The 55432-nt window shown below is 60.9% G+C and carries 51 protein-coding genes and 4 tRNA genes (1 of these 55 cut by a window edge); 37 read left to right on the forward strand and 18 right to left on the reverse strand.

The annotated features are described in order from the left end of the window. Nucleotides 1–23 precede the first annotated feature (23 nt). The 11 genes from ACK59L_RS00955 (at nt 24) to ACK59L_RS01005 (ending at nt 9782) form a co-directional block, all read left to right on the forward strand. Nucleotides 24–100, forward strand: a tRNA-Arg gene (locus ACK59L_RS00955). A 41-nt stretch (nt 101–141) separates the two neighbouring features. Further along, nucleotides 142–217, forward strand: a tRNA-His gene (locus ACK59L_RS00960). Nucleotides 218–268: 51 nt separating this feature from the next. Then, nucleotides 269–353: transfer RNA gene (locus ACK59L_RS00965), tRNA-Leu, on the forward strand. Between the two features lie 36 nt (nt 354–389). Next, nucleotides 390–465: transfer RNA gene (locus tag ACK59L_RS00970), tRNA-His, on the forward strand. A 297-nt stretch (nt 466–762) separates the two neighbouring features. Then, a complete protein-coding gene (locus ACK59L_RS00975; RefSeq protein ID WP_409271298.1) occupies nt 763–1062 on the forward strand; it encodes a DUF6388 family protein in 300 nt (99 codons plus the stop codon). A gap of 246 nt (nt 1063–1308) precedes the next feature. Further along, nucleotides 1309–2622 carry a trigger factor gene (gene tig, locus ACK59L_RS00980; protein WP_196134872.1) on the forward strand — a complete coding sequence of 438 codons (1314 nt, stop codon included), beginning with the start codon at nt 1309–1311 and terminating at the stop codon, nt 2620–2622. 90 nt (nt 2623–2712) lie between these two features. Next, nucleotides 2713–3354, forward strand: a complete 642-nt coding sequence (gene clpP / locus ACK59L_RS00985; RefSeq protein ID WP_023536171.1) for an ATP-dependent Clp endopeptidase proteolytic subunit ClpP — start codon at nt 2713–2715, stop codon at nt 3352–3354. 108 nt (nt 3355–3462) lie between these two features. Continuing rightward, nucleotides 3463–4746 (forward strand): ATP-dependent Clp protease ATP-binding subunit ClpX, encoded by a 1284-nt coding sequence (gene clpX, locus ACK59L_RS00990; protein WP_409271301.1) that lies wholly within the window; start codon nt 3463–3465, stop codon nt 4744–4746. 161 nt (nt 4747–4907) lie between these two features. After that, nucleotides 4908–7304, forward strand: a complete 2397-nt coding sequence (gene lon / locus ACK59L_RS00995) for an endopeptidase La (protein ID WP_058603780.1) — start codon at nt 4908–4910, stop codon at nt 7302–7304. A 150-nt stretch (nt 7305–7454) separates the two neighbouring features. Further along, entirely contained in the window at nt 7455–7727 is a 273-nt protein-coding gene (hupB, locus tag ACK59L_RS01000) for a nucleoid-associated protein HU-beta (protein WP_058603781.1), read from the forward strand. Nucleotides 7728–7910: 183 nt separating this feature from the next. Beyond that, nucleotides 7911–9782, forward strand: coding sequence for a SurA N-terminal domain-containing protein (locus ACK59L_RS01005; RefSeq protein WP_058603782.1), 1872 nt, complete (start codon nt 7911–7913; stop codon nt 9780–9782). A gap of 74 nt (nt 9783–9856) precedes the next feature. On the opposite strand, the gene ACK59L_RS01010 is transcribed toward ACK59L_RS01005, so the two are convergent. Next, a complete protein-coding gene (locus ACK59L_RS01010; protein ID WP_409271304.1) occupies nt 9857–10897 on the reverse strand; it encodes a patatin-like phospholipase family protein in 1041 nt (346 codons plus the stop codon). A gap of 163 nt (nt 10898–11060) precedes the next feature. Here ACK59L_RS01010 and ACK59L_RS01015 point away from each other — a divergent pair, with 163 nt between their 5' ends. The 3 genes from ACK59L_RS01015 to ACK59L_RS01025 all read left to right on the forward strand — a co-directional run bounded on the left by ACK59L_RS01015 (nt 11061) and on the right by ACK59L_RS01025 (nt 13003). Further along, a complete protein-coding gene (locus tag ACK59L_RS01015; protein WP_023536014.1) occupies nt 11061–11339 on the forward strand; it encodes a hypothetical protein in 279 nt (92 codons plus the stop codon). 14 nt (nt 11340–11353) lie between these two features. Beyond that, a complete protein-coding gene (locus tag ACK59L_RS01020) occupies nt 11354–12133 on the forward strand; it encodes a CHAD domain-containing protein (protein ID WP_409271307.1) in 780 nt (259 codons plus the stop codon). A gap of 72 nt (nt 12134–12205) precedes the next feature. Next, nucleotides 12206–13003, forward strand: coding sequence for an acyl-CoA thioesterase (locus ACK59L_RS01025; RefSeq protein WP_409271309.1), 798 nt, complete (start codon nt 12206–12208; stop codon nt 13001–13003). Nucleotides 13004–13009: 6 nt separating this feature from the next. Here ACK59L_RS01025 and ACK59L_RS01030 read toward each other — a convergent pair whose 3' ends face one another. The 3 genes from ACK59L_RS01030 to ACK59L_RS01040 all read right to left on the reverse strand — a co-directional run bounded on the left by ACK59L_RS01030 (nt 13010) and on the right by ACK59L_RS01040 (nt 15836). Then, nucleotides 13010–13378: a terminase gene (locus tag ACK59L_RS01030; protein WP_409271311.1), complete on the reverse strand. Its 369-nt coding sequence runs from the start codon at nt 13376–13378 to the stop codon at nt 13010–13012. Nucleotides 13379–13453: 75 nt separating this feature from the next. Continuing rightward, nucleotides 13454–14932, reverse strand: coding sequence for a methyl-accepting chemotaxis protein (locus tag ACK59L_RS01035; protein WP_326383801.1), 1479 nt, complete (start codon nt 14930–14932; stop codon nt 13454–13456). A 106-nt stretch (nt 14933–15038) separates the two neighbouring features. Further along, entirely contained in the window at nt 15039–15836 is a 798-nt protein-coding gene (locus tag ACK59L_RS01040) for a TatD family hydrolase (protein WP_409271314.1), read from the reverse strand. A 152-nt stretch (nt 15837–15988) separates the two neighbouring features. Between ACK59L_RS01040 and ACK59L_RS01045 the strand changes: the two genes are divergently transcribed. Both ACK59L_RS01045 and ACK59L_RS01050 read left to right on the forward strand, forming a co-directional pair. Continuing rightward, nucleotides 15989–17401, forward strand: coding sequence for a transglycosylase SLT domain-containing protein (locus tag ACK59L_RS01045; RefSeq protein WP_167340399.1), 1413 nt, complete (start codon nt 15989–15991; stop codon nt 17399–17401). A gap of 207 nt (nt 17402–17608) precedes the next feature. Then, nucleotides 17609–17917: a hypothetical protein gene (locus ACK59L_RS01050; RefSeq protein ID WP_196134883.1), complete on the forward strand. Its 309-nt coding sequence runs from the start codon at nt 17609–17611 to the stop codon at nt 17915–17917. 32 nt (nt 17918–17949) lie between these two features. Here the strand turns inward: ACK59L_RS01050 and greB are convergent, their stop codons facing one another. The 3 genes from greB to ACK59L_RS01065 all read right to left on the reverse strand — a co-directional run bounded on the left by greB (nt 17950) and on the right by ACK59L_RS01065 (nt 20359). Continuing rightward, nucleotides 17950–18453, reverse strand: a complete 504-nt coding sequence (greB, locus tag ACK59L_RS01055) for a transcription elongation factor GreB (protein ID WP_409271316.1) — start codon at nt 18451–18453, stop codon at nt 17950–17952. Nucleotides 18454–18668: 215 nt separating this feature from the next. After that, nucleotides 18669–20003, reverse strand: a complete 1335-nt coding sequence (locus ACK59L_RS01060) for an MFS transporter (RefSeq protein WP_409271318.1) — start codon at nt 20001–20003, stop codon at nt 18669–18671. Nucleotides 20004–20047: 44 nt separating this feature from the next. Next, nucleotides 20048–20359 carry a hypothetical protein gene (locus ACK59L_RS01065; RefSeq protein WP_409271320.1) on the reverse strand — a complete coding sequence of 104 codons (312 nt, stop codon included), beginning with the start codon at nt 20357–20359 and terminating at the stop codon, nt 20048–20050. A 20-nt stretch (nt 20360–20379) separates the two neighbouring features. Here ACK59L_RS01065 and ACK59L_RS01070 point away from each other — a divergent pair, with 20 nt between their 5' ends. The 6 genes from ACK59L_RS01070 to msrA all read left to right on the forward strand — a co-directional run bounded on the left by ACK59L_RS01070 (nt 20380) and on the right by msrA (nt 26526). Further along, nucleotides 20380–20730, forward strand: coding sequence for an amidohydrolase family protein (locus tag ACK59L_RS01070; RefSeq protein WP_409271322.1), 351 nt, complete (start codon nt 20380–20382; stop codon nt 20728–20730). A 193-nt stretch (nt 20731–20923) separates the two neighbouring features. Further along, a complete protein-coding gene (locus ACK59L_RS01075; RefSeq protein ID WP_078478792.1) occupies nt 20924–21616 on the forward strand; it encodes an IclR family transcriptional regulator in 693 nt (230 codons plus the stop codon). Between the two features lie 434 nt (nt 21617–22050). After that, on the forward strand, nt 22051–24081 hold the full coding sequence (locus tag ACK59L_RS01080) for an ATP-binding cassette domain-containing protein (protein ID WP_409271531.1): 2031 nt from the start codon (nt 22051–22053) through the stop codon (nt 24079–24081). 17 nt (nt 24082–24098) lie between these two features. Next, nucleotides 24099–25145, forward strand: coding sequence for a glycine betaine ABC transporter substrate-binding protein (locus tag ACK59L_RS01085; protein ID WP_409271325.1), 1047 nt, complete (start codon nt 24099–24101; stop codon nt 25143–25145). Next, nucleotides 25142–26062: a homocysteine S-methyltransferase family protein gene (locus ACK59L_RS01090; protein ID WP_409271327.1), complete on the forward strand. Its 921-nt coding sequence runs from the start codon at nt 25142–25144 to the stop codon at nt 26060–26062. The genes ACK59L_RS01085 and ACK59L_RS01090 overlap by 4 nt, the downstream gene beginning before the upstream one ends. Continuing rightward, nucleotides 26059–26526 (forward strand): peptide-methionine (S)-S-oxide reductase MsrA, encoded by a 468-nt coding sequence (gene msrA, locus ACK59L_RS01095; RefSeq protein ID WP_196134889.1) that lies wholly within the window; start codon nt 26059–26061, stop codon nt 26524–26526. Before ACK59L_RS01090 ends, msrA begins: the two co-directional genes overlap by 4 nt. Before the next feature lie 50 nt (nt 26527–26576). Here the strand turns inward: msrA and ACK59L_RS01100 are convergent, their stop codons facing one another. Together ACK59L_RS01100 and ACK59L_RS01105 are read right to left on the reverse strand one after the other, a co-directional pair. After that, the gene (locus tag ACK59L_RS01100) at nt 26577–29084 is read right to left on the reverse strand and encodes an ABC transporter permease (RefSeq protein ID WP_409271329.1); all 2508 of its coding nucleotides are present in this window, start codon (nt 29082–29084) and stop codon (nt 26577–26579) included. Then, nucleotides 29081–29767 carry an ABC transporter ATP-binding protein gene (locus ACK59L_RS01105; protein WP_409271331.1) on the reverse strand — a complete coding sequence of 229 codons (687 nt, stop codon included), beginning with the start codon at nt 29765–29767 and terminating at the stop codon, nt 29081–29083. The genes ACK59L_RS01100 and ACK59L_RS01105 overlap by 4 nt, the downstream gene beginning before the upstream one ends. Nucleotides 29768–29777: 10 nt before the next feature. Here ACK59L_RS01105 and ACK59L_RS01110 point away from each other — a divergent pair, with 10 nt between their 5' ends. The 3 genes from ACK59L_RS01110 to ACK59L_RS01120 all read left to right on the forward strand — a co-directional run bounded on the left by ACK59L_RS01110 (nt 29778) and on the right by ACK59L_RS01120 (nt 31821). After that, nucleotides 29778–30383: an arylesterase gene (locus tag ACK59L_RS01110; protein ID WP_409271333.1), complete on the forward strand. Its 606-nt coding sequence runs from the start codon at nt 29778–29780 to the stop codon at nt 30381–30383. A 58-nt stretch (nt 30384–30441) separates the two neighbouring features. Continuing rightward, nucleotides 30442–30732 (forward strand): hypothetical protein, encoded by a 291-nt coding sequence (locus ACK59L_RS01115; protein ID WP_058603804.1) that lies wholly within the window; start codon nt 30442–30444, stop codon nt 30730–30732. A gap of 111 nt (nt 30733–30843) precedes the next feature. Then, complete coding sequence (locus ACK59L_RS01120) at nt 30844–31821, forward strand: L,D-transpeptidase family protein (protein WP_409271335.1); 978 nt, start codon at nt 30844–30846, stop codon at nt 31819–31821. Between the two features lie 117 nt (nt 31822–31938). On the opposite strand, the gene oprI is transcribed toward ACK59L_RS01120, so the two are convergent. After that, on the reverse strand, nt 31939–32190 hold the full coding sequence (gene oprI / locus ACK59L_RS01125; RefSeq protein WP_182139615.1) for an outer membrane lipoprotei OprI: 252 nt from the start codon (nt 32188–32190) through the stop codon (nt 31939–31941). A gap of 500 nt (nt 32191–32690) precedes the next feature. Here oprI and ACK59L_RS01130 point away from each other — a divergent pair, with 500 nt between their 5' ends. Beyond that, entirely contained in the window at nt 32691–32972 is a 282-nt protein-coding gene (locus ACK59L_RS01130; protein ID WP_196134894.1) for a GNAT family N-acetyltransferase, read from the forward strand. Nucleotides 32973–33013: 41 nt separating this feature from the next. On the opposite strand, the gene ACK59L_RS01135 is transcribed toward ACK59L_RS01130, so the two are convergent. Further along, on the reverse strand, nt 33014–34090 hold the full coding sequence (locus ACK59L_RS01135) for a 3-deoxy-7-phosphoheptulonate synthase (RefSeq protein ID WP_058603806.1): 1077 nt from the start codon (nt 34088–34090) through the stop codon (nt 33014–33016). A gap of 232 nt (nt 34091–34322) precedes the next feature. On the opposite strand from ACK59L_RS01135, the gene ACK59L_RS01140 reads away from it, so the two are divergent. From ACK59L_RS01140 to cysB, 3 genes are all read left to right on the forward strand, one after another. Beyond that, a complete protein-coding gene (locus tag ACK59L_RS01140; RefSeq protein ID WP_409271338.1) occupies nt 34323–35276 on the forward strand; it encodes a putative 2-dehydropantoate 2-reductase in 954 nt (317 codons plus the stop codon). Between the two features lie 90 nt (nt 35277–35366). Next, a complete protein-coding gene (locus ACK59L_RS01145; protein WP_409271340.1) occupies nt 35367–35864 on the forward strand; it encodes a universal stress protein in 498 nt (165 codons plus the stop codon). Between the two features lie 126 nt (nt 35865–35990). Then, nucleotides 35991–36965 (forward strand): HTH-type transcriptional regulator CysB, encoded by a 975-nt coding sequence (gene cysB, locus ACK59L_RS01150; protein ID WP_023536044.1) that lies wholly within the window; start codon nt 35991–35993, stop codon nt 36963–36965. A gap of 53 nt (nt 36966–37018) precedes the next feature. Here the strand turns inward: cysB and ACK59L_RS01155 are convergent, their stop codons facing one another. From ACK59L_RS01155 to ACK59L_RS01175, 5 genes are all read right to left on the reverse strand, one after another. Next, a complete protein-coding gene (locus tag ACK59L_RS01155) occupies nt 37019–37753 on the reverse strand; it encodes a phosphoadenylyl-sulfate reductase (RefSeq protein WP_167340391.1) in 735 nt (244 codons plus the stop codon). Between the two features lie 121 nt (nt 37754–37874). Further along, a complete protein-coding gene (gene pabB / locus ACK59L_RS01160; RefSeq protein WP_409271343.1) occupies nt 37875–39218 on the reverse strand; it encodes an aminodeoxychorismate synthase component I in 1344 nt (447 codons plus the stop codon). Nucleotides 39219–39339: 121 nt separating this feature from the next. Beyond that, the gene (locus ACK59L_RS01165; RefSeq protein ID WP_023536214.1) at nt 39340–40320 is read right to left on the reverse strand and encodes an alpha-L-glutamate ligase-like protein; all 981 of its coding nucleotides are present in this window, start codon (nt 40318–40320) and stop codon (nt 39340–39342) included. Then, nucleotides 40320–41855 carry an inactive transglutaminase family protein gene (locus ACK59L_RS01170; RefSeq protein WP_144964262.1) on the reverse strand — a complete coding sequence of 512 codons (1536 nt, stop codon included), beginning with the start codon at nt 41853–41855 and terminating at the stop codon, nt 40320–40322. The genes ACK59L_RS01165 and ACK59L_RS01170 overlap by 1 nt, the downstream gene beginning before the upstream one ends. Nucleotides 41856–41860: 5 nt before the next feature. Beyond that, nucleotides 41861–42397, reverse strand: a complete 537-nt coding sequence (locus tag ACK59L_RS01175; protein ID WP_058603812.1) for an ATP-dependent zinc protease — start codon at nt 42395–42397, stop codon at nt 41861–41863. A 294-nt stretch (nt 42398–42691) separates the two neighbouring features. Between ACK59L_RS01175 and ACK59L_RS01180 the strand changes: the two genes are divergently transcribed. The 5 genes from ACK59L_RS01180 to prpF all read left to right on the forward strand — a co-directional run bounded on the left by ACK59L_RS01180 (nt 42692) and on the right by prpF (nt 49483). Beyond that, complete coding sequence (locus ACK59L_RS01180; protein WP_409271346.1) at nt 42692–43408, forward strand: GntR family transcriptional regulator; 717 nt, start codon at nt 42692–42694, stop codon at nt 43406–43408. Continuing rightward, complete coding sequence (gene prpB, locus ACK59L_RS01185) at nt 43405–44295, forward strand: methylisocitrate lyase (RefSeq protein ID WP_409271348.1); 891 nt, start codon at nt 43405–43407, stop codon at nt 44293–44295. The genes ACK59L_RS01180 and prpB overlap by 4 nt, the downstream gene beginning before the upstream one ends. Nucleotides 44296–44390: 95 nt before the next feature. Further along, nucleotides 44391–45518 (forward strand): 2-methylcitrate synthase, encoded by a 1128-nt coding sequence (prpC, locus tag ACK59L_RS01190; protein WP_409271350.1) that lies wholly within the window; start codon nt 44391–44393, stop codon nt 45516–45518. 105 nt (nt 45519–45623) lie between these two features. Then, nucleotides 45624–48215, forward strand: a complete 2592-nt coding sequence (gene acnD / locus ACK59L_RS01195) for a Fe/S-dependent 2-methylisocitrate dehydratase AcnD (RefSeq protein ID WP_409271352.1) — start codon at nt 45624–45626, stop codon at nt 48213–48215. A gap of 77 nt (nt 48216–48292) precedes the next feature. Continuing rightward, a complete protein-coding gene (gene prpF, locus ACK59L_RS01200) occupies nt 48293–49483 on the forward strand; it encodes a 2-methylaconitate cis-trans isomerase PrpF (protein WP_409271354.1) in 1191 nt (396 codons plus the stop codon). Nucleotides 49484–49627: 144 nt separating this feature from the next. Here prpF and acnB read toward each other — a convergent pair whose 3' ends face one another. After that, nucleotides 49628–52237, reverse strand: coding sequence for a bifunctional aconitate hydratase 2/2-methylisocitrate dehydratase (gene acnB / locus ACK59L_RS01205; RefSeq protein WP_058603818.1), 2610 nt, complete (start codon nt 52235–52237; stop codon nt 49628–49630). 404 nt (nt 52238–52641) lie between these two features. Here acnB and ACK59L_RS01210 point away from each other — a divergent pair, with 404 nt between their 5' ends. The 3 genes from ACK59L_RS01210 to ACK59L_RS01220 all read left to right on the forward strand — a co-directional run bounded on the left by ACK59L_RS01210 (nt 52642) and on the right by ACK59L_RS01220 (nt 55173). Beyond that, nucleotides 52642–53109: a DUF1289 domain-containing protein gene (locus ACK59L_RS01210; protein WP_409271534.1), complete on the forward strand. Its 468-nt coding sequence runs from the start codon at nt 52642–52644 to the stop codon at nt 53107–53109. A gap of 73 nt (nt 53110–53182) precedes the next feature. Beyond that, nucleotides 53183–53800 (forward strand): hypothetical protein, encoded by a 618-nt coding sequence (locus tag ACK59L_RS01215; protein WP_409271356.1) that lies wholly within the window; start codon nt 53183–53185, stop codon nt 53798–53800. 134 nt (nt 53801–53934) lie between these two features. Continuing rightward, nucleotides 53935–55173 carry a hypothetical protein gene (locus ACK59L_RS01220; RefSeq protein ID WP_409271358.1) on the forward strand — a complete coding sequence of 413 codons (1239 nt, stop codon included), beginning with the start codon at nt 53935–53937 and terminating at the stop codon, nt 55171–55173. Between the two features lie 113 nt (nt 55174–55286). On the opposite strand, the gene queD is transcribed toward ACK59L_RS01220, so the two are convergent. Beyond that, nucleotides 55287–55432, reverse strand: the 3' portion of a protein-coding gene (gene queD / locus ACK59L_RS01225) for a 6-carboxytetrahydropterin synthase QueD (protein WP_196135032.1). Its footprint extends 211 nt past the window's final position; 146 of the gene's 357 nt are visible here — the last part of the coding sequence; its start codon lies beyond the right edge, outside the window; its stop codon occupies nt 55287–55289.

The following is a 55432-nucleotide window of genomic DNA, read 5'->3' on the forward strand; positions in this document are numbered from 1 at the left end:
GTTCGGTTAGGCTTCACGCTTAAGCGCCCGTAGCTCAGCTGGATAGAGCATCCGCCTTCTAAGCGGATGGTCGCAGGTTCGAGTCCTGCCGGGTGCGCCACTTAGGCAGCTTTGGCAAGCAAGGTGTTTGAACGCGTTATGGTGGGCGTAGCTCAGTTGGTAGAGCGCTGGATTGTGATTCCAGTTGTCGTGGGTTCGATTCCCATCGTCCACCCCATATTCTTCGAAGGCGCCGCGCGGTAACTGGCGCCTTTGTTTTAAGCGTTACGCGGACGTGGTGAAATTGGTAGACACACTGGATTTAGGTTCCAGCGGCGCAAGCTGTAAGAGTTCGAGTCTCTTCGTCCGCACCATGCTTCAGTAAGGCAGTATCGTTACACCGCAATATGGTGGGCGTAGCTCAGTTGGTAGAGCGCTGGATTGTGATTCCAGTTGTCGTGGGTTCGATTCCCATCGTCCACCCCATCTTTAATACGAAAGGCGCCTTGATCGCGAGATCGGGCGCCTTTTGTTTTTGGTGCGCCCGGACCCTGTGTGGGTGCGCGACGCGGTCGATCCTGTGGTGGTCGGAGCGGTCGACGCGCTGGACTGGCTCGCTCCCAGGCATCCGGCTTGCCTAATGGCTCGGCAGCGCTGCCTCGGGCCGTGGCGCCACTATTTATTGCAAGCCGCCCTTGCAATCCGCTGGTTTCGCCCCAATAAAAGCTGATAGATTTCAGCCGGTTGAAACCCGGTGAAGCGGGAAGTACCAGGACATAGCCAATGATCGCAAAAGAAGCCCGCCAGGCTGCCGCGCTGCAGCGTTTCGCTGAAGCGAACCCTCACTTGCTCGAAGAGATCCGCGCGCTGAATGCGCGTGAGCAGGCGCAGCAAATCCAATGGGCGTTCGAGGATGCCGCTGAAGAGCAAGGTATCCAGCCCTGGGAGCTCGCACTTGAGCTGATCGCCGAAACCCCGGAGCAATTGCGGGCCATGCGACTTGAGACCCACCGGGAGGTGGCCGATGCGCTGGGGTTGTCCTGGGAGGAGTACTGCGAGTTCAACGAGATAGAGCCCGAATAAGGGGCGTGCAGTTCAAGGTGTATTTGTTGAGCAAGATGTTGCGGCAAGTGATCGTTGCAATGTCTGGCCAAGCTTCCTGGAAACAGGTCGCGCGGTTCGCCGTGCGGCCCTTGAAAGTTAATCGACCGGCGTTGTTTCAGGTCGTCCCGAGTGGGGTGACTTCTGCTGCGCGACTCACTAGAATGCTTGCCCTTGATTCTGGAGTCGGGCTAACGCCGGCTAACGTCTGTGCAACGAGGAATATCCATGCAAGTTTCTGTTGAAAACACTTCCGCTCTCGAGCGCCGCATGACCATCGCCGTTCCGGCTGAGCGCGTCGAGAACGAAGTCAACAAGCGTCTGCAGCAGACTGCCAAGCGCGCCAAGGTTGCCGGCTTCCGCCCCGGCAAGGTGCCCATGAGCGTGATCCGTCAGCGCTTCGAGGCCGATGCCCGCCAGGAAGCCTTCGGTGATCTGGTTCAGGCTTCCTTCTATGAAGCCATTGTCGAGCAGAAACTGAACCCTGCCGGCGCGCCGTCCGTAGAGCCCAAGTCGTTCGAAAAAGGCAAGGACCTGGAATTCGTCGCGGTCTTCGAAGTGTTCCCGGAGTTCACCGTTGCCGGCCTTGAGTCGATCAACGTCGAGCGCCTGAGCGCCGAAGTCGCCGATTCCGATCTGGACAACATGCTGGAAGTGCTGCGCAAGCAGAACACGCGCTTCGAAGCCGTTGAGCGCGCCGCGCAAACCGATGATCAGCTCAACATCGACTTCGTTGGCAAGGTTGACGGTGAAACGTTCGCCGGTGGCTCGGCCAAAGGTACCCAGTTGGTGCTGGGCTCCGGCCGCATGATCCCAGGCTTCGAAGACGGCCTGGTCGGCGCCAAGGCTGGCGAAGAGCGCGTCGTCAACGTGACCTTCCCAGAGGACTACCAGAACTTGGACCTGGCCGGCAAGGCCGCCGAGTTCACCATTACCGTCAACAGCGTGTCGGCCCCTGTGCTGCCTGAGCTGAACGAAGCGTTCTTCGCCCAGTTCGGTATCAAGGAATCGACCCTGGAAGGCTTCCGCGCCGAAGTTCGTAAGAACATGGAGCGTGAGCTGCGCCAAGCCATCAAGACCAAGGTCAAGAACCAGGTCATGGACGGTCTGCTGGCTGCCAATCCGATCGAAGCGCCAAAGGCTTTGCTGGAAAACGAAGTCAATCGTCTGCGCGTGCAGGCGGTTCAGCAGTTCGGTGGCAACATCAAGCCTGAGCAGCTGCCGGCCGAGCTGTTCGAAGAGCAAGCCAAGCGCCGTGTTGCGCTGGGCCTGATCGTGGCAGAAGTGGTCAAGCAGTACGACCTCAAGCCAGACGATGCCAAGGTTCGCGAGATGATCGAGGAGATGGCTTCGGCCTACCAGGAGCCTGAGCAAGTCATCGCCTGGTACTACAAGAACGACCAGCAGATGAACGAAGTGCGTTCGGTTGTGCTTGAAGAACAAGTTGTGGATACTGTTCTGCAGAAAGCGACTGTGACTGACAAGTCGGTCTCGTATGAAGAGGCCGTCAAGCCAGCCCAGGCACCTGACGAAGCCGAGTAAGCGGTCTTTTCGCAGGAAGCCCCCACAAGCCAGCCTTCGCGCTGGCTTGTGTGTATTCAAGCCATGACTATTTGGGAGTGAGCGCAGGACATGTCCCGCAATTCTTTTATTCAGCAGAGCTCTGACATCCAGGCTGCAGGCGGCCTGGTCCCTATGGTTATCGAGCAGTCCGCCCGTGGCGAACGCGCCTACGACATCTACTCGCGCCTCCTGAAGGAGCGCGTGATCTTCCTGGTTGGCCCGGTCGAAGACTACATGGCCAATCTCGTCGTCGCACAGATGCTGTTCCTTGAGGCGGAAAACCCGGACAAGGATATCCATCTGTACATCAACTCGCCGGGTGGGTCCGTAACCGCCGGCATGTCGATCTACGACACCATGCAGTTCATCAAGCCGGACGTATCGACCATCTGCATCGGCCAGGCCTGCAGCATGGGTGCGTTCCTGCTCGCCGCCGGTGCCAAGGGCAAGCGTCACTGCCTGCCGAACTCGCGTGTGATGATTCACCAGCCCTTGGGCGGATTCCAGGGCCAGGCTACCGATATCGAAATCCATGCCCAGGAAATCCTGAACATCAAGGCGCGCCTGAACGAGCTTCTGGCCTACCACACCGGTCAGGATCTGGAGACCATCAAGCGCGACACCGAGCGTGACAACTTCATGAGCGCCTCGCGCGCAGCCGAGTACGGCCTGATCGACTCGGTATACGACAAGCGGCAACTGGCTTCCTGAAGCGGGAGGCCAGGGCAGGTAGGCGCATGATGCGCCTGCCTGCGGACTTGAAAAAGCCCGCAATTGCCTTCATCTTGTGTTGCAAGCCTACCGGATTGGATCGATCGAATGACTGACACCCGTAACGGCGAGGACAGCGGCAAATTGCTTTATTGCTCCTTCTGCGGCAAAAGCCAGCACGAAGTGCGCAAACTGATTGCCGGGCCCTCGGTATTTATCTGCGACGAGTGCGTCGACCTGTGCAATGACATCATCCGCGAGGAGGTGCAGGAAGCTCAGGCCGAAAGCAGCGCGCACAAATTGCCTTCGCCGAAAGAAATCAGCGGTATCCTCGACCAGTACGTCATTGGTCAGGAACGCGCGAAAAAGGTGCTTGCCGTGGCGGTTTACAACCACTACAAGCGCTTGAACCAGCGTGACAAGAAGGGTGACGATGTCGAGCTGGGCAAGAGCAACATCCTGCTCATCGGCCCTACGGGCTCGGGTAAGACCCTGCTCGCCGAAACCCTCGCGCGCTTGTTGAACGTACCGTTCACAATCGCGGACGCCACCACCCTGACCGAAGCTGGTTATGTGGGTGAGGACGTCGAGAACATCATTCAGAAACTGCTGCAGAAGTGCGACTACGATGTGGAAAAGGCCCAGATGGGTATTGTCTACATCGACGAAATCGACAAGATTTCGCGCAAGTCGGATAACCCGTCCATCACCCGTGACGTCTCGGGTGAAGGTGTGCAGCAAGCCTTGCTCAAGCTCATCGAGGGCACCGTTGCCTCCGTACCTCCACAGGGCGGTCGCAAGCACCCGCAACAGGAGTTCTTGCAGGTTGATACCCGCAATATCCTGTTCATCTGCGGTGGTGCATTCTCTGGTCTCGAAAAGGTCATTCAGAACCGCTCCACCAAAGGTGGTATGGGCTTTGGTGCTGAAGTGCGCAGCAAGGAGGAGGGCAAGAAAGTCGGCGAATCTCTGCGTGAGGTCGAGCCTGATGACTTGGTCAAGTTTGGCCTGATCCCCGAGTTCGTGGGGCGCTTGCCCGTATTGGCAACGCTTGATGAGCTGGACGAAGCAGCGTTTATCCAGATCTTGACCGAGCCCAAGAACGCGCTGACCAAGCAGTACGCCAAGCTGTTCGAGATGGAAAGCGTCGACCTCGAGTTCCGCAGCGATGCGCTCAAGGCCGTTGCTCGCAAAGCTTTGGAGCGCAAGACTGGCGCCCGTGGCCTGCGTTCCATCTTGGAAGGGGTGCTGCTCGACACCATGTACGAGATTCCTTCTGCGAAGGAAGTCAGCAAGGTGGTGATCGATGAAAGCGTCATCGAGGGTACCTCGCAGCCGCTGATGATCTACGAGAACAGCGAGCCGCAAGCCAAGGCAGCGCCTGACGCCTGATTCAGGGCAGGTCACCTGACCGCGTAGCACAGAGGGGGCCTAGGGCCCCCTTTTTGCTTTTCCTGCGCCAGCGCTTGTAATTTCGCGGGTGTACCCCCACATTAGGTCCAAACATCAATTCCACGGTTTCCGGCCACTAAGGCCGCTGTAGAGGCGAAATCATGAAGACCACCCTCGACTTGCCTCTTTTGCCATTGCGCGACGTCGTTGTTTACCCGCACATGGTCATCCCGCTGTTTGTGGGGCGTGAGAAATCCATCGAGGCCCTCGAAGCCGCGATGACGGGCGAAAAGCAGATTCTCCTGCTCGCCCAGAAAAACCCGGCTGATGATGATCCGGGCGAAGACGCGCTATACCGCGTTGGTACCGTAGCTACCGTGCTCCAGCTGCTGAAACTGCCTGACGGTACCGTTAAAGTGCTGGTCGAAGGCGAGCAGCGGGGTACTGTCGAGCGCTTCAGTGAAGTCGACGGCCATGTGCGCGCTGAAGTGTCTCTGATCGACGAGACCGAGGCTGTCGAGCGCGAATCGGAAGTCTTCGTGCGCACGCTGCTTTCGCAGTTCGAGCAGTACGTGCAACTGGGCAAGAAAGTGCCAGCCGAAGTGATGTCCTCGCTCAATAGCATCGATGAGCCCGGGCGCCTGGTCGACACCATGGCTGCCCACATGGCCCTGAAGATCGAGCAGAAACAGGAAATTCTGGAAATCGTCGACCTGCCAACGCGGGTCGAGCATGTCCTGGCATTGCTCGATGCCGAGATCGACCTGCTGCAGGTCGAAAAGCGCATCCGCGGCCGGGTGAAAAAGCAGATGGAGCGCAGCCAGCGCGAGTACTACCTGAATGAGCAGATGAAGGCCATTCAGAAAGAGCTTGGCGATGGTGATGAGGGTCACAACGAGCTCGAGGAGCTGAAAAAGCGTATCGAAGCCGCTGGCCTGCCCAAAGACGCCATGACCAAAGCCCAGGCCGAGCTGAACAAGCTCAAGCAGATGTCGCCGATGTCGGCTGAGGCCACCGTGGTGCGGTCCTACCTGGACTGGCTGGTTCAGGTGCCTTGGAAAGCCCAGAGCAAGGTGCGCCTGGACCTTGCCAAGGCCGAAGACATTCTCGATGCAGACCACTACGGTCTGGAAGAGGTCAAGGACCGTATTCTCGAGTACCTTGCCGTGCAAAAGCGCGTCAAGAAAATCCGTGGTCCGGTGCTGTGCCTGGTTGGCCCACCTGGCGTGGGCAAGACGTCCCTGGCCGAATCCATCGCCGCTGCGACCAACCGTAAATTCGTGCGCATGGCCTTGGGCGGGGTACGAGATGAAGCTGAAATCCGTGGCCATCGCCGGACCTACATCGGATCCATGCCCGGGCGGCTGATTCAGAAGATGACCAAAGTGGGCGTGCGTAACCCGCTGTTCCTGCTCGATGAAATCGACAAAATGGGCAGCGACATGCGCGGCGACCCGGCCTCGGCACTGCTCGAGGTGCTGGACCCCGAGCAGAACCACAACTTCAACGATCACTACCTGGAGGTCGATTACGACCTGTCGGACGTGATGTTCCTGTGCACCTCTAACTCGATGAATATCCCGCCAGCATTGCTGGACCGGATGGAGATCATTCGTCTTCCGGGTTACACCGAAGATGAAAAAATCAACATCGCAGTCAAATACCTGGTGCCCAAGCAGGTCAAGGCAAACGGCCTGAAAAAAGAAGAGCTGGAGATCGATGTCTCGGCCATCCGCGACATCATTCGTTACTACACGCGCGAGGCGGGTGTGCGCGGTCTTGAACGTCAGATTGCCAAGGTCTGCCGCAAGGTCGTCAAGGAGCACGCAGGGCAGAAGCAGGTCAAGGTCAAGGTCGCCGGCGAGCAGCTCGAACACCTGCTGGGCGTGCGCAAGTTCCGCTACGGCCTTGCCGAGCAGCAGGACCAGATCGGCCAGGTGACGGGTCTGGCGTGGACGCAAGTGGGGGGCGAGTTGCTCACCATCGAGTCCGTGGTCATTCCTGGCAAAGGTCAGTTGATCAAAACCGGCTCGCTCGGTGACGTCATGGTCGAGTCGATTACGGCTGCGCAGACAGTGGTGCGTAGCCGCGCCCGTAGCCTGGGGATCGCAGCCGACTTCCATGAAAAGCACGACGTTCACATTCATATGCCCGAAGGTGCCACCCCTAAGGATGGCCCAAGTGCAGGTATCGGTATGTGCACCGCGCTGGTGTCGGCCCTGACTCAAATACCCGTACGTGCGGATGTGGCGATGACAGGCGAAATCACGTTGCGTGGCCAGGTTCTGGCCATTGGCGGGCTCAAGGAAAAACTGCTGGCCGCTCACCGGGGCGGCATCAAGACGGTGATCATTCCTGAGGAGAACGTGCGCGACCTCAAGGAAATTCCAGAAAATATTAAACAGGATCTGCAGATCAAACCGGTCAAATGGATTGACGAAGTCCTGCAAATTGCGCTGCAATACGCCCCGGAGCCCTTGCCAGATGTGGCTTCCGACATTGTCGCGAAGGACGATAAGCGCGACACTGAGGCAAAGGAAAGAATTAGCACGCACTAGCAGTTTTAGCCTGGGGGGCTTTCTTGACAGTATTTTCGGCGCCTTGCTATAAAGCGGCACGTTATTGTCATCAGGCCACCCAGCACCGTTTTCACACGCTTTCTTTACATACTTAGAAACATACTCAATAGAGCACAAGGGGACTTACGAGTGAACAAGTCGGAACTGATTGACGCTATCGCCGCACAAGCTGACATTTCGAAAGCCACCGCTGGCAAAGCGCTGGACGCAGTGATCGAATCCGTCACCGGCGCCCTGAAGCAAGGCGACGATGTCGTTCTGGTCGGCTTCGGCACCTTCACTGTCAAGGATCGTGCTGAGCGTACCGGCCGCAACCCGCAGACCGGTAAGGCGATCAAGATCGCTGCCGCCAAGGTGCCAGGTTTCAAGGCAGGTAAAGGCCTGAAAGACGCCGTCAACTAAGTCGTCTCTTTCAGCCGGACCCGGCCTGGCCAGGTCCGAGCACGCTGAAGGCGGGACGCAAACGTTCCCGCCTGATTCGTATGCTAAGAAAAGGCGCATCCTCGGATGCGCCTTTCTTTTATCAGGACTCTACCCACGCTCCGCGGTTGTCGACGCAGTGGTACAGCCGTCTCTGGGGGACGCATGCTGCAAAATATCAGGGACAATTCACAAGGTTGGATTGCCAAAACCATCATCGGTCTCATTGTCGTGCTGATGGCATTGACCGGGTTCGAAGCCATTTTCCAAGCCGCCAGCCACAGTCAGGATGCTGCCAAGGTCAACGGCGAAACGATCAGCCAGAACGAGTTGAGCCAGGCGGCCGACATGCAGCGCCGCCAGTTGGTGCAACAGCTGGGTAAGGACTTCGATCCTGCGCTGCTTGACGACAAGCTGCTGCGTGAAGAGGCCCTCAAGGGGCTGATCAGCCGCAAGCTGTTGCTCGAGGGTGCCAAAGACGCCAAGTTCGCGTTTTCCGACGCTGCGCTGGATCAGGTCATGCTGCAAACGCCGGAATTCCAGGTTGACGGCAAGTTCAACAGCGACCGTTTCGATCAGGTCATCCGCCAGATGGGCTATGGGCGTATGCAGTTTCGCGAGATGCTCGGTGAGGAAATGCTCATCGGGCAGTTACGTGCCGGAATCGCCGGCAGTAGCTTCGTAACCGATCAGCAAGTCGACGCTTTCGCACGCCTTGAAAAGCAGACCCGCGATTTCGCGTCCTTGACCTTCAAGGCCGACCCGGCCGCGATCAAGGTCAGCGACGAAGAGGTCAAGCAGCACTATGACGCCCATGCCAAGGAGTTCATGTCGCCTGACCAAGTCGTCATCGACTACGTAGAGCTCAAGAAATCGTCCTTCTTCGACCAAGCCAAAGTCACTGACGAGGCGCTCAAGGCTCAGTACGAGAAGGAGATCGCCAACCTTGCCGAACAGCGCCGCGCCGCGCATATCCTCATCGAGGTCAACGACAAGACGACCGATGCCCAGGCCAAAGCGCGTGCTGACGAAATCGAACAGCGCCTGGCCAAGGGTGAAGATTTTGCCGCGTTGGCGAAGGAGTTTTCCCAGGATCCAGGTTCGGCCACCAACGGCGGTGACCTCGGCTTTGCCGGCCCTGGTGTGTACGATCCGGCGTTTGAACAGGCGCTGTATCAGCTGCACGACGGGCAGGTCTCAGCTCCGGTTCGTACCGAATACGGCTATCACATCATCAAGCTGCTTGGCGTCGAGGCGCCCGAGGTGCCGAGCTTCGCTAGCCTGAAAGACAAGCTGACCCGCGACCTCAAGACGCCACTGGTCGAGCAGCGCTACGTGGACGCCAGCAAGCAGTTGCAGGACGCCGCTTACGAGGCCTCCGACCTGGTACAGCCGGCCCAGGACTTGAACCTCAAGGTCCAAACGTCCGCTCCGTTCGGCCGCGAAGGCGGCGACGGCATCACTGCCAACCGCTCTGTGGTGCAGGCAGCGTTCTCGGAGGAAGTGCTGGAAGAGGGTGCCAACAGCACCGCCATCGAGCTTGACCCTGAGACGACGGTGGTACTGCGCGTCAAGGAACACCGTAAGCCTGCGCAGCTGCCACTGGAAACGGTTGCCAAGAACATCCGCGAGCACCTGGCCAAGGAGAAAGCCACCGCTGCCCTCAAGGCCAAGGCGGACAAGCTGATCGCGGGTCTGCGGGATGGCTCCATCGCCCCTGCGAGCGTTCAGGAAGGCCAGGGCTGGAAGCCCTATGAAGCCGTCTCGCGTGGTCAGGACGGTATCGACCCTGTCGAGCTGCAGGCATTGTTCCGTCTCGGCAAGCCGCAAGCCAAGGATAAACCCGTCTATGGCAGCGTCGTGCTGCGTGATGGCAGCCTGGTCGTGCTGCAACTCAAGGGCGTCAATGACGGTGCTGCGGCCACGGATGAAGAGAAGCAGCAGATCCGCCGCTACCTGGCGTCTCGTGCTGGTCAGCAGGACTTCGCCGCCTACCGCAAACAGCTGGAGGCCAACGCGGACATCACGCGTTACTAAAAGCTGTTTGGAAATACCCGACAGGCCGCCGCAAGCGGCCTGTTTTTTTTACCTGAGCGAAGGCGCCGCTAGCGTTAGCGCTTGACGCCCTCATGATTGTCCAATGTGTCGCGTGCAATCTCGCGCCCCAGCGCGATCAGCTCGGGCGCCTTGTAAAACTCGAAGAAGCGGCACACACGTTTGGGCACATTGATCAGTACGTCAGGCGGATAGCCGGCGATCTTGTACTGCGCCAGTGAAGTCTGCATGACTTCGAAGCTCTGGTTGATCAAGTCCAGCAGCGAGGCGGGCCCTACGTTGTCGATGATGAACGAGCCGGTGGCAGACTTGGGCGCGCCTTCGCTTTCGGGTGCAGCGGTGGGCTGCTGCGCCTGTGGATCTGCCGACTCGGCCAGCCAAGGGTTCACGGGCGGAAAACGGTCGCGGGCCATGCCTTTTTCGATACGGACCAATTCTTCGGCGGGCTTGCGGCGAAATGGCAGGTGCGAGCCAAGCGAGTTGATCAGTGCATCGAATCGCATCTTGAAGGCTGCAGGCCGCTCTATCACCGGAAGTTGATAGTGCTTCTGGTTGGTCGCGTTGAGGTTGACCGCAATAATCAGGTCGCAATGGCTCGATACCACGGGCACGATGGGTAACGGGTTGAGGATGCCGCCGTCGACCAGCATGCGGTTACCCTGAACGACAGGCGTGAACAGACTGGGTATGGCAGCCGAGGCACGCATGGCCTGATGCAGGCAGCCTTCCTGAAACCAGATCTCCTGCTGGTTGGTCAGGTCAGCGGCAACGGCGGTATAGGGAATGCGCAATTGCTCGATGTCGATGTCGCCTACTATCTTGCGGATCTGGCCGAAAACCTTGTCGCCTCGGATGGCGCCCAGACTGAAGCTCACATCCACCAGGCGCAGGACATCCAGATAGTCCAGGCTCTCGATCCAGCGCTTGTATTGCTCAAGCTTGCCTGCAGCGTAGATGCCGCCAACCACCGCTCCCATGGAGCACCCGGCGATGCAGGCGATTTCGTATCCGCGACGTTCGAGTTCCTCGATCACGCCGATGTGCGCATACCCTCTGGCCCCGCCTGATCCGAGCACCAATGCCACGCGTTTGTTCATCAACTTCCCTCAGCATTCGCGACTTAAACCCTACAATGCACGCATCGCACCCTCGGCATCAATGCGCAACCTGTCGAGCACGTGGCTTGCGAAGCCAAGCGGGCACTTTTGCAACGGGTTGGCGTCGAACGTGCATTGTTTCTTTCCCTCAGAGGTTTAACCGATGAAAGCCTGGATCTGCCTGCCGTTGATTGCCCTGACCCTTGCCGGTTGCGCTGGCAAGACGGCGTACCGTGACAGCTGTGCCACACAACTGGACGCCGCCTGGAAGGAGCTCGATCTGGCCAAGGCTGAAGGCTTTGCCGGGGCCGTGAGCTACTCCAAGGCGCTGTCGCTGCTCACTGGCGCCAAGACGCAACAGCAATTCGAGGGTTACGAAAGCTGCACGCGCAAGGCTGAAAAAGCACGCTTCTACATCCGTGAGTCCCGTGCCGGCCGTTGATCGAGGGTTGCCACGTGTCTGACATGATTGATCACCTCATCGCCCAGATCATCACCTTGCACGTCAGGCTCCTGGCGTGCCGCGAGCGCCTGGCGGTCGACACCGACAGTGAAGCCTTGCACGACCTGCGCACCAGCGTGCGCCGCCTGCGCAGCCTGGTGCGACCGCTACGCGGGCTGCCGGGTGTGGAGCCTCTCGAAAGTGCTGCCAAGGCCCTTGGAACGCTCACCACGCCGCTGCGCGATGGCGAGGTGCTGGGCGCCGCCCTCATTACCCAGGGGGCCGAGCAAGCTGGCCGCAGGCGTCTGCAAGGGCGAGGACCATCTTATGCCAGCGTCGCACGCAGCCCGCAGCTGACCCGGCTGCTGGCGACGGTTGATGCGTTTCCCGCGTTTGTGCGTGGCGCAGAGCGCGATGGCCTGATTCAGGGGTTGGACAAGCATATCGAGAAACGCCTGCGCAAACAGTGGCGCAAACTGGCCGCGGCCTTGCAAGATCCCGAGCACGATCGCCACCGGTTGCGGTTGCTGATCAAACGGGCGCGGTACGCAGACGAAGCCTACCCCCAGTTCGGCCACGCCCCGAAGAAGCTTCAGCGCACCCTGAAACGCGCGCAGGGCGATCTGGGGGATTGGCATGACCGTCTGCAATGGCTGCTGCAAGCGCAACAGCATGCCGATCTGGCTGGCTGCATCAGCGGATGGGCACACGAACTGGAAGAGGCCGAGCGTCGGTCGGACAGCACGCTGGACGCGTTGGGTGAGGCGTTGGCCCACCACAAGCCCGGACAATGACCGATATGAAGGCTGCTGCGGGGGCTAGAGCCGGCTAGGATGGACATCCGTTACCCGTCCAGGAGCTGCCCAATGACGTTCGAACAAGTGCTTGAGGCTGCCAGAGCTCACCCCGACAGCGTACGCGTACCGGCAGGGTGGGGCCAGGGACGAGCGATCTTTGGCGGCCTGATGGCTGCCATGGTGTTCGAGGCGATGCGTGCCCGGCTAGGCCATGACCGCCCGGTGCGCTCGCTGGCCATTACCTTTGTGGCCCCTGCTTCGGCAGATACCCCGATTCGTCTGGAGGTCGAAGTATTGCGCCAGGGCACGGGTGTCAGCACGCTGCTGGGCCGCGCCGTGCAGCAGGGGCAGGTGGTGACGCTGGTACAGGGCAGTTTCGGCGCCGCACGAAGCTCTGCGGTGTCCGTACTGCCCCTACCTGCGCCGCAGATGCCAGCCCTTGAGGAAAGCGCGGCAGCCTTGCCTCACATCCCGGGAGTGACCCCGGAATTCATGAAGAACCTGGAGTTGCGCTGGGCAATCGGTGGGCTGCCGTTCAGCGGCAACGACTCGCGCGTCATGGGGGGCTGGGTGCGCTTGCGTGACGTGCAGGGCGGGGTAATGAGCGAGGCGCACCTGCTGGCATTGGTAGACGCATGGCCACCTAGCGTACTGCCCATGCTGAAACAGCCAGCAGCCGGCAGTACGCTTACCTGGACCATCGAGTTCGTGCAGCCTGTACGCTCGCTGAACGCTGGCGATTGGTGCCAGTACCGTGTGGAGACCGAATACGCACACGAGGGCTATGGCCATGCCGCCGCCGCATTATGGAGTGACGATGGCGCGTTGCTGGCCTTGAGCAGGCAAACGGTGACGGTATTTGCCTAAAGGCCATCACCGCCGAGGCTTATGACGGTCGCGCCAGGCCTGCCGCCACGCGCCACTCAGGACGAAGCGCGGGAATGTGATGAACTGTTCGCTGAGCACGCGTTGAACCCGGTCAGTACGGTCGATGAAGGGCTCTTGAGTGTCCGCCTCCAGGCGGTGGCCGTGACGTTGAAGCGCAATGGCCGCGACCAGGGCGAGCAGACCGACGGCCAGCTGCACGATGTCCAGCCCTAACAAGCCAGACACGATCAACAACGCACCTAGAATGAACAGCGGAACCGCTATCAAATGCAGCACTAGGTTTGCAGGGTGACGATGGCTGTGCGAGTAGCCGCGCCATTGCCAGGCGAGCAGATTGGGTAGGCGTTTGTTCATGGGCACTTCCTCTCGGTCATGCCCAAAGCTTAGTGTGCAGGCGCGCGCAGAGCCAATCGGCGCTGGCTATGAACCTTATAGCTTCAGTTGACCTATGGCCTTGTTAAGCGCGCCGGCCAGTGTCGCGAGTTCCGAACTGGTGGTGGCCGAACCTACGGTCTGCTGGACGGTTTGCTCGGTGACATCACGGATGCTGACCACGGCGCGGTTCATTTCCTCTGCCACCTGGCTCTGTTGTTCGGCAGCCACGGCGATCTGGGTGTTGCTTTCACGCATCTGCGCCACTGCGCCGGTGATCTCGGCCAATGCCGCACCTGCTTCCTGGGCCTGTTTTACACAATCGTCGGCTTTGTAGGAGCTTTCCTGCATGAACTCGACCGCATCCCGGGTGCCTGACTGCAGGGCAGACACCATGGTGGTGATCTCGTCGGTTGATGACTGAACCCGTTTGGCCAGGTTGCGCACCTCATCGGCCACCACGGCGAACCCGCGGCCCAGGTCACCGGCACGGGCCGCTTCGATGGCCGCGTTCAGTGCCAGCAGGTTGGTCTGCTCGGCAATGCTGTGAATGACGCTGACCACGCCATTGATCTTCTGGCTGTCTTCGGCCAGTTGACGGATCATTTCGGCGGTCTGCTGGACGCCGCTGGAAAGCCCGGCAATGGACGTCTGCACACGAGTGACCACGTCTTTTCCACTGCCGGCGAGCGTGTCGGCAGTCTGGGAGAGATCGCGGGTCGCCCCTGCATGCTGGGCGATATGGTAGACGGTGGCGGACATTTCATTGATGGCTGTCGCGGCTTGGTCGGTTTCGCTCTGCTGCCCCAGCATGCCGTGGCGCACGTCGTTCATGCTGGCCGCAAGACGCGCAGCACCTGAGTCGAGCTGTGCTGCAGTGGTGGCAACGGTGCTGACGATACGGTGGTAGGTACCCTGCATGGCATTGAAGGCGCCCGCCATCTGACCGACTTCGTCACCGCCGGCCAGGGGTACGCGAGCGGCCAGATCGCCGGTTTTTTCCACATGCAGCATCACGTCCTTGAGTGTGTTGAGCTGGCTGAGTAGAAAGCGGATCAGCAGTTGCGAAGCGGCGAGCATGGCCAGCATCAGAATCAGCACGCACACCGCATAATGCGAGAATCGATCGATGAAGACTTGGCGCAGGCTGGGTGACTGGGCAAGTACTGCGACGTAATGATCACCGCTTTGCAGCACATGAGCACCCTGTAATGGGTCTTGTCCCAACAGTTGGCTGGAGGGCAGTACTACCCAGCCCTGTGCGCCGCGCAGGGCCTCCAGGGGCTCGCCGGCGAAGGAGGGCGTCTGCCCAGCACGCCAGGTTATGATGCTTGGCGAAAGAGGCAAAGGCTGGCTTTCGGGCCACGCCGCCAGCAGGCTTGCCTGGGCGGTGGCTTGGTGTACAGCCCCTTCAGCACGGGCGCGTTGCTCCAGGTGAACCGCGTACAGCACCAACAGCAAGGTGGTCACGAAGGCTACGGCGTTGACCGCCCAGAACTTGTATTTCAGTGAAACATTGCTAAGCCAGGCACCCATGGGCAGGTCTTCTCTGAGTTGAGCGAAAACAATATTGGCAAGGTGCCATCATTGTGCCCAGAGCGACTCGGAGGGTGTTGATATGTATCAATAGATATCAGGGTAGCTACGGTAATTTGAAGAATGCCTTGGCCGTGGCAGTGGTGTGCGCGGCGGTTTCTTGCAGGGTTTCATTGCGGTGCAGCGCCACTTCTCGCAGCACTTCGGGCAGGTACGCCGGCTCGTTACGCCCGTTCTTGGGCTTGGGGCGCAGACTGCGCGGTAGTAAATAGGGCGCATCGCTCTCCAGCATCAAGCGGCCGGTCGGGATATTGCCCACCAATCCATGCAGGTGCGTCCCACGTCGTTCGTCACAGATCCAGCCAGTGATGCCAATGTGCAGGTCCAGGTCCAGGTAGCTGAACAGGGCAGTACGTTCCCCGGTAAAGCAATGGACCACGGCTGCTTTCAACTGGTCGCGATACTCTTTCAGGATGGCCAGCAGGCGCTCGCTGGCGTCGCGCTCATGGAGGAACACCGGTAGCTGGCATTCCACGGCCAATGCCAGCTGGGCATGCAAGGCCTTTTCCTGAGCAGGGCGTGGAGAGAAGTCACGATTGAAGTCCAGGCCGCATTCGCCTACAGCGCGCACCCGCGGCTCGGCGAGCAGTTGGCGCATGTGCGCTTCGCTCTGGCTGTTCCAGCTGTTTGCATCGTGCGGGTGAACCCCGGCCGTCGCGAACAGGTGAGTTTGCGCGCTGTCCAGTTGCTGGCAAAGGTCAATTGCCTGTTCACTCACAGGCAGGCTGGTGCCTGTCAGAACCATTTGCGCGACGCCCGCTTCCAAAGCGCGGTTGACCACTTCCGCTTGGCGGTCATGGAAACTGCTGTTGGTCAGGTTGACGCCAATATCGATCAATTGCATGGTGCTACCTCGTGCCGCAGGGACGCCAGCATAGCAAAAGCCCGTGCCGAACTGGCTGTCCAAGAACTTCAAGTCCAGGGCATGGTCTTTTTGACCTCAAGCCCAAACGTGGCGAACGTCATTTGGCTACCCACTCACGACGGATACCTTGAATGCCACGCTATTGGCTCATGTTCATGCTGCTGTTAGGGTTGCCCCTGGCCAGCCAGGCGCAGACGCAGGTACGTCCCCCGGGCCCGCAGCACCACATCCCGCCGGCCAATGCCCGCGATCTCCAGCACATTCGCAGCAGCAAGGTCTTGCGCGTGCTGGTCAATCAAAGCCGCAACAGCTCCGGCGAAGTGAAGGGCGAGCCGGTGGGCGTCGAGTACTACCGCCTGCGCGCGCTCGAGCACTTCCTCAATGCCCGGGCACAGGACAACCAGCGCATCGAACTCAAACTGATCCCCCGCGCCAAGGAGCAACTCCTGGGCGCACTGGGGCGCGGGGAGGGCGATTTGGCCGCCCCAGGCGAACTGCTCGATCCTGCCACGGTGCGTAATGTCGTGGCGACTGCCCCAGTACGTGATCAGGTGGCGCTGGTATTGGTCGGACGCAAGGGGGAGCGCACCTTCAGCCAGGCAGAACAGTTGTCAGGCCGCACCATCGCGCTGACCAGCGCAAGTGCCGCGGGCCCGGTGATCGAGCAACTGAACCAGCGCCTGGCCTTGCGCAAGCGCCCTGCGGTCAAGGTCGAGTGGGTGGATCCGACCCTGGCCATCGAGGATGTGCTGGAGATGGTCCAGGCCGGTATCTATCACTTGACCGTGGTCGAGCAGCCAATCGCCCGCCGCTGGTCAAAGGTCATGCCCAAGCTGCGTGTCAACCCACGCGTGCACCTGGGGCCCCCGCAAGCCATGCGCTGGTACGTTGGGCGTAACTCGCCGCAGTTGCAGGCATCGGTCGACCGCTTCCTACAAAACTATCGTGCCCCTGACAACGAGGATGCAGCGTTCGAGCGCATCTATCGGCGTCAGTACCGGGTACACAACCCGCTCGCCCGTCAGGACCGCCAGCGGTTGGCCTCGGTCAGTGCCGTGTTGAAAAAGCATGGCCAAGCGCAGCAGATCGACTGGCTCAACCTTGCCGCCTTGGCATTCAAGGAGTCGACTCTCAACCCGGCCGCACGCGGGGCAGGGGGCGCACACGGGTTGATGCAGATCACGCCGGCAGCTGCCCAGCGGGTCGGGGTCAGCAACATAAAGACGGTGGACGGTAATGTCCAGGCCAGCGCGCGTTACCTGGCCCTGATCCGGCGCAAGTTTTTCTCCAGCCCCCGCATCAATGAGCGTGAGCGCATGGCGTTCGTGTTGGCCGCCTACAACCTGGGCCCCGAGCGCGTGCAGGCCATGCGCGCCGAAGCGCGCAAGCGTGGACTCAACGGTAACCAATGGTTCTTCCAGACCGAACGCATCGCCATGGAGCAGGTGGGCATGGGGCCGGTCAACTTCGTCAACAGCGTGAACAAGTACTTTCTGGCGTTCAATCGGGAGCGGCGGGTGCTGGAGCCCAAGGGCAAACACTAAGCGGAGGCGCACTGGAGCGGGCAATTGGCCAGAATCGTGCGCTTGCATGTTCGGTTCAATCGCTCTAGCATGACGCCTGCGCCGATTTAAACAGCTACTTGCGGGGCGCAGAGACGCCCCAGGGGTGTTTCGAAATACCGCTAAAGCGCTGGTTCGGTGACGCCTCCCACCGCTGCCCAGCGAGATTGGCGAGGCGGAGAATGCACCATGAGTTGCCCACGTACCAGCGTCTGTCTGAGCCCTCTGCCTGTCAGTCAGGCATCGCGTACCCCGCGCATCCTGCTTTGGGGGGCGCACCAGCCCACACTTTTGCGCCACCTCGAAGGTTTGTCCCGTCGAAGGGGCCAGGCCCGCGCATTCCTGATTCAGTTCGCCGAGACCGGCGAGCATTTCGCCCAGTACGCCAATGACCGGTTCGACCTTGCCGTGATTCAAGCACCCGCGGCCGAGGCCTCGGCCGAAGTGATCGGCCACCTGGTGCGTATCGCACGTCAAGGCCTGATCACGGCACGCTGAAAAGCCTGCCGTTCCGCGGCGGTGCAAAAGAATCAGGGTTTGACGAACCGGGGCGCGGTTTCGTGTGCGTCGTATTGAATGTCGGTGACGTCCCAGTAGGCTTCCCCCGTTGGCGTGCGCACCGTGATCTTGTCCCCGACGCATTTGCCTATGCAGGCCCGGGCCATCGGTGAATCGATGGAAATGAAGTCCTTGCGGTCGTAGATTTCATCCGCGCCGACGATTCGGAACCGCTTGCTTTCGTCGTCCTCGTTGGCGATGGTTACCCACGCCCCAAAGAACACTTTTCCTTCCTGCGCGGGCGAGTAGGGCACCACGCGCAGGTTCTCGATGCGCTTGCGAAGGTAGCGCACACGCCGGTCGATTTCCCTCAACCGTTTCTTGTTGTACTGGTAGTCCGCATTTTCACTGCGATCGCCCAGGGACGCTGCCCAGGTCACTTTGCGCGTGATCTCCGGTCGCTCATCGCGCCAAAGCCAGTCCAGTTCATCTTTAAGGGCTTGGTAGCCTGCTTCGGTGATGAGGTCAGTCGCCATGTGTGCCTTTTTCCGTATTCGAACCTGGCCGACAGGGTCGCTGCGCGCACGGGGAGGCGGCGCAGGGTAGCCGGGAGGCTACAGACGTTAACCGCCCAGCAGCGCCATGTTCAAGCACTGGGTACTGTGGTTGGAAGAAGGGGCGATGGCTTGGGCCGGCAGAGCCTCCGTCCGCTTACTGCGGACGGGGGCGGTCAGGGCGCAGCTCCTGGGCATCAAGCCGTTTGGCCGTGGCCTTGTGGCGTCTGGCGCTTGGCAGGATCACCCAGCCACAGCATCAGGCAGGTACCGATCAACAGAATCGATGCAACCGCGAAGAAAGGCAGCGTGAAGCTTTGCGTGGCATCTTTGATCAGGCCGATCAGGAATGGGCCGGTGAACCCGCCGAGATTGCCGATCGAGACGATCATGGCCAGGCCGCCAGCTGCCGCACGGCCGGTCAGAATGGTCGATGGGATGGCCCAGAAGGTCGCCTGGAAAGACAAAATCCCGGAGACCGCCATGCACAAGCAGGCGATCTTCAGCACCGGCTGCTCAATCAACGCTGCGCCCACCAATGCCAAGGCCGCGAAAGCAAGCGCGCTGGCGACGTACGCAAGACGGTGTTCGCTGCGGTTGGCCAGGCGAGCCCATAAGGTCATGGCCGCTGCACCCAGCAGGTAAGGCAGTGCTACCACGAAACCTACGGTCCCGCTGGAAATACCCAGGCTCTTGATGATTTGTGGAAGCCACAGGCCGGTGCCAATGGAGCCCACGATGCAGCAGAAATTGATCGCAGCCAGCGTAAACACCTTCGGATTGGTCAGTGCAGCGCGCAGGGTCGTGCCGTGGGATGCACCTATCGCTTGTTGCTCCTGAGCCAGGCGCTGAGTGAGCCAGGCTTTCTCCCGGGGCTTGAGCCACTTGGCCTTGGCCGGGGTGTCGACCAACACGAACAGGCAGGCAATGCCCAGCAGCACTGCCGGCATTGACTCGGTCACCAGCAGCAGCTGCCAGTTCTTGAGCCCCCAGACACCGTGCTGCTCCATCAGCCAGCCCGACAACGGTGAGCCTACAATGTTGGCCACAGGGATGCCCAGCAGGAATGCCGCCGTGGCCTTGGCCCGCCACTTGCCTGGGAACCAGTAGGTGAAATACAGGTAGACCCCAGGGGTGAAGCCCGCTTCGGCCAGCCCCAGGAGGAACCGTGCGATGCTGAAGCTGATGGGCCCGGTGGCAAATGCGGTAGCCATCGAGATCAGACCCCAGGTGATCATGATCCGTGCGATCCATACCCGCGCGCCAAAGCGCTGCATCAGTAGGTTGCTGGGGATTTCAAACATGAAATAACCGAAGAAGAACAGGCCCGCCGCCCAACCGAACATCGTCGCTGTCAGGCCCAGGTCCTGATTCATGCTGATGGCGGCGAAACCCACGTTCGTGCGGTCGAGGTAGCTGATTACGTAGCAGATGAAGATGAATGGCACCAGGCGCCAGAGGATCCGGCGCATCAGGCGTTCACCCTCGGCGTCACTGAGCGGCGCTTGTGCGCTAGGGTTTTCGTAAGTCATGTCGTCACTCTTTTTGTAGTTGTGGTGTGCGCTGACAGGCGCGTTCAGCTGTGGGAGAACATCGGCAATCCTGGTGCGTGGGTACGGACCTGCAGGATGCTGCCGGTCTCGGATTCGGTGATGAACAGCGTCTGGCCATCGTCGCCACCAAATGCCAGGTTGGTGTTGCTGATACCTGCGCAGGAGACGATGCGTTGCAGGGGCTCGGCGACCCTGGACAGCTTCAACAGCGTGGACTGGTACTGGATGTCTGGGCTTACCACACCCAGCTCGATGAAGTGCTTGAGGTCGCCCGAGCCTTTCCCGACCTGCTGATCGTCATTGATCACCTCGGCGGGCCGCTGGGGCTGGCCCATACGCCGGTCAACGCGATGCGGTGTTCACGCAGTGGTCGGCAGGTCTTTGCCGGTTGGCGCAATGTCCGAATGTGCGACTGAAGCTAGGGGGGCTGGGTATGAAAGTCGCGGGGTTCGACTACCACCTTGCCCCAAAACCGCCAAGCTCGGTCATCCTGGCCGAGCAATGGCGACCCTATCTGTTGCATGCCATAGATTGCTTCGGCGTGGAGCGTTGCATGTTCGAAAGCAACTTCCCGGTGGACAAGGGCATGTTCGGCTACGACGTGTTGTGGAACGCGTTCAAGCGTGTAGTGACAGACTTTACCGAGCCTGAAAAGAATCGGCTGTTCAGCGGGACTGCCCGTGAGACCTATCAGCTCATGAGCTGAGCGGTTGATTCACCTGATTGCAGGCCAGCTCCCAACCAGATGGGCTCGTTCATGCGGAGTTCCTTCGCTGCAGAATTCGCAACATTGCAACCGACGTGGTCAGCTGTGATGGCGGTCGTCGGGGCATTGCCAGATAATGGGACGCTTTCAATGCCGCCAATGACTTGCATCATTCACAGGTGAGGAACTTTCGATGGTAAATGTCCGGCCGCGTCCAGCGGTCAATGGAGTGGCTTCGGCCGACCGCGTGCTGACGGTGCTTTCTGCGTTTCAGGTGGGTGACACGGCGCTGACGCTTGTCGAGCTTGTCGAGCGTACCGGGCTGATCAAAAGTACCATCATGCGCCTGATGGTTTCGCTTGAGAATCACGGCTATGTCAACCGCATGGCCGACGGTCGCTATCAACTGGCCAGTGAAGTGATGCGGCTTAACGCCGTGTACGAAGAGGGTATCGATCTGGAGCGGCACGTGATGCCCAGGCTGCACCTTCTGGCCGAGCGTACGGGTGAAACGGCGTCGTTCTACGTGCGCCACGGGGCCTACCGCATGTGTCAGTACCGGGTGAATTCCCCCCATCGTCTACGCATGCACGTTCAACCTGGCGATATGCGTCCGATGGACGATGCTGCCGGCGCCCAGGCATTGCGCACACCGTTTGCCAGCGGCATCACCATGCAGCAACCGTTCTTCTCGATGGGGGCCACGGACCCGCATGCGGCTTCGGTAGCCTTTCCCGTCTACGGGGCAGGTGATGAATTGGTCGGTGCATTGGTGCTGTCAGGCCCTTCAAGCCGCTTGACGCCAGAGTGTGTCGAGGCGATCAACGACGTCTTTCTCGACGCAACCCGCGATCTGATGCGCAGCCTCGGTTGCAAGGCCGCCTAGTCTTCAATGCCTCTTCAGGTAGCCGTTCGCCGCCGTTGCACAATGCGCGGCCTTGATTCGAAAGCCTGGTGATCTGCGAGGCTTCTCGACCCCTCAAGCGCCAGGCACGTCAGGCTTGGCGACCTTCCCATTGGGCGCGCTTGCAACCAACGCAAATAGGCTTGGCGCAAGCGTGGGCCTGCGCCTAAGCTAATTCCAAAAAGATATTTATAAAAGATTTTTAAGATCGATTAGATTTAACTCGATTGGCGCGATTCTCTGCGTTCGCCGATCAGCTTGCAGCCGCTCGATCATTCAGGTCGCAGGCGTGCGGTTTAATCAATCTCACCCCCTGAAGCCAGCGCCTGCTTGCAACAGTGGTTTCATGCTCGGAGTCCCGCGTGACAATCAATCAGAGTGCCTTGGCCGAGAAGCCCCTTCCGTCTCGCCACGTTATCGCTCGTCCTGACGACGACAGAGGGCGTGGCGTCGATACTGTCCTTGAGTTCAGGGGCGTTACCAAGGCCTATCCTGGCGGCGCATCCGTGTTGCCCGCTGTCGATCAGGTCAATTTGGAAGTACGGCGGGGAGAGGTGCTGTGCTTGATGGGCACATCCGGCAGCGGAAAGTCTACGTTACTTCGGCACATCAACCGGCTGATAAAGCCCTCCAGTGGCGAAGTCCTGGTCGATGGTCAGGCCATCGGCGACCTGGACGCAAGGGCGCTGCGAGCGTTGCGGTCCCGGCGTATCGGCATGGTCTTCCAGCACTTCGGGCTGTTACCCCACCGCACCGTACTGGACAATATCGCATTGCCATTGGAATTGCGGGGTACCCCGGAAGCGGTTCGTCATGCAGCGGCCAAGGTGCAGCTACGCGCAGTCGGGCTGGAGGGCTGGGCCGAGCATTATCCCCACCAGCTGTCCGGCGGCATGCAGCAGCGGGTCGGCCTGGCGCGGGCTTTGGTGAGCGAACCGGACATCCTGCTGATGGACGAGCCCTTCAGCGCGCTCGACCCTACCATTCGACGAGACCTGCAAAATCACTTCATGGCGTTAGTCCGCGAGCGCGGTATTACCACCTTGTTGGTTACGCATGACCCCGCAGAGGCCCTGCGCCTGGGTGATAGGATCGCGATCATGCGCCAAGGTCGCCTCGTTCAGGTCGGTACCCCAGCGCAATTGCTGGAAGCACCGGCCGACAGCGAAGTGGCCGACTTCTTTCAGGACCACACCAAGGTCATGCCGCGCGCACGTTCCGTCGCCCCGGCGGCTCCGAAAGAAAACACCCGAGCAATGCCTGGCCGCACCGCCGTTGGCCGCTGGCAAGCCCTGTTGATGGGGCCTGCGGCGCTGGCCGCCGCCGGCAGAGGCGGCGCCTTCTGGCTCTGCCTGGCCACTGAACTCGCAGCGCTTGCGGTATTGGCCCAGAGCATCGTCGGTTCATCGACGTTGGCAGCGCTGGCGGCCCTGGCCGTGTTCGTGACGAACCGAATCATAGCGGCCTCGTTGAGTCGCCAACCGGTGTCGCGCTCCGAGTCAGGCTGGGCGGTGCCGCTTGCAGTACTGATGGTGAGTCAGGTGCTGGTGATCTGGCGTGTGTTTGCACCCGAGACAGGTCACGTTTTGCAGCAGTTTCCGGCTGACCGCCAGCTAATGTTGCAGGTGGCCCAGGGCATCGACCAGTTCATCGCATGGTCGCAGGTGACCTTCGAGCGTGCGTTCATCGGGGTCATCTACATCGTACGTGGGGTCATCGACGGCATTGAAAGTGGGCTGGGCTGGCTGCCTTGGCCTGTTCCTGCCTTGGCGCTGGTACTTCTGGCTTGGCGCTCGGCTGGAACGACGCTTGCGCTGACCAGCACTGCGGCGGTCTTGTACATCGGTCTGTTCGGCTTCTGGGAGCGCACTGTCTCCACCTTGGCGCTGGTCGGCTCTTCGGTGTTGATTGCATTGCTCATCGGCGTTCCGACCGGAATCCTGCTGGCCAAGCGTGCGCGGGTGCGACGGCTGGTCACACCGCTACTGGATGTGATGCAAACGCTGCCAACGTTCGTTTATCTGATCCCTGCAGTGGCCTTTTTCTCGGTAGGCAAGACCCCGGCTGTGATCGCCACGGTGGTTTTCGCCCTGGCGCCGATGATCCGTCTGACATCGCTGGGCATCCAGGAAGTACCCAAGGAAACCGTCGAGGCAGCGCTCGCCCATGGCGCAAGCCCTTGGCAAGCGCTGCTCAAGGTGGAGTTGCCGTTGGCACGCCGGTCACTGTTGCTGGGTATCAATCAGACCATCGTCATGAGCCTGTCGATGGTCGTGGTCGCCGCGCTGATCGGCGCTGGTGGGCTGGGCTACGACGTCATGACTGCGCTTCGCAACATCAAAGGCGGGGAGGGCGTGCTGGCAGGCGTGGCGATAGTGCTGTGCGCGCTCATACCCGACCGGATCATTCAATCGAGCTTGCGCCAGCAAGACCCTCTTCGTACCTGAACACAGCGAGAACCCACATGAACAGACACCTGCCCAGCAAACTGGGAACCGCCGCACTGCTGGTTTCCCTTATCTTGCCTGCAGCAGTCTCGGCGAAGGAATCGATCGTCATCGGTGAGCAGAACTGGACCGGCGCGATTGCCATTCAACACATTCTGGGCGAAGTCATTCAGAGCCGTCTGGATGGCGAAGTTTCTTACCTGGCAGGCGATGTGCCTGTGCTATTGAGCGCTGCGGCAAAAGGGGATGGCTCGGTTGACGTGCTGACCGACATCTGGCTGCCGAACCAGTCGGCGGCCTGGGCCAAGTACGTCAGCGGTGGGACCAAGTCCTTGCTACCCAATGCCCATCCGTACACCGGTGTTCAGGGCTTCTACATCCCGGGTTACCTGCAGGACAAATACGGCGTCAAGTCCATCTACGATCTCAACAAGCCTGAAGTGGCCAAGCTGTTCGAGCCGTTGGGCGGTGGTCAGGCGCAGTTGCTGGTGGGCCCTGCGGGTTGGGAATCCACCTACATTGGCCAGATCAAGGCCAAGGATTACGGCTTTGCCGACAAGTTCGAAGCGATCTCGACCGAGGCCTCGGTGACGTACGCCAAGCTGGCGTCAGCCTACAAAGCGCAGCGCGGTGTGGTGTTCTACGCCTACACGCCCGATTGGGTGTTTTCGGCATTCGACCTGCGGCGCCTGGAAGAGCCGGCATTTGACGGCTATGCCCAGGACAACAAGAAGGGTGATCCGCTTTACAAGGCCGATGGATGCTGGAAGTTCATAAGCCCTACAGTAGACGCCGATTGGCTGAACAAGAGCAAGATCACCTGCGCGTTCCCCGATGCCAAGGTCTATGTGCTTGCATCCGCTGGGCTGCAAAAACGCGCGCCGAAGGTCGCAGCGTTCCTGCACAATTTCGCCATTGACCCCAGCGATCTCAATGCCTTGATACTGAAGATCGAAAAGGAACAGGTACCTGCTGATGTCGCAGCCAAGGCTTGGATCCAGGATCATCAGACCACCGTCGATCAATGGCTGGCCGCAGCTCCCGCACAGGGCCAAGCCCAATGAGCCAGGGTCCGATTCACCTCCTTGACGGCGGAATGGGGCGGGAACTCAAGCGCAGCGGAGCGCCTTTCAGGCAACCGGAATGGTCAGCGCTCGCGCTGATCGAGTCCCCAGAGCACGTGCTCCAGGCGCACGAGGCGTTCATAAGGGCCGGCGCGCGGGTCGTGACGACCAACAGTTATGCTGTGGTGCCTTTTCACCTAGGCCAGACGCGCTTCGCCGAGCAGGGGCGAGCGCTTGCCGATCGCGCAGGGCGGCTTGCTCGCCAAGCGGCTTCGCAAAGCGCTGTCCCTGTACGCGTTGCCGGCTCGCTGCCGCCGGCGCTTGGGTCTTATCGGCCCGACCTGTTCGACCACCAGGCTTCTGTGGCCATCCATCAGGAGCTGATTGCAGGGCTGCAAGAGCATGTAGACGTATGGCTGGCTGAAACGCAAAGCTCCACGGCCGAAGTACAGGCCGCTGCTCAGGCGCTGGGTGAGCGTTCCAAGCCGCTGTGGGTGTCCTATACGCTGATCGACGATGCCGATCACGCGCCACGTTTGCGTTCAGGGGAGTCGGTGGCTGATGGCGTGCGCTGCGCCCTCTCGGTCGGAGCCAAGGCAGTGCTGTTCAATTGCAGTCAGCCAGAGGTCATGGGGGCTGCGTTGGAGCAGGCTCAGGCCGTCCTTGGCGATCTTGAGCAGCGCGTGGAGCTGGGGGTTTATGCCAACGCTTTCCCGCCGGTGTCGCAAGAGGCCGAGGCCAACACTACGTTACTGGACATCCGTGCAGACCTCGGGCCTGAGCCCTACCTGGACTGGGCCAGGACCTGGGTCGCCGCAGGCGCCACGATCATAGGCGGGTGCTGTGGTATCGGCCCTGAACATATCGAACAACTTCATAGACACTTCGCGATTGAGCCAGAGGGCATCACCTCATGACGGACAGACAACCACAGCAACGTGTGGAGCAGGCGACTTTTGGTGCGGGCTGCTTCTGGGGCGCCGAAGCGGCCTTCCGGGCTCTGCCGGGTGTAGTCGACAGCCGAGTGGGCTTTGCGCGATCGGCCCAGGGGGAGGCTGACGTGATCGAGGTGGTCCAGGTCGACTTCGATCCAGGCCTGACGTCGTACAGCCAACTGGTGGGGCATTTCTGGGCGCTGCATGATCCTACGTCGGTCGACCGTCAGGGCACGGATATTGGCGTCAAATATCGCTCTGCGCTCTTCGTAAATAACCCTGCTCAGGCTGAATTGGCACAAGCCGCCAAGCACTACTTGGAGGCCTCAGGGAAACTGAGCAAGCCAGTGGCGACCGTCATCTTGCCTTTGGGCGACTTTCAGTTGGCTGACCAGGACCAGCAGCGGTATTTGGAGAAGCACGGCCTGGGCAGCTGCTCGCTGTAAGCCTGGCATGTCGCCAAGACGGTCCTGAGTCACGCAGAACCGTCCTGGCTTCACCCTTCACGCAGGACCGCCAGCGGTGAGGCGTTAAGTGCGCGGCGAGTGCCGAGCACACCCGCGCAGCCGACCAGCAGCGCGCCTGCAACGGGCATCAGCAGCAACCACGGGTGCAGGCTCCACGGCAGTGCGAAAGCGTAGTGATACAAGACGAAGGTGATCAGTTCGCACCCCAGCGCCGCCAGCAAACCGCTCAGTGCTCCCAGCAAGCCGAATTCGATGCGCCGTGTCTTGGTCAGCAATTGGCGTTGGGCCCCCAGGGCACGCAACAGTGCACCTTGACGAATGCGCTCATCCAAGGTGGCTTGAAGGCCTGCGAACAAAACGGCCATTCCTGCGGCCAGTACGAACAGCAGCACGTACTCCACAGCCAGCGTGACCTGAGCAAGTATGCTGCGTAGCTGGGCGAGCAATGCATCGACCTGAAGGATGGTCACCGCAGGAAATGCGCGTGACAGGGCGACGATTTCCTGATCATGCCCGGGTGCGAGGTAAAAACTCGTCAGATAGGTGGTAGGCAGCCCTTGCAACGTACCGGGTTGGAAGATCATGTAGAAATTGGGCTGAAAGCTGTCCCAGTGAACGCTGCGCAGACTGGTCACCTTGGCCTGGCGCTGCTGGCCCCCAATATCGAACGTGAGCCTGTCCCCCAGTTTCAGGTGAAGGCTTTCGGCGAGCTGGGCCTCCACCGATACGCCAGGTACATCGTCATCGCTTGGTGATCCTTGCCACCAATGACCACCGGTCAATTGATTGCCGTCAGGCAACTGCGCCGCCCATGTCAGGCTCAGGTCCCGTTGCACGGCGCGTTCGCCTGCAGAGTCCTTCGTGACGATCTGTTGGACCGGCTGCTGATTGATCTCGATCAGCCGCCCAGGTGTGACTGGGTACAGGGGAGCCGCAGCGGCGTTGATCTGTTTGAGCTGTTGGGCGAAGCGGCCCTGGTCCTCAGGCAGAATATTGAGTGCGAAATGATTCGGGGCATCTTCAGGCAGCTGTGCCTGCCAGGTGTCGAGCAGCTCCGCACGCAGCAGCGCGACCAGGCCCATGGCGAGCAGGATCAGCCCGAAAGCCAAGGCCTGCCCGGCGGCGGCCGTGGGGTGGCGAAGCAACTGCCCCAGCCCCAGGCGCCAGGCCAGCGGCGCCCCTGACAGGAGCCGACGCAGGCTGCGCAAACCCAGCCACAGCAACCCGCCCAGCACCAGGGCTGCCGCCAGGCCGCCTGCCAGGAGTGCGAAGGTGAGCAGCAGGTCAAGGCTCAACCGCCACATGATAAGCCCCAGGGCGAACAGGGCTGCACCGTAGACCAGCCAGCTACTGGGAGGTACAGGGAGCAGGTCACGACGCAGCACCCGCAACGGGGGCACTTTACCCAAGGCTGCAATCGGCGGCAGAGCAAAGCCTGCCAGCGCGACCAACCCCGTGGCGACGCCAGCCAAGGCCGGCCACAGGCTCCCTGGCGGTACGTCGCTGGGCAGTAATCCGTGCAGCAGCTTGAACAAACCCAGCTGCGCAAGCCAGCCCACTGCGGCGCCCACGATCGCAGCTGCAAGCCCGAGCATGGCCAGCTGCAGGCTGTACAGGATCAGCGCCTGGCGCCGCGACAGGCCCAGGCAACGCAGCAGGGCGCTGGCGTCCAGGCGCCTGGCGGCATAGCGACTGGCAGACAGCGCCACGGCGACACCGGCCAGCAATACTGCAACGAGGCTGGCCAGGTTCAGGTAACGTTCGGCTTGACCCAATGCGCCGCCGATCTGCTGGTTGCCATCGCGGGTGTCGCGCAACCGTTGGCTGGCCGAAAGCGTGTTTTCGACGCTGGCGCGGTATTGCGCCAATGCCTCGGCAGGGCCGCTCCACAGGTCACGGTATGTCACGCGGCTGCCGGGTTGCACCACGCCGGTCGCTGGCAGGTCCGCCAGGTTCATCATCACCCGTGGGGTCAAGCTGTAGAAGTTGTTTGCCCGGTCCGGTTCATAGGTCAGCACGCGGCTCATGCGCAGGGCCTTCATGCCCACATCGATGCTGTCGCCGATGTTCATGCCCAATGCCGCCAGCAGCCGTGGTTCCACCCACACCTCGCCAGCTGCCGGCCCGCCGCCTGGTTTTTCCTCGGCATAAGGCTCGGCGGCGCTGCGCACCTGGCCGCGCAATGGGTAGGCGTTATCGGCGGCCTTGACCCCCGCGAGCTGGATACCGTTATCTGCGCCCACCACGCTGGTGAACTCGACCACCTGCGCGTGATGCAGCCCCAAAGCCTCGCCGATTGCAATCTGTGGCGCTGCGGCCGGGGCGCTGCCCTGCAGTACCAGGTCAGCGCCCAGGAACTCACTGGCACGCAATTGCATAGCGGCGTTGAGCCGCGCGCCGAAATACCCGATGGCAGTACTGGCCGCCACGGCGATCAGAAGCGAAAAGAACAATACCCGCACTTCGCTGGCCCGAAGATCGCGCAGCAGCTGTCGCCAGGCCAGCCCCAGCAGGCGCGCCGCCGACATGCCCTTCATCCGGCCTCCAAGGGGCTGACCAACTGGCCCGCATCCAGGCGGATATGGCGGTGGCAACGGCGAGCGAGTCGCTCGTCATGGGTCACCAGGATCAAGGTGGTGCCGCGCTCCTGATTCAGTTCGAACAGCAGGTCGCTGATGCGCTCGCCCGTATGGCTGTCGAGGTTGCCCGTCGGTTCGTCGGCAAACAGTACGGCCGGCTGAGCAGCAAAAGCACGGGCAAGAGCCACCCGCTGTTGCTCACCGCCCGACAGCTGCCGCGGCGTATGGGTAAGCCGTTGCCCTAACCCTACGCGTTCGAGCAAGGTGCGCGCGTGATCGCGCGCGTCTGCGCGACCATACAGTTCCAACGGCAGCATCACGTTTTCCAGCGCATTGAGGCTGTCGAGCAACTGGAACGACTGGAACACAAAGCCCACGTGCTCGGCCCGGATGCGGGCCCGCTGGTCCTCATCGAGCACGCCTAGGTCGTGCCCGGCGAGCGTCACCGAACCTTGGCTGGGCTGATCGAGCCCGGCCAGCAGCCCAAGCAGGGTCGATTTGCCTGAACCTGAGGCGCCGACGATGGCAAGGCTGTCCCCTGCGGCCAGCTCCAGCGACATGGGGTGCAGGATGGTGAGTTCACCTTCCGCGCTGGTGACCACTTTGCTAAGGTGCTGAGCAACGAGCATGCTGGGGCCCATGGAGAATCCGATGCGAATGTGGTTGATGAGTGCCGGTCTGGCCCTGTATTGCCTGGCCCAGAGCGCGACTGCGGGAACGGTGCTGATTGTCGGTGATAGTATCAGCGCAGGTTTTGGCCTGGATACCCGCGAAGGTTGGGCATCCTTGTTGCAGACCCGCCTGCGTCAGGAAGGTTTCGACGACAAGGTGGTCAACGCCTCGATCAGTGGCGACACCAGTGCCGGCGGGCAGGCGCGGCTGCCAGCGTTGCTGACTGAGCACGCGCCCCAGGTGGTTGTGCTGGAGTTGGGAGGCAACGATGGCTTGCGCGGCCAGCCGCCGGCGCAATTGCGACAGAACCTTGCCGCGATGATCGATCAGTCGCGCCAGGCAGGTGCCAAGGTCTTGCTGCTGGGCATGCAGCTGCCTCCCAACTATGGCGTCCGCTATACCACCGCTTTTGCCGAGGTGTACAAGGAGTTGGCCAAGGACAAGCAGGTAGCACTGGTGCCGTTTTTCCTGGAAGGGGTTGGCGGCGTTCCTGAGTTGATGCAGGCAGACGGCATCCATCCTGCCCAGGGCGCCCAGCAGCGGCTGCTGGAAAACGCCTGGCCGGCGCTCAAACCCTTGCTCTGACGCTTTAAACGGGGGCGGGTTTGGGCTAATGTTGCGCCCCCCGTTCCGAGTACCCCCGATGCCGCGCCCTGCCTGGTCCCTTTTCGCCTACCAATTGATCGAGCCCGACGAACAGCTTGACCTGTTCGCCTGCCAGGAAAGTCGCGTTCATCTGGTCGCGCGGCAGCTCGAACTCGGCGTGCCGGTGGACAGAACATTGTGCGGGGGGCTGTTGCCTGCGCACCCCCGCTGGTCCGGCGTGCCACGCACCATCTATCGCGATACCCGGCTGTGCGAGCTGTGCCGCGCCATTCTCGATGCGCAGCGGCGAGGCATGCGACCGGTCTGGCCACAATTGCAGGCGGTCTGAGGCGCGCACCTTTCATCATCTGTAACCGCGTCCGGCTCAGGATGCCTCCCGCTGTCTGGGGTGGGGGTGTACAATCATGCCTTTCGTCCCACCTTCCAAAGGATTTACCGGATGTTGCCGCGCTTTCCCGCCGTCACTCGTAGCCTGTCCCTGGCCGCCTTGCTGGTAGCGGGGCCTGCTGTCGCACTGGAGTTGCCACTGCCGCCACCTGGGGACGACATCGTCGGTCAGGTGCATGTGATCAAGGCCAAGTACGAAGATACATTCGCCGATATCGGTACGGCCAATGACCTGGGCTATCTGGAGATGATCGCCGCCAACCCGGGTGTCGACCCCTGGCTGCCTGGCGCAGGCACCGAAATCATCTTGCCCACGCGCTACATCCTGCCACCGGGTCCTCGTGAAGGCATCGTCATCAACCTTGCCGAGTACCGCTTGTATTACTACCCCAAAGGCGAGAATGTGGTGCACACCTTCCCGTTGGGGATCGGTCGCGAAGGCTGGGGCTCGCCCATTGCCAATACCAAGATCATCGCCAAGACGCCAAACCCTACCTGGACGCCGCCGGCGTCGATCCGGGCCGAGCATGCAGCCGATGGCGACATCTTGCCTGCCGTGGTTCCGGCAGGCCCGGATAACCCGCTTGGGCCCTTCAAGTTCACCCTGGGTGTACCGGGTTACCTGATCCATGGCTCAAACAAGAAATTCGGGATCGGCATGCGTACCAGCCATGGCTGCTTCCGCATGCTCAACAACAACGTGCTGGAACTGTCGGGCATGGTGCCGGTGGGCACTCCTGTTCGCATCATCAACGAACCGTACAAGTTTGGGGTGAGCGGGGGCAAGGTATACCTCGAAGCCCACACGCCGCTGGATGATCAGGGCAATCCTTCGGTGGTCGACAAGCATACGGCGGTCATCAACGCGTTGCTCAAGCGTGAAGACCTGGCCAATAACCTGCGCATGAACTGGGACATGGTCCGCGACGTCGTGGCTGCCGAAGATGGCATGCCGGTGGAGATTGCTGTGCCCGTTGACAATCAGAACGCTACGCCGATGGTCTCGACGCTTCCGGATGAGATGCAGTAACCCTCTCTGCGAACTGCCTTGACGGCGACGTAGTGCGCAATCGCGCCTCGATGTCGAAAATTCGCAAAAAAAAGCCGACCCCAAAGGGGTCGGCTTCATAACAGCCCCAAGGGGCTATTATTTGCGGCTGGCTTTGTCCAGCATGCGCAGTGCGCGCTCATTGGCTTCGTCAGCGGTCTGCTGAGCTTTCTGAGCGGCTGCCAGTGCGTCGTCAGCCTTGCGGTAGGCTTCATCGGCACGAGCTTGTGCGCGGGCTGCTGCGTCTTCAGTTGCAGTCAGGCGAGCTTCGGTTTCTTTGGAGGCGCTGCTGCAACCGGTAGCCAGAACTGCGGCCAGAGCCAGAGCAGAGAATTTCAGAACGTTGTTCATCGTGATCCCCTTCAAGGACTTTCTATTAATGAGCCATCTCTCAGAAAAGAGAAACTGGCCGGCGTACATAGTACCCATTACTTGTAGTAAGTAAACTGACTGAACGCAAGAACTGCAAAAAAAACAGTGCGCAGTTTCTGCACCAGCAAAGGGGCGCGGCTCATCGCGCCGAGCCAGCAGGTTAACTCTGCACTAACGGCAACTTTCATGTTGAACTAAGGGTGACTTCTACTGTCTTTGTGCGTCTTAGTCCTACATCATTTGTCGGCAAAGCTAACGTCCCACTTAACAGCGCAAGACGTTGGTAGCTTGCATTCATTCGAATCGCTTCACTTGAGCAGTCCACGGGTATGCGCCTAGTATGTGGGTCTACAGAAAACCCGAACGAACGCAGACGTCCAGCGGTCCAACGCGCAATAGACGATGCATGTGCCAAGTGTGCCGGGTATTGATCATCGGTTAGGCTATGGGTCTGCCAGAAAGGCCCGCAAGGAGTAGTGATGAGCGAAGCGCTGACCATCCACCATGACCAGGCGGGTCATCAGTTCGAGACCAATGTGGACGGTCATCGTGCCTATCTGACTTACATGGACCTGGGTAAGCAGACGCTGGACATCTACCGCACCTTCGTACCCAACGCCTTGCGCGGGCGTGGGATCGCAGCTGCCCTTACCGAGCGCGCGCTGCAATATGCCGAGCAGATGGGCTACACGGTGATACCGTCCTGCTCGTACGTGGAGCGTTACTTGGAGCGTCAGCAGCGTCACGCCAGCAAGGTGTGATCGCTGCTTTGAACACTAGGGCCTGAACGGCCCCAAAGGTCTCAGGCGCGATTGCGCTGAGGGAGTACGTCCTTCAACTTCGCGCGCATGCTGCGCAGCGTCTTCTCGGTCGCCGACCAGTCGATGCAGGCGTCCGTCACCGAAACGCCATACTGCAGCTGGGACAAGTCCTTGGGAATGGATTGGCAGCCCCAGTTCAGGTGGCTCTCGACCATCAACCCAATAATCGATTGGTTGCCCTCCAGAATCTGGTTCGCCACGTTTTCCATCACCAGCGGTTGCAAGGCCGGGTCCTTGTTGGAGTTGGCATGGCTGCAATCGACCATGATGTTGGCCTTGATCTTGGCCTTGGCCAGGTCCTGTTCGCACAGAGCGACGCTGACCGAGTCGTAGTTGGGTTTACCATTACCGCCGCGAAGCACGACATGCCCGTAGGGGTTACCCTTGGTGGTCACGATGGAGACGCCACCTTCCTGGTTGATTCCCAGGAACCGGTGCGGCTTGGACACCGACTGCAGGGCGTTGATAGCGACGGTCAAGCCACCATCGGTACCGTTCTTGAAGCCGACGGCCGACGACAGGCCAGAGGCCATTTCGCGGTGGGTCTGCGACTCGGTGGTACGGGCACCGATGGCTGACCAGCTGATCAGATCCTGCAGGTATTGCGGGGAAATCGGATCCAGTGCCTCAGTGGCCGTGGGCAAGCCCATTTCGGCGAGGTCCAGCAGCAGCTTGCGACCGATATGCAAGCCATCCTGGATCTTGAAGGAGTCGTCCAGATACGGGTCGTTGATCAGGCCCTTCCAGCCCACGGTGGTACGCGGTTTTTCGAAATATACCCGCATGACCAAGTACAGCGTGTCGGACACTTCTTCGGCCAGGGCCTTCAGGCGCGCTGCGTATTCATGCGCGGCCTTGATGTCGTGGATGGAGCAGGGGCCGACCACGACGAACAGGCGGTGATCCTTGCCATCGAGAATATTGCGCACCACGTCTCGGCCAGCAGTCACGGTCTGCAGGGCCTGGGCGCTAAGGGGGATTTCCTTCTTGAGCTGGTCGGGGGTGATCAGCGTCTCGTTGGATGCAACGTTCAAGTCATCGATCGGTAAATCAGCCATCGTGTTACTCGTCAGGTCACGGGTGCCGGCCGCCAGCTATCCCCGTGCGGCCCAGCAGCAAGAATAATCGCAGCGGGGAGCCGAACCTTAGCGCGTTAGCGTTTGCGCCACAATGGGCATTGCCCCGTGCAGGCGGGGTTTTTCCGGGTAGCAGGGGTCGACGGCGAGCATCGATCTGCGCGAAGGTGCCCAACCGGTGTAATAAACAGGCTGACATGAGAAGGAGAACCGCATGCACGCGCGCAACCCCCGGATTGGCATCATCGGCAGCGGTGCCATAGGCGGCTTTTACGGGCTGCTGCTGGCACAGGCCGGTTTCGATGTGCACTTTTTGCTCAGAAGCGAGTATGAAGCGGTCAGTCATCACGGGCTGACCGTCCAGAGCGCTGTCCATGGTCGGCTGCACGCCAAAGTAAATTGCTACGCCGACGCCGCGCAAATGCCGCCCTGCGATTGGCTATTGATAGGCGCCAAAGCCACCGGCAACCCGCAACTGGCGCCATTGATCGTGCAGGCCGGTGCACCGGATGCGAAAGTGGTGCTGCTGCAGAACGGACTGGATGTCGAAGCGCAGCTGCGCCCGTTACTGCGGGCTGATATGCACCTGCTTGGCGGGTTGTGCTTCGTCTGCGCCGACCGCCAGGCACCCGGAGTGATTCGCCATCAGGCGTTGGGTACCGTGAACGTGGGTTATCACAGTGGTCCTGGTGACGATGGCGGGCGCCGCCTGGTGGAGCAGGGGGTTTCATTGTTCCAGGCTGCGGGGGTGAGTTCTGTGGGCATGCCTGATCTGGCTGGCGCCCGGTGGCAAAAGTTGGTGTGGAACGTCCCTTTTAACGGCTTGTCAGTGTTGCTCGGCGCCAGCACGGCCCAGCTGCTGGGCGACAGCCATGCCCGCACGCTGGTGCAAGCCTTGATGGAGGAGGTGATGGTGGGCGCTGTCGCTTGTGGTCATGCCATGCCCGCAGGCTATGCTCAGCAACTGCTGAGCATGACCGAGCGCATGCCTGATTACTGGCCCAGCATGTACCACGACCACGTTCATCATCGACCTCTAGAGACAGAGGCCATCTATGCAGCGCCTCTGGCCCGCGCCCAGTCCGCGGGTTGCCATTTGCCCCGCATGGAGATGTTGTACCAGTCGCTGAGGTTCCTCGGTAAAAACAGTGGAGGGGCCATGCTCTAGGCGCAGTCATGCACCAGGCTGGGCAAGCGAGGCGCCGATGCGCTGCTAAGCTCAAGTTTGCCCTGCCGCCATGGCAGTCGAGGAGGTCGAATGATCCGCTCTCTGCTGTACGCCACAGACCTCGGCGTCTATGCGCCATTCGTGATGCAGCATGCGCTAGCGTTGGCGCGCACATTCGGTGCCGAGTTGTACGTCATTCATGCGGTCGAACCGATGGGCCAGTTTGCCGAATCCCTCCTGCAAAGTTACCTGGACGAACACACCCTGGACCAGCTGCACAGCCAGGGTGTGGGTACGGTGATGGCCAACATCGAGCAGCGTGTACTGGAAAATTTCCGTGAGGAGCTGGGGGAGCAAGCCGATCTGGCGGTGCTCAAGGCGGTGCGCGTGCGCCAGGGCGACCCTGCGCAAGTCATCCTGGATCAGGCCCAGCGCCTGAGCGTCGACCTGGTTGTCTTCGGGAGTCACAGCGCCGGGGCGGGCGTGGACGTGCCCCTGGGTAGAACGGCGGTCAGATTGCTCCAGCTCTCGCCTATACCGGTCTACATGGTCCCCTTGGCACAGCATCTAGGTCGTAGGAAAGGCTGAATTACGCTGTGGGAATATTCCAGGCGGTGTAACAAAATAGTTCTAGATTTATTACGATTACCACTAATATAGTTATATATCGTCGCTGCCCGCTGCCGCTGACCCACGCTGAACTGAGGGAACCCTATGAAGCTTCAACAACTGCGCTACATCTGGGAAGTAGCGCACCATGACCTCAACGTCTCTGCGACAGCACAAAGCCTGTATACCTCGCAGCCGGGGATCAGCAAGCAGATCCGACTGCTCGAAGACGAGTTGGGCGTCGAGGTATTTGCGCGTAGCGGCAAGCACCTGACGCGTGTGACCCCAGCAGGGGAGCGCATCATCAACACCGCTGGCGAAATCCTGCGCAAGGTCGAGAGCATCAAGCAGATCGCCCAGGAGTTTTCCAACGAGAAAAAGGGCACGCTCTCCATCGCCACCACCCACACCCAGGCTCGCTACGCTTTGCCTCCGGTGATCAGTGGCTTCATCAAGCAGTACCCGGAAGTGTCCTTGCACATGCATCAGGGTTCCCCGATGCAGATCGCCGAGATGGCCGCAGACGGTACGGTGGATTTCGCCATCGCCACAGAAGCGCTCGAGCTGTTCGGCGACCTCATCATGATGCCGTGCTACAAGTGGAACCGTTGCGTGGTGGTTCCGCAGGGCCATCCATTGGCCAAGCTTCCCAAGCTGACCCTCGAAGCGGTGGCCGAATATCCCATCGTTACCTATGTGTTCGGCTTTACTGGGCGCTCCAAGTTGGACGAAGCTTTCAGCAACCGCGGCCTGACGCCCAAGGTGGTGTTCACGGCGGCGGACGCGGACGTGATCAAGACGTACGTCCGCCTCGGTTTGGGCGTGGGCATCGTTGCAGGTATGGCAGTTGACGCCAAGCTGGACGGTGACCTGGTAGCCCTGGACGCCAGCGAACTGTTCGAAGCCAGCATCACCAAGATCGGCTTCCGGCGTGGCACTTTCCTGCGCGGGTTCATGTGCGACTTCATCGAGAAGTTTGCGCCGCACCTGACCCGTGAAGTGATGGCCAAGGCCATCCAGTGTCACAACAAGCAGGAGCTGGAGGCATTGTTCGAAGGTGTCGAGTTACCGGTGCACTGATCCTCGGACGCCAGGGCCGCCACGCGGCCCTTTTCAAAGGTATCGCCCGCGTTTCAGGCCTTGGTGATCAGGTTGCCGGCGTGCAGGCCGCATTCCTTCTGGGTCGACTCTTCCCACCACCAGCGGCCTTCGCGCTCGTGCTGATTGGGTAGCACAGGGCGCGTGCAGGGCTCGCAACCGATGCTGATGAAACCGCGCTCATGCAGGCTGTTGTAGGGCAGCTCCAGCATGCGGATGTAGCCCCAGACTTCTTCGCTGGTCATCTGAGCCAGAGGGTTGAACTTGTAGAGCGTGCGCTCCGGGGTGGAGAAACCGGTGTCGATCTCCAGGGCTGCGACCTGGCTGCGCGTGCCGGGGCTCTGGTCGCGGCGCTGCCCCGTGGCCCAGGCACTGACGGTCGCAAGCTTGCGGCGCAGGGGCTCGATCTTGCGGATGCCGCAGCACTCGCCGTGGCCGTCACGGTAGAAGCTGAACAGGCCTTTGTCTTTGACGAACGGGTCGAGCTTGCTGCGATCGGGGCTGAGGATTTCGATGGGCAGGTTGTACTGCTCGCGCACCTGATCGATGAAGCGATAGGTCTCCGGATGCAAGCGCCCGGTGTCGAGGCTAAAGACTTTGACCTGTTTGTTCAGCTTCCAGGCCATGTCCACGAGTACCACATCTTCGGCACCGCTGAAGGAGATCCACAGATCGTCGCCGAAATGCTCGAAGGCGAGTTTGAGAATGTCCTGTGGGGACTTGTTCGCGTAGGCCGCTGCCAGGGCAGCGACATCGAAAGGTTGGCTCATCAGGCGGTTTCCATCTTGGCTGTGGCGCTGGGCGCTCGTAGTGAGGCAATGGTAACAAAAAACCCATCCTGATTGCGGGACGCGCCAAGTGCGTTCAGCGATCGACGAGTTAAAGCCGCCTTCAAAGCGCCTGCAAGGTCTGCATCAGCACCCGCACCTTGGCAATCGACTCCTCGTACTCGGCCTGCCATTCGGAGTCCGCCACCACGGCGCCCCCGCCCCAGCAACTGACCTGGCCGTCCTTGATCAACAGGCTACGGATGGCGATAGAACTGTCCATTTCGCCGCGTACATCGACATACAGTAGCGATCCGCAGTAAAGCGCTCGGCGAGTGGGTTCAAGCTCATCGATGATCTGCATCGCGCGGATCTTGGGCGCGCCGGTGATCGAGCCGCCAGGAAAGCTGTCGCCGATCAGATCCAGTGCGTCCCTGCCAGCCGCCAGCGTGCCTGTCACGCTGCTGACCAGATGGTGCACGTTGGGGTAGGTTTCCAGGCTGAACAGCTCAGGCACTTTGACGGAGCCAATCTCGCACGTACGGCCCAGGTCATTGCGCAACAAGTCCACGATCATCAGGTTTTCCGACCGGTCCTTGGGGCTTTGCCGCAGTTGCTCGGCATTGCGCGCATCCTCGGCCGCATCGTGACCTCGCGCACGGGTGCCCTTGATCGGACGGGTTTCCACATGACCCTTACTGACCCGAATGAACCGCTCGGGCGAGAAGCTCAACAAGGCGCTGCCGTCTGCCAATTGCTGGAACCCGGAGAAGGGCGTTGGGCATGCCTGGCGAAGGGCTTGATAAGCTCGCCAGGGATCGCCCTGGCAAGCAGCGCGAAACCGTTGGGTCAGGTTGATCTGGTAGCAGTCGCCTGCCTGGATGTAGCGTTGCACCTGCTCGAAGGCTGCATGGTACTGCTCGGGCGCAAGGTCACCAGTCATTGGGGCGAGCAGCTTGAAAGCCCCGCTGGCCCGAGGTTCACACCCCTCGAACAGGCGCACCAGTCGCTCACGCTCTTCACGGTCCAGGCTTGGATGAAACACCAGTTGGCTGGTACGGGTGGCGTGGTCGGTAACCAACGCCCATGCGTACACGCCCAGTTGGGCATCCGGCAGGCCGAGGTCGTCCACCGCCTGGGTCGGCAAGTGTTCCAGCCGACGACCAAAATCGTAGCTCAGGTAACCGATCAACCCTCCGGCAAACGGCAGCTCGCTCTCCGGCGGTAGATGTGCAGCGCCCAAGCGAGCCAGCGCAGCGCGCAACCGCTGCAGGAAGGCGCGCCCTGTTTCGTCCGCCAGCACCTGCAACTGCTGCACTGGCCACGCGCTTAGTAGGTCGAAGCGCCCCCGTTCAGCGCCGGGGCGAGCGCTGTCGAGCAAAATGGCGCCCGGAGCATCACGCAAGCAGGAAAAGTAGGCAGCCGGATCAGGCTGGTAGGGCAGGGCGTGCAACGTGCAGGTCGGCATCAGTAGGGACGGCGATTCAAAAGCGAGGACGGCGATTGTAGTCCGGTGCAGGCATTGCGCCTAGCGTCAGGACGACATTCGCCATCTTCATCTGGCCGGGGCTGGTGGCCAACCCCGGCCCTTAGTGACCGGGCCTGTGGCCGAACAGGCCTTGGGCAACGCGCACGCGTTGCTCTGCATCTTCGGTCACACCCTCTTTGGCCAATGCCTCAAGATGCGCCTCGATCGCATGGGTGCGTTGCGTCAGGCCGCAATCGTTGGCGATCTGGATATTCAGCCCTGGGCGAGCGTTGAGCTCGAGGATCAGTGGGCCTTTTTCCTGGTCCAGCACCATGTCCACGCCAATGTAGCCCAGGCCGCACAGCTCATAGCAGCCGGCGGCCAGCTTCATGAACCCGTCCCAGGTCGGCAGCTGCACGCCGTCCACTGCGTTGGTGGTGTCGGGATGCTTGCTGATGATGTTGTTCAGCCAAGTGCCACGCAGCGTCACGCCTGTGGCCAAATCCACGCCCACACCGATGGCGCCTTGGTGCAGGTTGGCCTTGCCGCCGGACTGGCGGGTGGGCAGGCGCAGCATGGCCATGACCGGGTAGCCCATCAGGACGATGATGCGGATGTCCGGTACGCCTTCATAACTGATGCTCTTGAAGATCTGGTCCGGGGTGACCCGATACTCGATCAGGGCGCGGTCGCGATGGCCGCCGAGCGAGTACAGCCCGGTGAGGATGCTGGAAATCTGGTGCTCGATTTCCTCATGGCTGATGATCTTGCCGGACACTGTCCGGTAACGGTCTTCGAAACGGTCGGCGATGACCATGATGCCATCACCCCCGGCGCCCTGAGCCGGCTTGATCACGAAGTCGCTGCGCCCGCCGATGATCTCGTCAAGCTTCTCGATCTGCTTTTCCGTCTCGATGACGCCGTACATTTCCGGCACATGGATGCCGGCTGCCAGGGCGCGCTCCTTGGTGATGATCTTGTCGTCGACGATCGGGTACAGGTGGCGCTTGTTGTACTTGAGTACATAGTCTGCATTGCGCCGATTGATACCCATGATGCCCCGGGCCTCCAGGGCTTTCCACGTCTTGATCAGGCCGAACATCAGGCGTCCGCCTTCTTCAGGAATGCCTTGAAGCGGACCAGTTCGGTCAGGCGGTAGCCGCGGTAGCGACCCATTGCCAGCATGAAGCCCACCAGAATCAACAGCACGGCCGGGAAGGTGAACACGAAGTAGACCAGCTCCGGTACCATCATCAGCAGGTGCGCGAGAGAGGCGGCGAACAAGGTGCCGATGGCCACTTTCATGGCATGACCACCGCCGCGTTCTTCCCAGGTGATCGACAGGCGTTCGATGGTCATGGTCAGGATCACCATCGGGAACAGCGCGACCGACAAGCCGCGCTCAAGGCCCAGTTTGTGGCTGAACAGGCTGATGGCGGCAATTAATACCACGACGAATGTCAGCACCACCGAAAGGCGGGGCAGCATCTGCAGTTTCAGGTGTTCGAGGTAGGAGCGCAGCGATAGCCCCAGCGCGGTGATGACGGTGAACAGCACGATCCCGAAGCCCAGCTGTGTTTCGCGGAAGGCCAGGGCGATCAGGACCGGTGTGAAGGTACCCAGGGTCTGGATGCCGATCAGGTTGCGCAGCACCAGAATCACCAGCACGCCGATGGGAATCATGACCATGATCATGAAGGTCTGCTGGGTCTGCAGCGGCAGCCCGTACAGGGAGTATTCAAGGAAGTCAGCGTCGGTGTTCTCGTCTGTCAGCTTGGCCAGGCGGATGGCGTTCATCTCGCTGTTGTTCATGCTGAAGGTGACGTTGGCCCGCTTACCGCCATCGACCGTGATCAGGTTGTCATCCCCGGTCCACCACAATAGCCGGTCGTTGGGCAGGCCTTGCTCACCGGTCTCGGGGTTGAAATACAGCCAGTCATTGCCGTTGAAGCTGCGCAACCACAGTTCCGGGGTTTGCGGGGTGTCGGCCACCAGGCGGATCGTGTGCACCTTCTCCATCGGCACGTGGGCAATGGACAGCAACAGGTCAATGACCTGCGCCTTCTTCATCGGTGAGGTATCGCCTGCCAGCAGCAGCTTGACGTTGTCGTCGTTGAGGTTGTTGACGCGCTTGATGGTTTCACCAACGAACGTCTCGACATCGGCCGAATGCTGACGAATCGGTGCCATCAAGGCTTCGGCGGCGATCTTCTCGGGGCCTTCTACGGCGAGGCTGTCGCGGAAGGTCGGGCCCTTGACCTTGGCTTTCTCGGTGCTGTAGCGCTTGGTCAGCACCAGCCGGTAATAAAGGGTCTGGTTGCCGCTGGCGCGCCGCGCGGACCAGGTGACCTTGCGGTTGCCGTCGGCGCGGTTGACGCTCACACCATAGTTGTTGGAAATGAAGCTTTCGTTGAGGCTCACGTAATCCCGATTCAGGGGCGGCACGAACATCTGGACCTTTACCGGGTCCTTGGTGCTGGCCACAAATTCGATCTTGGCATCGATGTTCCACAGATCGTCCGTTTCATCCTCGGTCACCGGGATGCCAAGTACGAAGATCTGATAAGCCGTGACCGCTACGCCCAGCAACACCAGAACGGTGATCAGGACTTTCAGATGGAGGGTAAGAGAGCGCATCGGAATTACTCTGCTTTGGGAGCGTCGGTGGCACAGGCAGGTTTGCCGGCCGCATATTTAAGGCTTGGGTCGACCAGGGCGTCGAAATGCTTCAAAGCCTCCGAGCCGATCAACAGTGGGAACTGGAAAGCGCTGCGATCGGTGAGGTTGACTTCGATGGTGCGCCTGGCCTGGCCCATGCAGATGTCCAGCTCGATGACGGGGCGTGCGGTGTAGGCCTTGCCCGATTCGGCGTCGTAGTCGCCCGCCCTGCGCTTGATCTTGCTCACGCGCGCCAGCGGGCGTTCGATGGGGTGGGAATGGGCAGCATCGATGGCCAGGTAGAAGCGCACCCAGCTTTCGCCATTGCGCTTGAAACGCTTGATGTCGCGGGCGCTGAGCGAGGCTGTCTTGGCCCCTGTGTCGAGCTTGGCCGCCACTTCGAGGTCAAGGTCGCCCAGGCGAGCATATTCGTTCAGACCGTACACGGTCTTGCCGGCTGCCTGGCTCAGGGCCGGCAACAGGAGGAGGCTAATCAGCAAAGCAAAGGGTGTCAGTTTCATAGTCCTGGCGCGGTATTGTGCAAAGTTCGGGGTAAGGCGACTGGCAACGGCTGCACAAGCTTCCTCGTTGATCTGCCGGCACCATGCGGGCGGGGCAGACGGGCTATCCATACTCCATCGAAGGCGCGGCATTCTATCACGCCGACGTATTGACGCCAGCGGTGGGCGATCTGACAGTTTGATCGGGGGGTAGTTTCTTGTTGGGTTAATTGTTGACAATGTAGTTTAAGGCTTTGACTGTTACGAGACGTGGCGTTAGATTTAACGCCATGTTTTGTGAAAGGTGTCAACAATATGCAGGCGCTCTCCACGGGTAGCTCTACTGGCAACGAGGAAACGGAAACCCTGTCCGAGCATGTCTTCAGGCGGATTCAGGCGGCCATTGTACGGGGTGACATAGCCCCAGGGAGCAAGATTTCCGAGCCGGAGCTTGCCCGCACCTATGGCATCAGCCGAGGCCCGCTGCGTGAGGCCATTCACCGCCTCGAGGGCCAGCGCCTGCTGGTTCGTGTGCCCCATGTGGGCGCACGGGTGGTTTCACTGAGTCACGCCGAACTCATCGAGCTCTATGAGATCCGCGAGTCGCTCGAAGGCATGGCCTGCCGCCTGGCGGCCCAGCGCATGGGCCGAGCCGACATCGACGAGCTACGCCAGGTGCTGGAAACCCATGAGCGCGATGCTGCCTTCCAGGCGGGCGTGGGCTACTACCAGCAGGAAGGTGACTACGATTTTCACTATCGCATCATTCAGGGCAGCGGTAACCAGACCTTGGTCAAGATGCTCTGCGGCGAACTGTACCAACTGGTGCGCATGTACCGTATCCAGTTCTCGGCTACGCCCAATCGGCCGCGTCAGGCCTTCGCCGAGCACCACCGCATCCTGGACGCCATCGCCGAGGGTGACGGCGAGTTGGCCGAGCTGTTGATGCGTCGTCACATCGCTGCGTCCAAACGCAACATCGAGCGCCATTACCAAGGCGACCACACCCACAGCACACGAGGTGAACAATGACCGTCCAGAGTACCCCAGGCCAACGTTTTCGCGACGCAGTGGCCGCCGAGCGCCCGCTGCAAGTGGTCGGCACCATCAATGCCAACCACGCCTTGCTGGCCAAGCGTGCCGGTTTCAAGGCCATCTACCTGTCCGGCGGCGGTGTGGCAGCCGGCTCCCTGGGTTTACCTGACCTGGGCATCAGTGGCCTGGACGACGTGCTGACCGATGTCAGGCGCATCACTGATGTGTGCGACCTGCCACTGCTGGTGGACGTGGACACCGGGTTCGGTGCTTCGGCCTTCAACGTTGCCCGCACCGTGCGCGCCATGAGCAAGTTCGGCGCCGCCGCCATTCATATCGAGGATCAGGTGGGCGCCAAGCGTTGTGGCCACCGTCCGAACAAGGAAATTGTCACCCAGCAGGAGATGGTCGATCGCATCAAGGCGGCGGTCGATGCCCGCCTTGATGACAGCTTCGTGATCATGGCCCGTACCGATGCGCTGGCGGTCGAGGGGCTCAACGCGGCGTTGGATCGGGCGGCCGCCTGTGTCGAGGCCGGCGCGGACATGATTTTCCCCGAAGCCATCACCGAACTTGCGATGTACAAGACGTTCGCCGACCGGGTCAGGGCCCCCATCCTGGCTAACATCACCGAGTTCGGTGCCACGCCTTTGTACACCACCGAAGAGCTGGGCTCGGTCGATGTGTCGCTGGTGCTGTATCCACTGTCGGCGTTCCGCGCCATGAACAAGGCTGCCGAGAACGTCTACGCCGCCCTGCGCCGCGATGGCACGCAGAAGAACGTGATCGATACCATGCAGACACGCATGGAGCTTTACGACGCCATTGGCTATCACGCTTTCGAGCAAAGTCTCGATGCATTGTTTGCCCAGAAAAAAGGCTGACCTGCCCACTGCGCGCGCTGCAGTGCCCTGGTTCAGGGGTAGATAAGGGTTAGCCAGCCTGCATTCCATAACAAGTTCAAGAAAGGAGAAGCACCATGGCCGAAGCAAAAGTACTCAGCGGCGCAGGCCTACGCGGTCAGGTTGCCGGTCAGACGGCCCTGTCGACGGTCGGTCAGGCCGGCGCAGGGCTGACCTATCGCGGGTATGACGTCCGCGACCTGGCTGCCCACGCCGAATTCGAGGAGGTGGCTTACCTGTTGTTGTATGGCGAGCTGCCCTGCCAGGCCGAGCTTGCCGACTACAAGCACAAGCTCAAGGGCCTGCGCGACCTGCCCCAGGCGTTGAAAGAAGTACTGGAGCGCATCCCGCGCGACGCTCACCCGATGGACGTGATGCGCACAGGCTGCTCCGTGCTCGGAACCCTGGAGCCCGAGCTGACCTTCGATGCCCAGCGCGACAAGACCGACCGGCTCCTGGCCCTCTTCCCGGCGATCATGTGTTATTGGTACCGCTTCAGCCATCACGGGGTGCGCATCGACTGTGTCAGTGACCAGGACACCTTGGGCGGCCACTTCCTGCAGTTACTCCATGGCAAGCAGCCCAGTGAGCTGCATGTGAAGGTGATGAACGTATCGCTCATTCTCTACGCCGAGCACGAGTTCAACGCCTCCACGTTCACCGCCCGCGTGTGTGCCTCGACCTTGTCCGACCTGTACTCCTGCGTCACCGCCGCCATCGGCTCGCTGCGCGGCCCGTTGCACGGCGGCGCCAACGAGGCGGCCATGGAGCTGATCGAGCGCTTCCAGAGCCCGCAACAAGCGACGACCGAATTGCTGCACATGCTCGAGCGCAAAGACAAGATCATGGGCTTTGGTCATGCCATCTACAAAGAGTCCGACCCGCGTAACGAGGTGATCAAAGGGTGGTCCAAGCGCCTTGCCGATGAGGTGGGCGACACGGTGCTGTACCCGGTGTCCGAAGCCATCGACAAGACCATGTGGGAGCAAAAGCGCTTATTCCCCAACGCCGATTTCTACCATGCCTCGGCGTATCACTTCATGGGCATACCGACCAAGCTGTTCACCCCGATCTTCGTCTGCTCGCGGCTTACCGGCTGGGCAGCGCACGTGTTCGAGCAGCGTGAGAACAATCGCATCATCCGTCCGAGTGCCGAATACATCGGCGTCGAACAGCGTCAGTTCGTGCCGATCGAGCAGCGCTGATGGGCGCTCACCCCGCGCAGGCCTTGTTGGCCTCGCGGGGTGGCCCAGCATGTCTGCCCGCACGCGCACCCTTGAACGCCATCTGTGACCGAGCCTGATAACGATATGAATACTGCCTACCGCAAAGCCTTGCCAGGCACTGACCTGGATTACTTCGACGCCCGCGCTGCCGTCGAGGCCATCAAGCCCGGCGCCTACCAGGGCTTGCCCTACACCTCGCGTGTGCTGGCCGAGAACCTGGTGCGCCGCTGCAGCCCCGGCACGCTCCAGGCGTCGTTGGCCCAGCTGATAGAGCGCAAGCGCGACCTCGATTTCCCCTGGTATCCGGCCCGGGTCGTCTGCCATGACATCCTGGGTCAGACCGCGCTGGTCGACCTGGCCGGCTTGCGCGATGCCATCGCCGAGAAGGGCGGTGACCCTGCCCAGGTCAACCCGGTGGTGCCAGTTCAGCTAATCGTCGATCACTCACTGGCCGTCGAGTGTGGCGGCTATGACCCCCAGGCGTTCGAACGCAACAGGGCCATCGAGGATCGCCGCAACGAAGACCGTTTCCATTTCATCAACTGGACCAAGAAAGCGTTCAAGAATGTCGATGTCATCCCGCCTGGCAACGGCATCATGCACCAGATCAACCTGGAGAAGATGTCGCCCGTGGTACACAGCGATGACGGCGTGGCCTACCCGGACACCTGTGTCGGCACCGACAGCCACACCCCGCATGTGGACGCCTTGGGCGTCATCGCCATCGGCGTGGGCGGGCTTGAGGCCGAGAACGTCATGCTCGGGCGGGCCTCCTGGATGCGCCTGCCGGAAATCATCGGCGTCCAGCTCACTGGTAAACTGGCGCCCAACCTGACGGCAACCGACCTGGTATTGGCCCTGACCGAATTTTTGCGCAAGCAGAAGGTGGTCGGCGCCTACCTCGAGTTCCATGGGGAAGGCGCCCGTGCCCTGACGCTCGGCGACCGCGCTACCATCTCCAACATGGCCCCTGAATATGGCGCCACTGCGGCCATGTTCGCCATCGATCAGCAAACCATCGACTACCTGCGCCTGACAGGCCGCGAGGAACAGCAGGTCGCACTGGTAGAGACCTACGCCAAGACCGCGGGTCTGTGGGCTGACAGCTTTACCGAGGTGGTCTACGACCGCACGCTGGACTTCGATCTGGCCAGCGTGGTGCGCACCATGGCGGGCCCCTCAAACCCCCATGCCCGGGTGGCCACCAGCGAGCTGGCCGCCAAGGGGATTGCAGGTGCCTGGGAGCAGGTACCCGGTCAGATGCCGGACGGGGCGGTGATCATCGCAGCCATCACCAGTTGCACCAACACCAGTAACCCGCGCAACGTGATCGCTGCCGGGTTGCTGGCGCGCAATGCCAATAGGCTGGGGCTAACGCGCAAGCCTTGGGTCAAGTCATCCCTCGCCCCTGGTTCAAGGGCAGTGCAGCTGTACCTGGAAGAGGCGGGCCTGGAGGCGGAGCTCCAAGCGTTGGGCTTCGGCATCGTCGCCTTCGCCTGCACCACCTGCAACGGTATGTCCGGCGCCCTCGACCCGGCCATCCAGCAGGAAATCATCGATCGGGACCTGTATACCACCGCGGTGTTGTCGGGTAACCGAAACTTCGATGGCCGTATTCACCCGTATGCCAAACAGGCATTTCTGGCGTCCCCGCCCTTGGTTGTGGCCTATGCCATCGCGGGTACGATCCGTTTCGATATCGAGAAAGATGTGCTGGGCGTGGCATCGGATGGCCGTGAAATTCGCCTCAAGGACATCTGGCCCAGCGATGAAGAAATCGATGCGATGGTCCGCGCTGCGGTCAAGCCCGAACAGTTCCGCAAGGTCTACATCCCCATGTTCGCCGTCGAGCAAGACCGTGGACCGAAGGTAGCGCCGCTGTACGACTGGCGCCCCATGAGCACCTACATCCGTCGCCCGCCCTACTGGGAAGGCGCCCTGGCGGGAGAACGCACCTTGCGTGGCATGCGCCCGCTGGCGTTGCTGCCGGACAACATCACCACCGATCACCTGTCGCCCTCCAATGCCATCATGCTCGACAGCGCGGCGGGGGAGTACCTGGCCAAAATGGGCTTGCCTGAAGAAGACTTCAACTCCTATGCCACCCACCGTGGGGATCACCTCACGGCTCAGCGCGCCACTTTCGCCAACCCCAAGCTGTTCAACGAGATGGTGCGCAATGAAGATGGCAGCGTAAGGCAGGGTTCGCTGGCACGCCTTGAGCCCGAAGGCCGGGTCATGCGCATGTGGGAAGCGATCGAAACCTACATGCAGCGCAAGCAGCCGCTGATCATCGTGGCCGGTGCCGATTACGGTCAGGGCTCTTCACGCGACTGGGCTGCCAAAGGGGTTCGTCTGGCGGGCGTGGAGGCCATCGTCGCCGAGGGGTTCGAGCGCATCCACCGCACGAACCTGGTGGGCATGGGCGTCTTGCCCCTCGAATTCATGCCGGGGACCGACCGTAAGGTGCTGGGCCTGGACGGCAGCGAAACCTATGACGTGATAGGCATCCGTACTCCCCGCGCTACCCTGACCCTGGCGGTGACCCGCCGCACAGGAGAGCGTTTTGACGTGCCGGTGACCTGTCGCCTGGATACAGCCGAAGAGGTGTCGATCTACGAAGCGGGCGGGGTGTTGCAACGCTTTGCCCAGGACTTCCTCGAAGCGACCGTTTAACGCAACGTGGCCGCCTTGCGGCCCCCAGTCGCCCGCACTGGCTCGGACCACCGGGCCAATCCAAGAGGCTTCAATCCATGGCACATGCACCTCAAATCAAGATTCCGGCTACTTACATGCGTGGCGGCACCAGCAAAGGCGTGTTCTTCCGCTTGCAGGACCTCCCGGCGCAGGCGCAAACGCCCGGCCCGGCACGCGATGCCTTGCTGCTGCGGGTAATCGGCAGCCCCGACCCCTATGGCAAGCAGATCGACGGCATGGGCGGTGCGACGTCCAGCACCAGCAAGGTCGTGATCCTGTCCCCCAGTAAGCGCCCTGATCATGATGTGGACTACTTGTTCGGCCAGGTCAGTATCGACAAGCCTTTCGTAGACTGGAGCGGCAACTGCGGCAACCTTTCCGCAGCAGTGGGTGCGTTCGCCATCGGCAGCGGCCTGATAGAACCCGCGCAGGTACCCGACACCGGTGTCGCCACGGTGCGTATCTGGCAGGCCAACATCGGCAAGACTATCGTTGCTCATGTGCCGATGAGCGACGGTCAGGTGCAGGAGACCGGCGACTTTGAGCTTGATGGCGTCACGTTCCCTGCCGCCGAAGTGCAGCTGGAGTTTCTTGATCCGGCCGCCGACGATGATGGGGAAGATGGGGCGATGTTTCCTACCGGCAACCTGATCGACGAGCTGGAAGTGCCGGGGGTTGGCACCTTCAAGGCGACGTTGATCAATGCCGGTATCCCAACGGTGTTTCTCAATGCAGCCGATCTTGGTTACAGCGGCATCGAATTGCAGGATGCCATCAATGGGGATCCGGCTGCCCTTGAGCGGTTCGAGGCGATACGGGCCCATGGTGCGCTGCGCATGGGGCTGATCGAACATGTAGGGCAGGCTGCCGCACGCCAGCATACCCCCAAGGTGGCATTCGTGGCGCCGGCACAGGCTTATCTCGCCTCAAGTGGCAAGCAGGTGGGGGCAGAAGATATCGACTTGCTGGTGCGCGCCTTGTCCATGGGCAAGCTGCATCACGCGATGATGGGCACTGCCGCCGTCGCGATCGGTACGGCTGCGGCCATCCCGGGGACACTGGTGAACCTTGCTGCAGGCGGCGGTGAGCGCAGCGCTGTACGCTTCGGGCATCCATCGGGCACCTTGCGGGTAGGTGCGCAGGCGTGCCTGATCGATGGGCAGTGGTCGGTGACCAAGGCCATCATGAGTCGCAGCGCGCGTGTGTTGATGGAGGGCTGGGTGCGCGTTCCTGGCGATAGTTTCTGACAGGCGTGCCCGCCATCGCCGGCCCGTCACGTGCAAGAAGGCGTCTGGGCGTGATTTAGTCGGTGCCTGACTGTTCTGAATGAAAAAAAGCCCCGGCATCACTGCCGGGGCTTTTTTCATGCAGCCAGTGGATGGCTGCCTGGCTTACGCCTGGACCACTGGGATCTTGGCGTTAGCGGCCGCTTCGCGGAACTCGGCGATCTGGTCGAAGCTCAGGTAGCGGTAGACGTCGGCAGACATGCTGTCGATGTCCTTGGCGTACTGCATGTACTCTTCGACGGTCGGCAGCTTGCCGATGATCGAAGCCACCGCAGCCAGCTCGGCCGATGCCAGGTACACGTTGGTGGCATCGCCCAGGCGGTTCGGGAAGTTACGGGTCGAGGTCGACACCACGGTCGAACCGGTCTGCACCCGCGCCTGGTTACCCATGCACAGGGAGCAGCCTGGCATTTCCATCCGCGCACCGGCTTTGCCGTAGATGCCGTAGTAGCCTTCTTCGGTCAGCTGATGAGCATCCATCTTGGTCGGCGGAGCCAGCCACAGACGGGTCGGAATACCACCCTTGACCTTTTCCAGCAGCTTGCCAGCGGCGCGGAAGTGACCAATGTTGGTCATGCACGAACCGATGAACACTTCGTCGATCTTCTCACCCTGTACCGAGGACAGCAGGCGAGCATCGTCCGGGTCGTTCGGGGCGCAGAGCACAGGCTCCTTGACGTCGGCCAGGTCGATTTCGATGATTTCGGCGTATTCGGCATCGGCGTCGGCGGACAGCAGTTCTGGGTTGGCCAGCCAGGCTTCCATGGCCTGGGCGCGACGCTCCAGGGTGCGTGCATCGCCGTAGCCTTCGCCGATCATCCAGCGCAGCAGGGTGATGTTGGACTTGAGGTACTCGGCAATGGCTTTTTCCGGCAGCTTGATGGTGCAACCGGCGGCGGAGCGTTCAGCCGAAGCGTCCGAGAGCTCGAAGGCCTGCTCGACGGTCAGCTCGTCCAGGCCTTCGATTTCAAGGATGCGACCGGAGAAGGCGTTTTTCTTGCCCTTCTTCTCGACGGTCAGCAGGCCCTGCTGGATGGCGTAGTAAGGGATGGCATGCACCAGGTCACGCAGGGTGATACCAGGTTGCAGCTTGCCTTTGAAGCGCACCAGGATCGACTCTGGCATGTCCAGTGGCATCACGCCGGTGGCGGCCGCGAAGGCTACCAGGCCAGAGCCTGCAGGGAAAGAAATGCCGATCGGGAAGCGGGTGTGCGAGTCGCCACCGGTACCCACGGTATCGGGCATCAGCATGCGGTTCAGCCAGCTGTGGATGATGCCGTCCCCTGGGCGCAACGACACGCCGCCACGGGTGCGGATGAAGTCTGGCAGGGTGTGGTGGGTGGTAACGTCGATGGGCTTCGGATAGGCCGCGGTGTGGCAGAACGACTGCATCACGAGGTCAGCGGAGAAGCCCAGGCAGGCCAGGTCCTTGAGCTCGTCACGGGTCATGGGGCCAGTGGTGTCCTGGGAGCCCACGGTGGTCATCTTCGGCTCGCAATAGGCGCCTGGACGTACGCCTTGGCCTTCCGGCAGGCCACACGCGCGGCCGACCATCTTCTGCGCCAGGGTGAACCCTTTGCCGGTGTCGGCAGGCTGCTCTTGCTTCTTGAACAGGTCCGATGGGCCCTGGCCGAGCTCGGCACGGGCTTTTTCGGTCAGGCCACGGCCGACGATCAGTGGGATACGGCCACCAGCACGCACTTCGTCGAGCAGCACTTCGGTCTTGAGCGCGAACGTGGTGACCAGCTCATTGCTTTCGTGACGGCGTACTTCACCTTTGAACGGGTAGACGTCGATCACGTCGCCCATGGCCAGGTCGGTGCAATCGAATTCGATCGGCAGGGCGCCGGCGTCTTCCATGGTGTTGTAGAAGATCGGTGCAATCTTGGTGCCGAAGCAGAAACCGCCGGCACGCTTGTTGGGCACGTACGGGATATCGTCGCCGAAGAACCACAGCACCGAGTTGGTGGCGGATTTGCGCGAAGAACCGGTACCTACCACGTCACCTACGTAGGCGACTGGGAAACCCTTGGCCCTGACCGCTTCGATCTGAGCCAGCGGGCCTACTGAGCCCGGCTGCTGCGGCTCGATACCGTCGCGGGCCATTTTCAGCATGGCCAGGGCGTGCAGCGGGATGTCAGGGCGCGACCAGGCATCCGGGGCAGGGGACAGGTCGTCGGTGTTGGTTTCGCCAGGCACCTTGAACACGGTCAGGGTGTATTTGTCGGCGATAGCCGGGCGCGAGGTGAACCACTCGCCGGCAGCCCAGGATTCCAGCACGGCCTTGGCATGAGCATTGCCGGCCTTGGCTTTTTCAGCCACGTCGTGGAAGGCATCGAACATCAGCAGGGTGTGCTTGAGCTGCTCGGCCGCGACGGCGCCCAGCTCGGCGTCATCCAGCAGCGCGACCAGCGTCTCGATGTTGTAGCCGCCCTGCATGGTGCCCAGCAGTTCGGTGGCGTGCTTGCGATCGATCAGCGGCGAGGTGGCTTCGCCCTTGGCGACGGCCGAAAGGAAGGCAGCCTTGACATAGGCGGCCTCATCGACCCCAGGCGGTACGCGGTTGGTGAGCAGGTCTACGAGGAAGGCTTCTTCGCCGGCCGGCGGGTTTTTCAGCAACTCGACCAGGCCTGCAGTTTGTTCGGCGTTCAGCGGCTGGGGCACGATACCCAGAGCGGCGCGCTCTTCGATGTGTTTGCGGTAGGCTTCAAGCACAGTTATTTCCCTCATCAGTGGCCCCTTTAAGGGGTCCGGGACGCTCATCCAGCATTCCTTGCACCCATGCGCCGTCATGGCTTCTTGGGCCGCCTGGCCAGGGTCGCAAGGAATCCTTGCGGAAGCTGCTTTCAAAGTTTTACGCCTGCAGAACGAGCATCTGATGAGGGCTGGCTCGGGCCTGCGGGGATGCAGGCCCGGACCAACGTCGTTCTGCCGGATCAACTGTGCTCGTGACGCTTTGAAAACAGCTTCCAACGGACATTGTTGCCTTCGAAAAGGCCGGATGATTCTACGGTAAAAAACGCTGGAAGGTAAGGCGGCGATGATGACTTTAACGGGTGACCCTGGTTAGACAAAGGGCTAACATGGCCGCGTACTCCACCTTCAAGCCGTTGTATTTCATGTCCAACAAGTCCATCAAAACGCCCTGCGTCGGCCTGTGTTCCACGGTTTACGGAGACACGGTATGCCGAGGGTGCAAGCGCTTCCACCATGAGGTCATCCACTGGAATGGCTATGACGATGCGCAAAAACGCGCGGTCTGGTTACGCCTGGAGCAACTGCTGGTTCAGGTGATGATGGCCAAGCTCGAGGTGTTCGACAAAGGCTTGTTGCGCCAGCAACTGGAACAACGTGCCATACGGTATGTCGAGCAGCAGTCCGAGTACTGCTGGGCCTACCAGCTCATCGCCAGGGGCGCGCGCATGATTCGGGACCTGGAGGCCTACGGCATGGCATTGCTGCCCGAGTTCCGCGACTGGGAACTACCACAACTGCGCGATGCGATTGATCGTGAGTTCTTTTTGTTGTCAGAGGCGCATTACCAGCGCTACATCGCGCCATCGTTTCTCAAGAGCGCGTTGGAGTAGTCACCTTTCCCTCTATTTCACTGCCTGGCTGGCCACTAGCGTGGTGCTTCCGACGACTTAATGGAGCATCTCGATGGACAGCTATACTTTCAAGTCCGATCTGTGCTTTCACGCACGCTGCTGGTGGCAGATAGACGGGGCCCGCATTGCCGATGGAGCGTGGGACACGGCCCTGGAGCATCTGGCCCCGCTGTGGGTGCGTTTCGAAAGTGGTGACGGCGATGATGGCTGGATGCGGACAGAGCCTGAAGGCGCTCTGGAACCGTCACCCAGCCCGCCTTTCAGGGACGTCGGCATCTTGTGCCCTGTCCTGTGGTTTGGCGTCTACCAAATCCATGACCTGTTCAGTTACGAAATCAGGCCGGCCTACTACAAGTCCACCGTTGATCTGTGGCCAAGGCTCGAGTATGTCATGTCCAAGGACTTCGGCTTTATAGGCATGTCCGGTAGTCCCCAGGCAGCAGGTACCGAGAACGCGCCGCTTTGGAGCATCGAAGGACTCGATCCTAGACACCTGAAGGTCGGGCAACGTGAGAGCAATCTGCTGCTTTTTGACCCTGCCGGGGCAGCGGTCAGGCGTTACAAGCAGTTTGGCCGCCCCTATCTGGCCACCCACCAGGGGCGGCGGGGGGCGCTCAGTCTCGAGGTGGTCGGCCGCCCTGTACCTCCTCATCGCAGGCCGTTGGAATAACCTCACGGTCGGGGCGAGTTAGGTCAACACGTGTCGATCAATTCGACTGGCTTGATGTAGAACGCTTCCTTCTGCAACGCGCGGCCGGCGTTGCTTAGCGTTTGGCTTACATTCCGACTCAAGAGTGAGCCATCATGACCGACTACATTTATCACCCTGAATTCTCGTTTCTAGCCCGCTGCTGGTGGCAGTTGACCGAAGAGCTGATTCACCCGGATCAATGGTGGGACTGCCAGGACAAGCTCGCCCCTATGTGGCTTCACGTCGACGGAGCAAGTATCCACAACGATCATTGGTACAACTACTGGCGGGCCGAACCAGAGGGGCAAGGGCCACTGCGACTGTCGCCAGTGGACTATACCAGGGACGGTCACCAGTACGGCGAGCTGTTCTGGTTCGGTGCCTACATTGCTGCTTCAGGGGAGGATGGGGCGAGGCTGTGCTACGAGATTCGGCCTTATGACAGAGACTGGCGACCGCTGAACCGAATCCTTTACAACAATCCCACCTCATTGTCGGGCTATGTGGCGGTCAAACGCGCGAATGAGCCGAACGCTGGGCAGCCGCGGCTTGCCAATCCCAACCATCTATGGTCCGTGGAAGCAATGGACTACGCCGACATCAAGCGCGGTGCGCGACTGTGCAATCTGATTTTGAAAAATGCTCAAGGGCATCGCGTAAGGCGCTATCAAGAAGGCGGCGCATCGCTGATCAATACGGTCAGCGGCCAACCTGGCCGGATAGCGCTGGAGATCCTCGACTACGGGCATCAGGCCCGCGAGTGGGCGTGGGGTGCAGGCCAGGAAAGTGCTGGTGCCCGGTACACATTCCAGCCTCAATACAGTTTCATTGGACGTGCCTGGTGGCGGCCTGAAGGTGAATCAACAGAACAAGACTTGGTCACGGCAAGGTTCGATGAAGGCCGCGAATGGTCTCCCAGGGCCGGGTTAACCGTTGAGACTACCGGTTTCTTCAAGGATCGCTGGCACACCGGCGAATGGCGCATGGCATGCGACCGCTTCTGGTTTGCCGCCTACGGTGATGGACAGAGCCATGTCTACGAGCTGTGGCCGCTCGACAGTCACGGCAGGCGACTTGACTTTACCCTTAGAGAACAAAGCGGTTGGACGACAAGCCTGGCCAAGCGCTGGACCAGCATGCGAGCACTCCCAGACTTTCTCTGGAAGCTCGAGGGGCTCGATCCCACCACCCTGGAAGAAGGGACACCTGTCGACAATGTGCAGTTGCAGCACGTCAATAGCGGACCTGTGACGTTGCATTTGCCCCATCACCGTCGTCGGTTGATCGCGGGCAGCCAGGGGCAGCAGGGTTCGCTAATAATTCATGTGCTTGAGACGGCTGCCCGGTTCTGATCGGGTGACGCGTTGCCATACGCAGGTTCGCCGCGGTGCAACTGCGCGGCGGAACCAGGCTGGGCAAGGCGCCGTGGACGTAGGCGTCAGCGCTTGAAAACCTGCCTTTGGTCTTAGTCGCCGCTGTATTCGCAGCCACTGGTGCAAGTTTCGTGAATACGCACCTTGGACAACTCTGGCAGCAACGGTTTGACTTGATCCCAAATCCATTTGGCGATGACTTCGCTGGTGGGGTTTTCCAGGCCAGGAATGTCGTTAA

This window comes from Pseudomonas sp. KCJK9111, from assembly GCF_046231935.1.
GTDB classification, from domain to species: Bacteria; Pseudomonadota; Gammaproteobacteria; order Pseudomonadales; family Pseudomonadaceae; genus Aquipseudomonas; species Aquipseudomonas parafulva_B.

Bases quoted from the DNA above. Each gene is read 5' to 3' on its own strand.
- ACK59L_RS00975 (WP_409271298.1), top strand. From the start codon at position 763: ATGATCGCAAAAGAAGCCCGCCAGGCTGCCGCGCTGCAGCGTTTCGCT.
- tig (WP_196134872.1), top strand. From the start codon at position 1,309: ATGCAAGTTTCTGTTGAAAACACTTCCGCTCTCGAGCGCCGCATGACC.
- clpP (WP_023536171.1), top strand. From the start codon at position 2,713: ATGTCCCGCAATTCTTTTATTCAGCAGAGCTCTGACATCCAGGCTGCA.
- clpX (WP_409271301.1), top strand. From the start codon at position 3,463: ATGACTGACACCCGTAACGGCGAGGACAGCGGCAAATTGCTTTATTGC.
- lon (WP_058603780.1), top strand. From the start codon at position 4,908: ATGAAGACCACCCTCGACTTGCCTCTTTTGCCATTGCGCGACGTCGTT.
- ACK59L_RS01005 (WP_058603782.1), top strand. From the start codon at position 7,911: ATGCTGCAAAATATCAGGGACAATTCACAAGGTTGGATTGCCAAAACC.
- ACK59L_RS01010 (WP_409271304.1), bottom strand. From the start codon at position 10,897: ATGAACAAACGCGTGGCATTGGTGCTCGGATCAGGCGGGGCCAGAGGG.
- ACK59L_RS01015 (WP_023536014.1), top strand. From the start codon at position 11,061: ATGAAAGCCTGGATCTGCCTGCCGTTGATTGCCCTGACCCTTGCCGGT.
- ACK59L_RS01025 (WP_409271309.1), top strand. From the start codon at position 12,206: ATGACGTTCGAACAAGTGCTTGAGGCTGCCAGAGCTCACCCCGACAGC.
- ACK59L_RS01030 (WP_409271311.1), bottom strand. From the start codon at position 13,378: ATGAACAAACGCCTACCCAATCTGCTCGCCTGGCAATGGCGCGGCTAC.
- ACK59L_RS01035 (WP_326383801.1), bottom strand. From the start codon at position 14,932: ATGGGTGCCTGGCTTAGCAATGTTTCACTGAAATACAAGTTCTGGGCG.
- ACK59L_RS01040 (WP_409271314.1), bottom strand. From the start codon at position 15,836: ATGCAATTGATCGATATTGGCGTCAACCTGACCAACAGCAGTTTCCAT.
- ACK59L_RS01045 (WP_167340399.1), top strand. From the start codon at position 15,989: ATGCCACGCTATTGGCTCATGTTCATGCTGCTGTTAGGGTTGCCCCTG.
- ACK59L_RS01050 (WP_196134883.1), top strand. From the start codon at position 17,609: ATGAGTTGCCCACGTACCAGCGTCTGTCTGAGCCCTCTGCCTGTCAGT.
- greB (WP_409271316.1), bottom strand. From the start codon at position 18,453: ATGGCGACTGACCTCATCACCGAAGCAGGCTACCAAGCCCTTAAAGAT.
- ACK59L_RS01060 (WP_409271318.1), bottom strand. From the start codon at position 20,003: ATGACTTACGAAAACCCTAGCGCACAAGCGCCGCTCAGTGACGCCGAG.
- ACK59L_RS01065 (WP_409271320.1), bottom strand. From the start codon at position 20,359: ATGGGCCAGCCCCAGCGGCCCGCCGAGGTGATCAATGACGATCAGCAG.
- ACK59L_RS01075 (WP_078478792.1), top strand. From the start codon at position 20,924: ATGGTAAATGTCCGGCCGCGTCCAGCGGTCAATGGAGTGGCTTCGGCC.
- ACK59L_RS01085 (WP_409271325.1), top strand. From the start codon at position 24,099: ATGAACAGACACCTGCCCAGCAAACTGGGAACCGCCGCACTGCTGGTT.
- ACK59L_RS01090 (WP_409271327.1), top strand. From the start codon at position 25,142: ATGAGCCAGGGTCCGATTCACCTCCTTGACGGCGGAATGGGGCGGGAA.
- msrA (WP_196134889.1), top strand. From the start codon at position 26,059: ATGACGGACAGACAACCACAGCAACGTGTGGAGCAGGCGACTTTTGGT.
- ACK59L_RS01100 (WP_409271329.1), bottom strand. From the start codon at position 29,084: ATGAAGGGCATGTCGGCGGCGCGCCTGCTGGGGCTGGCCTGGCGACAG.
- ACK59L_RS01105 (WP_409271331.1), bottom strand. From the start codon at position 29,767: ATGGGCCCCAGCATGCTCGTTGCTCAGCACCTTAGCAAAGTGGTCACC.
- ACK59L_RS01110 (WP_409271333.1), top strand. From the start codon at position 29,778: ATGCGAATGTGGTTGATGAGTGCCGGTCTGGCCCTGTATTGCCTGGCC.
- ACK59L_RS01115 (WP_058603804.1), top strand. From the start codon at position 30,442: ATGCCGCGCCCTGCCTGGTCCCTTTTCGCCTACCAATTGATCGAGCCC.
- ACK59L_RS01120 (WP_409271335.1), top strand. From the start codon at position 30,844: ATGTTGCCGCGCTTTCCCGCCGTCACTCGTAGCCTGTCCCTGGCCGCC.
- oprI (WP_182139615.1), bottom strand. From the start codon at position 32,190: ATGAACAACGTTCTGAAATTCTCTGCTCTGGCTCTGGCCGCAGTTCTG.
- ACK59L_RS01130 (WP_196134894.1), top strand. From the start codon at position 32,691: ATGAGCGAAGCGCTGACCATCCACCATGACCAGGCGGGTCATCAGTTC.
- ACK59L_RS01135 (WP_058603806.1), bottom strand. From the start codon at position 34,090: ATGGCTGATTTACCGATCGATGACTTGAACGTTGCATCCAACGAGACG.
- ACK59L_RS01140 (WP_409271338.1), top strand. From the start codon at position 34,323: ATGCACGCGCGCAACCCCCGGATTGGCATCATCGGCAGCGGTGCCATA.
- ACK59L_RS01145 (WP_409271340.1), top strand. From the start codon at position 35,367: ATGATCCGCTCTCTGCTGTACGCCACAGACCTCGGCGTCTATGCGCCA.
- cysB (WP_023536044.1), top strand. From the start codon at position 35,991: ATGAAGCTTCAACAACTGCGCTACATCTGGGAAGTAGCGCACCATGAC.
- ACK59L_RS01155 (WP_167340391.1), bottom strand. From the start codon at position 37,753: ATGAGCCAACCTTTCGATGTCGCTGCCCTGGCAGCGGCCTACGCGAAC.
- pabB (WP_409271343.1), bottom strand. From the start codon at position 39,218: ATGCCGACCTGCACGTTGCACGCCCTGCCCTACCAGCCTGATCCGGCT.
- ACK59L_RS01165 (WP_023536214.1), bottom strand. From the start codon at position 40,320: ATGTTCGGCCTGATCAAGACGTGGAAAGCCCTGGAGGCCCGGGGCATC.
- ACK59L_RS01170 (WP_144964262.1), bottom strand. From the start codon at position 41,855: ATGCGCTCTCTTACCCTCCATCTGAAAGTCCTGATCACCGTTCTGGTG.
- ACK59L_RS01175 (WP_058603812.1), bottom strand. From the start codon at position 42,397: ATGAAACTGACACCCTTTGCTTTGCTGATTAGCCTCCTCCTGTTGCCG.
- ACK59L_RS01180 (WP_409271346.1), top strand. From the start codon at position 42,692: ATGCAGGCGCTCTCCACGGGTAGCTCTACTGGCAACGAGGAAACGGAA.
- prpB (WP_409271348.1), top strand. From the start codon at position 43,405: ATGACCGTCCAGAGTACCCCAGGCCAACGTTTTCGCGACGCAGTGGCC.
- prpC (WP_409271350.1), top strand. From the start codon at position 44,391: ATGGCCGAAGCAAAAGTACTCAGCGGCGCAGGCCTACGCGGTCAGGTT.
- acnD (WP_409271352.1), top strand. From the start codon at position 45,624: ATGAATACTGCCTACCGCAAAGCCTTGCCAGGCACTGACCTGGATTAC.
- prpF (WP_409271354.1), top strand. From the start codon at position 48,293: ATGGCACATGCACCTCAAATCAAGATTCCGGCTACTTACATGCGTGGC.
- ACK59L_RS01210 (WP_409271534.1), top strand. From the start codon at position 52,642: ATGTCCAACAAGTCCATCAAAACGCCCTGCGTCGGCCTGTGTTCCACG.
- ACK59L_RS01215 (WP_409271356.1), top strand. From the start codon at position 53,183: ATGGACAGCTATACTTTCAAGTCCGATCTGTGCTTTCACGCACGCTGC.
- ACK59L_RS01220 (WP_409271358.1), top strand. From the start codon at position 53,935: ATGACCGACTACATTTATCACCCTGAATTCTCGTTTCTAGCCCGCTGC.